Raw genomic sequence first — 56,781 nt, forward strand, 5'->3', positions numbered from 1 at the left:
AGCCGTTTCTTTACGCAACTCTTCAATTAACCCTTCTTTCTCCATTTGCCTTAACGCATGGTAGATTGAATTTGTTTGAATCGTTGTCCATAGATCTACTTGACTATCATGTAAAATTTGTTGAATTTCATATCCGTGCATCGGTTTTTTGTGTATTAATCCTAGAATGATTAACCTATACATGTTATCCCTCAATTATATACTTAAATTTAAGTATATAATATTAAATATAATCTTGATTTTCAAGTATTTTCATGAATTTTCTTACAATTAAATACGGTCTTTACATCTATCAAGTAGTTTCTATCCCTGGGCAACCATATAAAAAAGCGATTATTCAATTTAATAATCGCTAAATATTTTGTTATGTAGGTGCGCTTTTTACGGTCCCATTATCCAAAAGAAATCACTATAAAACGCTGACACCATCACGAAGATTAAAAAGATTAGTTGACTTATCGTAAACAGGTAATCTTTTCGATTCGCTGCATACTTCCATTCCATGTAAGCTGTAAACGATTCAGAAATAATTATTAATAACATTAATAAAAACCAAGGTTCGAGAAACCATACCCACTCTTCTCTAGCTCTTGTAATATTATAGAAGGTCCCAAAAAGGATAAGGACGATTGCTACCCCTCTCATAACCCGATCCACTTTCTTATGCGTGCCATTCACAATGGTATTGGAGTAAAGCTTCTTCTTTTCAACCTTTAGCAACCTTCTCATAATCGCATTGAAAGATGTGATTAAGAAAACTAAGATTATCAGCACAATCAGTAACTTCAGCCAAAAATATGGTTCCACGCCATACAATTAAAACCAATCCTTTCCCCCGCAAACCAGCTTATCTTCTCTTCTTTTCTGGAAAATCCTGATAAGACAAGCTTATCATAGAATTTCTCTTTCATAACGATCATTCAGTATTCCATACAAACAACGCCCGGTTTCCACCGGGCGTTTTCGCTAAACTATCTTATTTTCCATACCAGTTCTTATTTGTTTCAATTTGGTCGTCATGTTCTTGATCCCAGTAGTCGACGCTATAAGCATAATCGTAGTTCATGATGCACTTAATGCCGCTTCCTTGCGGGTCATGACCTAGGCCATAGTTATGAGAGAATTCATGCTGAGCTGCATGCCATGTGTTTTCTGCACCTTGGTCAAGGTTTACTGAAACTGCGCTCTGGTATGGGTCGTTGGAGTACACATATGCGATTCCACCAGAGTTGAAGTTCGCATCGCGCGTGAATCCTACTAAGAAATCTTCGCCATTTCCATTCCAGTCGCGGTCAAGGTCTTGAAGAATTTCAGAAGCGTTCGCACCTTCTGAGTTCCATTGTGCGAATGTCTTCACTTGAAAATCAATATCGTGGTCACGAGTAAATCCGTTATCTGCGTTTTCAATAATGTTTTGAGTATACGTTTGCCAGTCACTGTGTGCTGCACGGTATTCTTCGTCAGCTGCAACGATGACCGTTACGACGCGCGTTCCGTTATCTCCTGAACCCGTATCGCCATCGTCGTCAGATCCACCTCCGCCGCCACAGAACAAGCAGATAAGCTCTCCTTCTTTCTTGTTCTTAGCAACATTTTTATCTTCTTTCTTTTGTTTCACGTTCTTTTTGATTTTCTTTTCTCCGATTTTCTCGCCTTGCTCGTTCACGATCTCTGCAACGGAATCATTCTCTACTTCAGCAGCTTCAGTGAATTCTTTTTTCCCTTTGTTCTTCGCTTTTGGAAGTGATTCGATCATGACTTTATTTCCTGCAGAATCGATCGTAGTTTCCCCTTCATGCGCATCATGTGTTGAAAACCCTGGCGCGATCGCTAGCGTAAGTGCTAGAGATAGTGCAACAAACCCTTTACGTTTCATGTGATGTTTCCCCCAAGTTTTTTTATTTTAGATTCGAACAACTATTAATCTAGCACAACTAAACACACGATTTCAGGGGGCTATTGGTCGAATCTTGTATGTTTATGTCTAAGAACAAAGAACTGTTTTTTTTAATAAAATCATAACAATAGGCTAAAATTTAATAGAAAAAACTCTCCTATATCGGAGAGTTTTTGTTTAACTACCGCTATGTTTGCCGCGCTGCTGGAGCTTTATGAGTCTATAGGTATGGGTAGCGATCACTTTTAGAACGGCATAGGTCGGAATGGCTAGAATGAGTCCGAGAAACCCAGCTAGACTACTAGCAACGAGTAATAATAAAATGATCGTCAGAGGATGAATATCGAGTCTTCTCCCCATCACCTGAGGTGAGATCAAATTACTCTCAATTTGTTGTATCACGATGACACCTAAGACGACGTAAAGCGCAGTTAATGGAGATTGAATAAACCCGACGATCACACCTGGGGCTGTCCCGATGATCGGACCAATAAACGGTACAACGTTTAAGAATAGCGCTATGAATGCTAGGATCAGCGCATAGTCGAGGCCGATGATCACATACCAGATATAGACGAACGTTCCTATAAATAGGCTTACGATCAGCTGTCCTTGAATGAACCCACTGAGTGCATCATCCATATCCTCAAGAATTTTCGCACCTTCCTTACGGTGAGCACGAGGCACAACGCGTAACAAAGAAGGCATAAGCTTTTTTCCATCCTTCAACATGTAATAGAGGATAAAAGGTAGAAGGACAATTCCTATTACAACATCCGTCACGATGGTTAAGAACGATAGTAAGTAGTTACCGAACGATGAACTGATCTCTCCGATCGATCCTGATATCCGTTCTGTCAATCCATCGACCGACACCATCTCACTTTGTAAAAGATTCGCTATGTAAGGATTGCTTTCCCACTCTGTTAGTGCGTCTTGCAGATCAGATACAAGTGCAGGCGCACCTTGAGCAAGACTATTAAACTGCTCTGTCAGTATGGGTCCGATGCTCAGCACGAGACCTGTAATCCCACCAGCAAGAGCGAGATATACGATCAATATTCCAAGCGGTCTCGGAACCTTCCCCTTTTCTAGTAAAGCGATGATTGGGCGCAATAAATAGTAGAACACTCCAGCAGCAATGATAGGGAATGCGAGTGTCGTAATTAAAATCCCGATCGGCCGAAATAGGAATTCGATCTTACTTCCGACCCATATCACTGTAAAAATCAATAGAAGCCATATGAGGAAACGAAACAAACGCGACCGTTCGATCATAACCATCCCTCACTTTCCTTTGTTAAATTTGATGATCCCTTTTCGATATAATCTGATGACCGTTTCTACAATCCATGCTGGCACTTTCTTCGGAAAATAAGAATTGCAGTAAATCGTATCGTACGCTGTCTTCAGATCATCCCAATGGCTGCATTCTTTCGTCTGGCGAAAACGAACAACGTCGATCACACGCACTTCTCCATTTTTAAGCAACATAACGTTTTGAAGATGTGTATCATTTGGATTCAACCCTTTCGTTCTAGCGTAATTGAGGGCTTCATCAACGACCTCTACCATTTCCCTAGTGATTTCGACCCCTTCGATCAAGCAATCATAAAACGTGATGCCATCCAAATATTCCAGAATGAGATAGCCCTCCCCAACTTCGTAGAGCTTCGGATAGTAGACGTCATTATCAAGTTCTTTATAAATTTCTGCTTCTTGAACTGCTAGGTTATGAAATTCAGGATAAAAGACTTTCACTACCTTCTCTTCACCAGAAAGTTTAAATACCGCTGCACTCCTCCCTTTCCCTATCGGATGGAGTCCGTCTGGATACGCAGCGATGGATGCCCCTTCAAAACGAATGCTGTTAACGAGATCGACTGCTGTTGTCATAGGGTCTCTTCCTCTCCTGATCCTGCCGTTATCTCTATTATATACGAAAGAACCACTACCACTATGGTAACGGTTCACGAGCAGTACCATATACATTTCTTACGATTTTTCTATACTAAAAGTTTCATAGCTAGAATGAGTCTCCTGTCATAATCTCCATGAAATATCGATAAAAGTTGAAATAGTCCAGTTTTATCGCAACGTTTTGTACCGGCCTACCATCAAATTCTTCCTGCTCAAAACTTTGCCTGAAATCACCGATACTGAGCCCTCGTGCCACACCATCGATTTCAACCGCAACTGGCGTCTCAAAAAACGTAAACAATTCGGGATGGACGACCGCCATAATCGTTGCCGCATCATGAACAGGTGATCCGCCTAAACCAGGTACCTTTTTCTGATAAAATTCAAAGTAGTAGTAATCAAGAAGTGGTTTGATCAAATCAGACTTACCTTTCGAATCGATATAATCGACCATCCCAGGCGTAATGATCGCGCTTTGTGTCACGTTTAACGGAAAAAGATTCACATTTTGAGCGTATCGCATCACGATGTTCGCTGCGACCGGATCTGCATGGAAATTGGCCTCTGCACTCGGTGTCACATTACCAGGTACATTAAACGCACCACCCATTACGTAAAAAGCATTGATTCTCTCCATCTTCTCAGGATACAACAAAAACAGCGTCGCAAGTGACGTCATTCTCCCCACGTTCACGATTACGAGATCATCATACTTTTCAATTAACGGAATCACCTGAAAAAAGTTTTCCAGCGGTGGAGAATGATTCGTTGGTGGTGTGATGGGCCCGAGTCCTTCTGGTCCATGAACGTCGGGATAGAAAACAGGAACTTCACCGGTCATAGGTTTTTCGGCACCACCCATCACGGGAATGTCCGTACGCCCCACTTCCTTTAAAAGGTAACGAACGTTATTCGCAGTTTGTTGTTTCGGAACATTTCCATAACAGGCAACGATCCCAATCACATCGATTTCATTCGATAAGTAAGCATATAGAAGTGCAATCGTATCATCGATCCCTACGTCTCCAAAAAACAGTACCTTCTGTCCCATAGATCCACCTCATCCAATTTCATCCTTAAGGGAATTTATTCAATGAGCGTGGCATATAGACGTATTCGAAAAGAATCGTAGAACCGGAGTCTTGTAAAACCTGCTTAGTCATTACATTCATACAAGAAAAAGAGCAGTTCTCACCTACTGCTCTTTCACAAAAATCGTTAGCTCATTGTGCAAGGCTTTCGCGCTGAACGGAAGGGGAAAGCCTTCATCTCCATCGATGTTTACGACGAGGTCCACCGAGGATTTTACTTCAAGGTTTGAAGCTGGGAAATACTCGATCTGCTCGTTACTCTGCAGCTTGCCATTGAAGAGGTCTGGAATCAATTTGATCACATGCGGAATCGAAAGTTTCTTAAGAATGAACACATGAAAATACCCATCGTTCACTTCAGCATGTGATGCGAACGACTCGATGCCACCAACTGAATTTGTTAACGCTACAAGCATCAGATACCCTTCACCGCGCCACTCTTTGTCATCGTATGTAACCTTGAGATCAAAAGGCGTTTTGTCTCTGAGCGCTTTTCCTCCTTCGATGAAATAAGCGAGTGGACCAAAACGTGACTTTTCTTCAGGTGTTACATCATACACCGCTTCAGCAATGGCTCCGACAGCAAGAACGTTCATGAAATATTGATCGTTGATCTTTCCGATATCGACCGATTTCGTATGACGATCTCTTAAGATGTCGAGAGCTTTTTCCGGCTGCATCGGTATGCCGAGTGCTCTCGCAAAATCATTGACCGTTCCAAGTGGGATAAATCCAAAGTCAGGTCTGTCTTCTCTTTCAGCAAGGCCATTGATACTTTCATTGATCGTCCCGTCTCCACCTAGGGAAATGAGCGTTTGGTATGGTCCTTCACACGCTTCCACCGCAAACCTTGTGGCGTCTCCTTCTTTCTCAGTAAAGCGTACGGTCACCTCATCGTGATTCTCTTTCAATATCGCTACAACTTCTTCTTCAAATTCCACTGCCTTCTCTTTACCGGAAGAAGGATTCACGATCAACATCGCTTTTTTCATACAACATCCCCATTTCTCTTACTAATTGATAGGTAGAAAGCTATGGTTCTTTTCCCATTATGGAAATTGATGAAACAACGTGATCAAGGAGTATCGATCATCTTATATGAAACTTTCTCTTTCCTTCATCCGTATACGTAATGTACCTCATAATTGAAAGGATGATCTCATTGTTTAAAAAGGTTGCCTCAGACGTATTAGGACTAAGTGATGTAGGAAGTGTCATCAAACCCGCTGATTACGACAAGGTAGATGCAGATGATTACGTACTTCACGAAGATGGAGAAAAGATTTATTTCTTGATTAAATCGAAAGCTGATGAATATTGCTTCACAAATCTCGCTTTAATTCATGTCGATGGTAAGAGCGCAACGAGCAGCAAGCGTACGTTAAGACGCTATGAATACAGCCACAACACGTTCAAGAACGTAGCTCTTGAAACAGCTGGTACAGTCGATCTTGACGTTGAAATCAAGTTTCAGCTAGGGAATGAAGTGTTTTCGATCGATGTACATAAGAAGTTTATTGAGGAGCTGAAAGATCTCTATAAGTCTCTCATCCGAATCGCTGAACTATCTAGAGAAAACGAAACGTATCACGAATTCTCAAGAAAAAGTCTAGATTTAGCTTCCTCTACTTTGACGAGTATGCGCCACAGCAACACAAACCTTCATGAAGAGTTCAAGCAGATCAACGAGATTGCATTCAACTGGCTCGAACAATCAAAGAAACAATACACGATCAAAGACTTTGGAGATGTGTTCGAACGCTACATCAACAATTAATGAACAATGGGTCAGGCAAAACGCCTGACCCTTTATTTTATCTTTGACTTTCTAACGTCAATCCTTCTCTCGCTAGTGCAAAATGAATGCCATGACGTAACGTTGAAAAACACGTAAGTCCTTCAAGTTCTGCCCTTGATTGAACAACTTGTATACTAAGCTTAGGGGAAATCCCAACCAACAAGCATGTTACGCCTAATAATTCTGACGCTTTTACCATGCTATGCAGTAAGTCGATGGTCACGTTATCGACATCATTGATTCCAGTTAAATCGAGAATCAACGTATTCGCTTTGTAGTCTGGAAGCTGTTTAAGTGTTTTTGTCATCAACTCATCGATTCGAGTTTCATCGTATTTCCCTATGAGTGGAATGACGAGAATATGATCCAATACCGGAATGATCGGTGCCGATATCTCCTTGATCATCTGCTGCAGCTCATTGGTACGCTCTGATACTTTTTTCTCTAGGTCCACAAGTTCAAGCCGCTTCTTCTCCTGAATCATATCCGTAATGTGTTCTTTAGGCGTTATGGATGATGGCGCGAATTCATACTCTGAATAGCTGTCGCCTTTAATTTGGCTTTTCCTAACGTTATACCAAACTTTCTCTTTGAACAAGCCGCTGAAAACTCCTGCCCAATGTCCTGGAATAAACGTTCCTTCCTCATGTTTCCCTTGTTCTCTATTAACCTTGTATTCCCAGCTGTTCTTCACACGAACAATAGCTTTGTTTCTTGCTTGGTCAATGTCAAGTATCGTCGTAATGCCCCAACCAGCTGTGTTGTACGTTTTAGGTAAACTATTTACAATGAGGTCGAGCTCTCCAATCGATTCATGATAAAAATCGCTTACGATTTCTCCGGTTCGATAGCCTGCCGTTTCTAACACGAGTGCCGCCTCGTCTTCCCCTGCTATTTCTTCAATGGAATCCAGAAAAACTTTAAACGCGGTATTAATCCAGAAGATTAATGCCCCATCTCCTTCATACGTAAAACTTCCTTCGTCTGTATCCCACTCGAACTTCGAGCCGTTCACATCTAGATAGTGGTGATTCGTGCTTAAATCATTCCCCATCGGTAAACCTCCTAAAATGGGGTCAGGCACGCGCCTGACCCCATTGATATGCATATCCAGAGAAATAAACATCTTCATTATCTTTAAATGTATAAACAACTTCTTCTTGCTCAGGATGAAAGTAGACAATTAGATAGTCTCCACTCTGATCTTTCATACGCTTACCACAATTATACAATGGATACTCGTTAATTTGTAGAGAATCGCAATTTAATTCTGTCCTGATCCACTCCATCACCGCTTCATTCTCACCCATAACTTCCCCCTAAGATGTAGCTTATTAACACTACGTTTCCACATATCGGGGGTTCCAAAACCATTAATTGTTAAATTTCAATTTCCTTTGCGTCTGCATCTAGGCTGTGTACTTTTTGTAAGTAATGAGTGATATTCTTCTCTACTTCATGTGGGCATTCAAAACCTAGCTCATTACCAACGTGTCTACAAAGATCCATGAAAAGGTCATTCATATTGAAAAGCGCGTTCCAATTATCCTCAATATCTGCCCCTGCATACGTTTCCTCAAGCTTTTCCCACGTTTCAGAATCAAGATAGCGCTTAAACCAGCGCCCGCATTTATTAGGGTTAACTTCCCAGTTAAACTGGACCCCTAATGACCATTCAAGGATTCTTTGTAAGTAGTTAAACCGCATCACATTGTCGAGCATGTATTTTGCAAAAAAGAGTTCATCACGCCACAAGCTTTTGGCCACATACGTCGTATCCCACCAATAACTATTGACGAGTTCTTGAAATTCGTCTTGTGTTGGCTTTTTCACCTGAAATGCTTTGTTACTAGGCGTCACCATATCCTCAACGATCTGATCTTTATCTAATAAAACCTTATAACCCAGGTCATAGTGAGGTGGCAGTTCTTGTAACTGTGCGATTTCTTTCAACGTCGCTGTACTTGAGATTTGGAAATCGATCCGAGTACCATCCATATACATGACGAGCCTCGTCACCCACCCATCACTTTCCCTTGGGACTAGCGGGACAGTCGTCAAACGATCACCAAACCGATTCAGCCATGTGTCGTCTTCAAGGAATCGGTCCAAGCTGTCTGTAAATACTTCGATATCATAGTCTGTAAACACATCACGAAATGCATGAGGATTTGCACGAGAGCTCGTCATCAATAACGCTCGAACATGTTCATCTGCGGTTCCCCATTCCATCAAGTCCATCAACATTCTTTTTTGATCCTTCACTTCTGCTTCACCCGCTCCCCCTATTCTTTTGCGAACACTTATGTATAAATTCCGAAGCTCTTGCTTCGGAATTTAAAACAGCACTCCTGCAATCGCTCCTAGCACGCCAAGAATGATGATGAGGATTACCCAGAAGATCGCAAAGATAACGATGATCCAACCGATAAACTTTCTACCTGTTTGGATGAAGTAGATCCCTAGTACGAGCGGACCGATGAAGAACCCAAGTATCGCCCAGATAATAGCACTTTTGTCTCGTTTCTTCGCATCAACATATAAATAAATAGCGATTACGATATTAATCAATAAACTCAATGATAGCTCCATGAACTCACCTCACTTCTCTGTTGGTAAAATGATACCCTATTGAATTTTTAAATAAACAGATTAAATCATTGGCTGACTCCGCTTAAACGTCAACTTGCAGCGTATCGTAAGCAAATGACATGTTCTTTCCTTTTAGCTTAAGCTTTTCTTCAACTTTTAATAAGTCGTCGTATCCTAACCCGTCTGGTTCTTCTATATGTGTAATCAGAACACGGTTCACATTCAACTTCGAAATGATGTCTAACGTTTGTTCGAAGGTTGCTTCTTCAGAAAGAACAGGGTGCTCTTCTAGGATTTGTCTCTTACCTGTTAATGGATTGAACTCAAACACGCCTGATGGAATAACAGCGAGATCAAGTTCTCCTAAGTCTGGTGGATTCCAGCCATATAGCTCGTCTGGGGCAATCAAGACCCTTTTATCTCCTTCAAATAAAAAGGCATACACATAGTCCTCTGATAAACGGAATGGTGTGATCGTCACCCCATTTTGTGTGATCGATTCACCATCCGTAAGATGATGAATTGCTATGTAGTTTTGACTTTCAAAGAAGGAAAGGTGCTCACCGGAACCTAATCTCGTTTTAAAATCGATGCCTACTTGTTCAGGTAAATACACATCCATCGTCGTTCCATTCGGTGGGTAGTTGATCCAATCTGCATTCATCGTCTCTAGTACCCTTCTTCCCATCACATGGTCAGGATGCCAGTGAGAATACAAAACACCATCGATCTTCTGAACGGATGAGCGATTCAATTGCATGTAGCTATCTTCTGGTGTATCAATCAAGACGTTCGGACCATGAACAAAAACACTTGGGCCAGACCTACTATATGGAACCCCTTTCTCTCTCGCTTCATTACATACATGACAGTGACAAAGCGGACGCGGTGCAGCCATCGCTCCGCCTGTTCCTAAGAACTCAATCTTCATAACTCCACTCCTCTCTTGCAATAAGTCTACAGAAGTTCGTTATGGAAAAAAAGAGAAATAGTAGTAAAGTTTTACTTAAAATACACAACGGATTCCTCAGTTTAGTTCTCACTGTCGGTGGAAGATTTGCTATAGAATCAATTAAAGGAGGATGTTAGCTCTATGCCTGAAACGGAAACGACTTATCAACTGCCAAGGATTGGTTCACCAGCACCTGCCTTTACAGCAACAAGTACACATGGAAAGATTTCTCTTGAAGACTATAATGACAAGTGGTTCATTCTCTTTTCTCACCCTGCAGACTTTACACCTGTTTGCACGACTGAGTTCGTCGCTTTTCAGGAGGTTTATCCTGAGCTTCGAGACTATGGGGTCGAGCTTATCGGATTGAGCGTTGACAGCGTATCTTCTCACCTTGCATGGATCCGAAACATCGAGAAGAATTTTAACAAAGAGATCGAGTTTCCAGTCATCGCCGACCTTGACCGTGAAGTCGCAACAAAATACGGCATGATCATGCCTGGAGAGAGTCAAACTGAAACGAGTCGAGCAGTTTTCGTCGTCGATGATAAGCAGGTCGTCAGATCGATCATCTATTATCCATTAACAACCGGAAGAAACATGAAGGAAATTTTGAGACTCGTGAAAGCATTAAAAACAACGGATGATAAAGGAGTCCCAACTCCTGCAAATTGGGAACCTGGAGATAAGGTCCTCGTCTCTCCACCTAAAACGGTTAAAGCGATGAACGAACGGAAGATGGATCCAAACCTCGAGTGCATCGACTGGTACCTTTGTCAAAAAGAACTGAAAGAATAACAAGTGCACGGCTGCTCAAATGAGCGGCCGTTTTGTATGTCCAATCCATTCCTGAAATTTCATCTTATGGCATATTCCTGCGACGATTGCACACAGTAAAGCTATATACGTAAAAAAAGCGAGGTGATGGCGATGTTCAATAAGAAAAAGTCTTTTCATAAACGGATCGAGAACATAAAGCAGACGTTCGGACAACCTGATGACTTAATCATTCATATTGTCCAAAAAGAATCGATCGCTATTGCCATCATCTACTTTAAAAGCCTTGTAGAACAAGATGCCTTAAAAAGGGAAGTCGTCAAGAAGATTCAGCTTTCTTCCGTTGATGAAGACTTTCTAGAAAACTACATGAATGTCGTGACGTCACCCGCTTCACTTAAGGAGCAGGACGAAATATTTGATGACCTTTTAGAAGGCATGGCGGTTGTGGTCGTGAGTCATTCAGACGCATACGTCATGTGTGATGTTGCATCGACTGAAGGAAGAGATATCGTCCCTTCAGAAACTGAGATCAATATTAGAGGTCCTCATGAAGCATTTACAGAAAGACTCGACAAGAATTTAGGATTACTTCGTATGCGACTACGAAATCCTAATCTACGTCTAGTCAGCCTTCAACTAGGAAACGTAACCAAAACAAAAGTCGTCGTGTGTTATATCGAAGGTACGACTCCTTCTGAAATCGTGGAAGAAGTATTCAGTCGTCTGAAGCATATTGATGTCGATATCATTCTAGAATCTCAAATGATCGAAGAAGCAATCATTGATCAACAGGTTGCTTTATTTCCAACCATCTCCAATACAGAGCTTCCTGCAAAAGTAGCATCTAGACTGATCGAAGGGCGAGTGGCGATCCTCACTGAAGGTACGCCATTCGTTTTAACAGTTCCATCACTTTTCACAGAGTTCTTTCAAGCTCCTGAAGATTATTATCAACGTTGGGACATTGCGACGTTGCTTCGAATGTTACGGTTTACAACCTTCATATGGGGTACGCTCGTTCCAGGACTGTTTGTAGCTCTCACCACTTATCACCAGGAAATGATCCCAGGACATCTTTTATACAGCTTTGCAGCACAGCGTGAGGGTCTCCCTTATCCATCGCTTGTTGAAGTTCTCATCATGGAGTTTATCTTTGAAGTTCTCCGTGAAGCTGGGGTTCGAATGCCGGTTGCGATTGGTTCTGCCATCTCGATCGTTGGAGCACTCGTTCTCGGCCAAGCTGCAGTGCAAGCAGGATTGATTTCAGCTGCGGTTGTAATCGTCGTATCCCTTACAGCAGTCGCAAACTTCGTTAGTCCTGCTTACAACTTCGGTGTAACCGGAAGGATCCTTCGATTCGGCTTCCTTTTAGCAGGTGGATTTTTAGGTTTTTATGGCATGTTCTTCTTGTTTTTAATCGTCCTAGTTCACGCAGCATCCCTTCAATCATTTGGAGTCTCGTATCTCACTCCATTCGCACCGTTAAATTTGAGGGATTTACGAGATTCGTTTGTTCGTCTACCTGAAAACTGGGTGAAGAACCAAATTCCTAAAGGGATCGGAAGAAAGGAGTAGGAAGATGAAAAAGACTATTGCTCTCTTGCTTACCCTCCTTCTCCTTACTGGATGCTGGGATCAAGGTGATATTTCAGAGCTCGTGATCGTGGACATGATGGGGATTGAAAAAGATAAAACCTCAGATGAATTCATTGTTTACTTTCAAGTTGTCAATCCCACATCGTTCGCAACGCAAGATAGAAGAATTGATTCAAGCCCTGTTTATACGTATGTCAGTAAACACAAGTCATTAAAAGCTGCGGTAGATAAAGCGAGCCTTAAAGTTCCAAGACACATGTTTTTTGCAAAAACCAAAGTTCTTCTGTTATCAAATGAGTTAGAAGTATCAGATATCATAGAGATCTTTAACTTTTTGGATCGAAATAGTGAAACAAGAGCGCCAATTCAAACTGCCGTCTCTCTCCAGCCGCTTACAGAAACGATGTTCCGCCTAACAAAGATGAATTTTATACCAGGACAATGGCTCTATGATAACTTTGAAGCATCACAGAAGCATTATACGGCTACGCACATGAAGTATCGGATAAGAGATAGCGTAGAGAAATACTACAGAGACGGAAATCTCTTGTTTCCTGCAGTTGTCTTTTTAGATCAAGAAGCAGAAAACCTCGAGTTTCTTCAAGAAGTCGACACGAGTTCTGGTCATGCTCAATTTATAGGGGGAATCGCATATCAGAAAAAAGCTGATCCAGTCTCACTATCAAACGAGGAGATGGCACTGTACCATCTTTTAGTGAATGAATTGAATCAGATGCCGATTACGATTACTGAAGATGAGAAAGATGCTCACTTCTTAGATATCAATCGTTGCGAAACGAAGCACAAAACCACGAAAAAACACCCTTTTGCATTTACATTCGACGTTAAATGCAAAGCAGATTTTCTTAACAGTAAAGTTTCTGAGTCGTTAACGATGAAAACAATAAACAACATAGAAAAGGTTGCCAACAAAACTCTTGAGGAAAAGCTTCATGAACTGACTGAAAAGCTTCAAGAGGAAGAACTAGACATACTTGGACTTTTCTCAAGATATCCTTCGATGACTAACGAAGAGAAAAGAGCAGCATTAAAGAATGCTACCATTTCGTATAACGTGAAAATAGAAATAAATGACGTTGGGAACATCATTAACCCATACAACGACTAGGAGGAATAGAGATGAAGGATTCGAGCGTCAATCATTTAACAACGTGGCAATTCTTCTTACTTGCGACGAACTATTTGATCGGACCGACCTATTTCGTGCAAATGAGCGGGTTGATCGGCACAACGAACCAATGGTCATGGATTCCCCCTATACTCGCATTCATCATGAGCCTTGGCGTCATTTGGTTATGGCTGCACCTTCTAAAACGACATCCGGGGAAAGACCTTGCGGAAATTACGGTTAACCTACTTGGTCAAAAAATAGGCTTCGTCATCTCCCTCATCTTTATTTACTTCTTCATTTTGATCGCTTCACTCGCTACAAGAAACGTCGGTGATGTGATCACCACTGTTGCAATGGACTTTACACCAACAGTGGTGTTTAACCTTCTTACCATTGCGGTCGCTATCTACCTTCTTTCAAAAGGTATACGGACGTTAGGTCGTACGGTAGAAATCTTAACTCCGTTTATCTTTATCATTTTCTGGGGTTCACTTTTCCTCGTTATCGGAGAATGGGACACGGAACGCCTTATTCCACTTCCTGGCTCATTCGATATGAAAGCAATTGGAAGCATGACGATCGCTTTTTTCAGTTTCCCTTATCTTGAATTCCTTCCAATTCTCATGCTGATTCCACTAACAAGAAATAATAAACGAACAAGAAAGAGTGTGTACTTAGCAAGTATCGTCACGACCGTTTCCACGATCGGCGTCATCTTTCTCCTAATAGGAACGATCGGATGTATGCGAATTTCAAACCTAACGTATCCTACCATGGCTTCTGCTCAAGAAATCAGTTTATTCAAAACGATTGAAAACCTTGACGTATTCGTTTCTTCTATTTTAATAACAACTGTGTTGATCAAAGTATCCATTCTCCTTTATGCAGCGTTTATCTTTATTAAATGCGTCTTTCGTTTTCCATACAAGATTCCGATTCTCTTTATCCTACTATTTATAACAACGGCTTTTTCAATGGGCACCCACACTAACATCGTTGAAAATATCGAATACGCTAAAACACTCGTCCCGATCTATTCCGTTGTACTTGGCATCATTTTGCCTGTATTACTGCTGATCATTTCGTATGTAAGGAAGGAGGCACAGTCATGAATGTGTTCATGTTTTTGCCATTTCTTGCTTTTCTTCTCATCACTACAATCTTTCTTATCGCAAAGAAAGATCGAGCTAACCTCATCAAGTTTTTCTTAATGTCACTCGTGACTGGGTGGATTTGGTGGACGTGGTCAATGGACAACCTCATCGATCCACTCTATCCAGTAAAGATGCTTGCAAAAGGACTTCAAAACCTTTGAGAAAAAATAAAAATAACCCCAGGCAACATGCCAGGGGTTGAAATTAAACGCTTACAATATCACTTTCAGAACAGCATCAATTTTTGCATGATCTTCAGGTGACGAATCAACATGGTGCCAGATTAACTTTCCGTTTTCTGAATATACATAAGTCCCACCTTGGATATACACGTCTGCTTTCTTCATTGAAGTTAAGACAACATTCTTCTGACGCTCATCTTTTGGAATAAAGTTTTTCACCTTTCCAAATAAGAAGCCGAATGCGGCTTGTGATAGTAGCTTCCATTTCGGTGATGTTTTATGCCCTAGCTGATAATATGCTTCCTTATTCGGATCACCTAGAATTGGGTATGGAAAAGGTCCAAATGCCTCTATAAATTTGCTAATGAACACTGCATTCGACGGCGCGATTACATAAACAGTAACACCTTTATCATGAAATTCATCAATTCGCTCACGCAACTGCGTGAGATATTCTCGACAGATTGGTCAACCGAGGTGACGAACAAAGACAACGACAGTCGGATTTTTCTCTTCGATGATCTCATCAAATGAAATGAAATTGGTAGATTGTGTTTCAAAGAATATATTATTCATTTTAGATCCCTCCAATCTTACTAATTGTATCGATGTTCACATCATGTTATCAAGAAAAAGCCACCTAACTCCATCCATATATTGGTCCTTCTACTTTTATTATTTAAGTTGACACTTAATTAAGTGAATGCTACATTATAGGCATGATAGAAAAAGCGATCCACTCACTATCCGCACCAACACGTCGTGAAATATTGCATGTTCTACAAGATCATGAGCTGACATCAAGTGACATCGCACAACATTTTGACATGTCAGCACCAGCGATCTCGCAACACCTGAAAGTCTTGGAGCAGTCGGGACTTCTTGCTTTACGAAAGGAAGGGACGAAACGCTACTATCGAATAAGAAGGGAAGGTTTTGCAGAATTAAAGGCATTCATCGATCAGTTCTGGGACAACAGCTTACTACGACTTAAAGAAGCTGCTGAAGAAGAGGAAAGGAGTAATCATGAAGCAAAAGACCGAGAACCTTAGAAAAGAATTATTTATCGAATGTCGCCCCGAGACACTCTTCCCGTTCTTCATCAACCCAGAAAAAATGATTCGTTGGATGGGAAAACAAGTAATGTTAGAGCCTGTGCTTGGCGGGAAATACCGCATCGCTATCAACGAAGGTAATGTCGCGATCGGAGAGTATAAGGAAATCGTTGAGAATAAAAAAGTCGTAATGACCTGGGGGTGGGAAGGTTCAGACATCATGCCGCCTGGATCTAGTACAGTAGAGTTTATATTAGAAGGTCAGGACACAGGTACACTGCTTGTACTCACTCATTATGATATCCCAGTCGAAAAAGTCCCTTCGAACAAAAAGGGATGGACACACTATATGGAGCGGATGAAGCTTCTAGGTGAAGGACACGATTTAGGAGCCGATCCATGGTCACTACTAACTAAAGAGGAGGAAAATAAGAAATGAACAACATTCATGAAGAAATCAGATTTGATGCAAAGGCAGAAGCACTTTACAATGTGCTTCTTGATTCTAAGCAGTTTAGCGAAATGACAGGTGGCGCACCTGCAGACATTACTCCAGAAGCAGGTGGCTCATTTTCATGCTTTGGTGGAATGATTGAAGGAAGAACGATCGAACTTATCCCTAACGAACGGATCGTCCAAGCGTGGCGTGCAGGAAATTGGGATTCAGGAGTCTACTCCATCGTCAATTTCGAATTTAAGCAAGTAGGTAATGAAACAGAGCTCATCTTTGATCATACCGGATTCCCTGAAGGACAAGGCGAACACTTGAAGAACGGTTGGGAAGAAAACTATTGGAAACCACTAAAGAATTATTTAAGTTTATAAATAGTAAAGAGCTTGAATCATCAAGCTCTTTTTTACTTTCACGAAACTTTTTGACCCAGTAACTCGTATACAAGCCAATCCCATCACTTAGGAGGAATATATGTTCAAAGTAGGCAGTATTTTCATTCCTGTAACTGATCTCAACAAAGCGGTAAAGTGGTACGAAGTCAACCTCGGTGTGACGAAGATTGACAGCTGGGATGGCGGTGTTGGATTTTATTTTCCAAACGATGATACACAGCTCGCCTTAATTCAAGTAGGTGAGTCACAGTCAACTGAATTCACAATTTCGACTGATTCAAAGAACGGGTATTATAATTTTCTCGTCGATGATATTGAAGAAGCTTATGAGAAGTTACACGAAAATGGCGTCGTGACAACTGAAATCGAAGCATTTGGTGGCATGAAGGGATTTGATTTCTATGATTTAGACGGCAATACGTTCAGCGTAGTAAATGAAGTGAAGGACTCTCCATATCATCGTGATGAGGTACGGAAAGAACAGAACAAGCTCTAACATAAAAGCGCCCTCGCTTGGGCGCTTTTAGTTATTCAGTCCTGGACGATCGCGTATACTTTTAAGTCACGGTGTATGCCTTTTACAAGCATTGCTTTTCTCGTTATTCCTTCATAGGACATCCCTAATTTCTTCATAACCTTTTCGGATCCGATATTATCTAAAAAACACCTAGCCTGAATACGCACTAGATTCATGCTCTCGAAACCAAACCTTATTACCGCGCTACCTGCTTCGGTGATGATTCCCTCTCCCCAATGTTCATGAGAAAGAACATAACCAAGTTCTGCGCTTTTATCGTTAGGGTCCCACCAGACGAAGTGAACGGTACCGATCAATCTTCCAGTTTGTTTGAGTTCGATTCCCCACGGAGCATCATATCGAGGTAAAAATGTATGAATAAATTCGATACTGTCCTCCAATGCTTCGTGAGTATGCCACGTTACGAGACGAGTTACGTCTTCATTCGAAGCATAATGATACACATCCTCTGCATCATCGAGCGTTATTTTCCTTAGGATGAGTCGTTCTGTTTCAATCGTTGGGATGTCGCCAAACCGTTCAGCTATCTTCATACACCACCTCTCATAGTTCATAAATCCTTGCTTCATGAGGTCTAAGAGAAGTGCCCTTTAATACATCGTCCGCAGTAACATCACGGTAGTTTGCAAGAATTAATCGCTTGCTGTTCTCATCGATCATTACATCGGTATGAAAAATCGTATGATCGTCGCTATAGTTTAAGATGATGAGCCAGCGGGACTCACCGTACTCCCTCGTATATAAATAAAGCCTTTGTTGTCCTTTTGATAAATCTTTATAATCACCGTAAATCATAACCGGATGCTCTTTTCGTAGTGCTATGAGCTCCTGATAATAACCAAAGATCGAGTCCTCTTCAGAAAGGTCACGCTTGACGTTGATCTGTTTATAGTTTGGGTTTACCTTGATCCATGGTTCACCTTCTGTAAAGCCAGCTTGTTCTGTTTCATCCCACTGTATAGGTGTCCTCGAATTATCCCGACTCAAAGGCAATAAGGTTTCAAATACCTCAACAGGGTTTCGGCCCTTTTCAACTTCTTCTCTAAATTTATTTTTCATCGCGATATCGTTGTAATCTTCGATCGAATCGAATCGAACACCCGTCATGCCAATTTCTTCCCCTTGAAAAACATAGGGTATTCCTGGAAGTGTTTGAATCATCGTGGCAAGAAGCTTGGACGATTCTTTTCGATAACGATTGTCATTCCCGTATCTCGTTACCTGACGTGTGTGGTCATGATTATTCAAAAACTGTGAATTCCACCCTTTTCCATAAAAAGTCTCGTGCCACTTCTCCTGAATTTCCTTATACCGGACCATATCCCAAGTCGGCATATCGTCAGCTACCTCAAAATGAAAGAGCGTCTTTAACTCTCCTCGGTCTTCTGCTACGTACTTTAAGCCTTCCTCAGGTGTAACGAACGGAATCTCTCCAACTGTCAAAATGTCATAATGAGAGAGAACCTTTTCGTTCATCTCTTTCAAATACTCATGGATGCCTGGATTATTTGCAAGGTAATCAGTGTAGTCGGGATTTTCAGCATTCGGAAAACCTTCGACCTTCGCTAGAAGGTTAATGACGTCCATTCGAAACCCATCGATCCCCTTCTCAAGCCAGAAGCGCATCATCTCATAAATTGCCTCTCTCACTTCTTCGTTCTCCCAGTTCAGATCTGGCTGCTCAACTGCGAAGGAATGAAAATAATATTGTCCTGTGCCTTCGTCAAACTCCCAGGTTGATGGGGTAAAATAGGAGCGCCAGTTATTTGGTTCTTTTCCATCCACAGGGTCTCTCCATATGTACCAATCTCTCTTCGGATGCTCTTTCGAGGACTTTGATTGTGTAAACCAGTCATGTTGGTCCGAAGTATGGTTCACCACGAGATCCATGATGACCTTTAGGTCCCTTTTGTGCGCTTCATGTAACAGTTCCTCAAAGTCCTCCATCGTACCGGCCTTCTCCATCACTGAGTAATAATCAGAAATATCATACCCATTGTCACGATCGGGTGATTCGTAAAAGGGATTGAGCCAAACGACAGATACCCCAAGCTTCTTGATATAATCTAACTTTTCGATCACGCCTCTTAAGTCGCCATATCCATCTCCATCACTATCATAGAAACTGCGCCAGTAAACTTGATATACGACTGCTTCTTTCCACCATGTTCGTTCCATCCCGCTTCTCTCCTTTTAAACCCATCTCTGTGTAATGACGCTAATAACATACTCCGGCTGATCCCAGTGGAGCATATGTGTACTATATGGAACAAGTTCCACGATCGCCCTCGCTTCTTTTTCAAATACACTCGCCATCCTCGAACGCTCACTCTCCCGCTCCTCCGGGAGAGTAGCGCGCAGTAAAATGATTTCTGCTGGGAGCGCTTTATAAATATCCATAATCTCATGCTTGTGCATGGCTTTTACAATACTACTTCCCGTTTTCCCTCTCGCGTGCCAGAAATACTTACCACCTTTCATCAGTAGCAGATCTTCTGCTGCGAGATCTAAAGATGGAGTTCTCCTCGTAACCGCTCCATACGCAGCATGCTCTCTAAACGATTCCCACGATTCCATATAATCTTCAAAATCGATTTCATACGAAGCGGCTTCTTCTTCCATCGAAAGCTGTGACTCTCGTTTACTTTGATAACCTCCATCTAGTAAGAGTGAACCTTTTACCTTTTCTCTGTTTTCCTTCAAATAAAAGAGTGTAACAAAACTTCCCCATGAATGGGATAAAAAGTAAAATGCGTGAATGTTCAAGCGATCGAGCACACGGTTCAACCACTCTACCATTTTTGGCATCTCATAGTCTTCTTCTCGATCGAAAGATTCCGATTTCCCATGACCAGGGGCGTCAACCGCGATGATGTGGTATCGCTCTTTTAATCCTTCAGCAATTTCGATAAAGCTAAGGCTCGTACTCCCAAGTCCGTGCAAACAGAAAATAGTCGGTTTATCCTCATTTCCCCACTCCGTAACACGGACGTTCTTTTCATTTACATTTATGTAAAATCGATTCAATTACTTATCCTCCCGTAAAAATGATCCGCACAACGCTTCTATTAGTGTAACAGACTGACAATTCAGAAAGGGGACCGCCTGTCGATTTAGAGAAACCAAAAAAATTGAGCGTCAATCAATTGCGCGCTCAATTTTGTCAGGTGTTTATTCTATTAACTCTTCTTCATCGAAGATAAACACGTCTTCTATCCGTGACTCTAGCTGTTTTGCAATTTTCGCAGCAAGCTTAAGAGAAGGATTGTACTCCCCTTTTTCCAAAAAAACGATCGTTTCTCTTCGCACGTTAACCCGCTTTGCAAGATCTGCTTGTGTTAACTTGCGGATTGCGCGCAGCTCTTTCATTCTTGTTATCATTACTGAAACCCTTTCCTTCTAACAAACAGCCAGTTAATTCCGAAGCTTAAGATCATGAAAGCGAGCCCTACCATGAGGAGGTCATCTTTTTGGAGATAAGAATGGAAGGCAAATAGGACAAGCCAAATGATAAGAGATGAAAAATACGCATAGCCAGCGGCAAACATCTTCACCTTTTTTGAGAGCTCATCATCATGAGGTATTCCAGCCTTCACATCTTTTCTTAGATTTAAGAGTACTGGGATTAAGATCACCATCACTACAACGGTTGCAGCAGTTAGCAGCAGCTGTGCTGACGTCATGTTATCACTACTTAACAGCGAGTACAGTTGAAAAAGGAGTCCACCGACAAGGGAAACTGACAGAATAGAAAAGAGCATCAACGCCGTTTTTGATTTCAATTCTTTCACTCCTTTTGTTAGAAATAATTAACTTTATGTTATAAATATATAACATTATAACTGATTTGTGCAAATTTTTTTCTAAAAATAAAAAAAGCATGAAATCGATACGATTTCATGCTCTTCTGAATTAATTTATTGTTCCACCTGCTTGAATGTACCGTGCGTTGAATTCCTGTACAAATTGGTTCGTAATTGCATCATCATGAATGATCAGCATGTTTTCGTCATTCACGTCGTTACCGTTTGTGCTCCAGTTCGTTGAACCTACAATGACGGTTGGATCACTGTTCGTTTCTGCATCCACTAGCATCGTTTTACTATGAAGCTTACGGGATTCAGCATCCTTGTATACTGGAGCAGCATTCGCCCAGCGAATATTCGGGTTGTTTTGACTTCCCGTTACCGTGCGGCCCGTCATTTCGATACTCGCTGACCACCACTGATTCCAGAAATCACTTGAGAATACGCCTTTTACATCGAAGCCAGTAAGTGTTCCTTGCTGGTCCTGGTAAGAACCTTCCCACTTGTACTTCAGCTCATCGACTAGAGTCTGATCACTCCAAGCGAAGATCGTGAAATACGTGTTGAGATCAGCTTCAGTTTTGATTAGTTCAGCCATACGACCGACCGCATCATCTCCAGCGGAGAAGTAAACCTCAACTGTTTTCCCACCTATCGTTACTTGATGTGGTGTGTTATCCGTTTTACGAGAGCCAAAGTTAGCATTCGCTGTGCTTGGTGTTAATGTTGATGTTCCCCACATTTCGTTGAATTCAGTTTCATAGATTGATGCTAATTCCGAAGAATTCACTTCCACAACGTGCTGCTGGTTACCATCAAGAACGCCGTTCGCCATGTTTTCTTCAGACCCATAAAGACCTGTCACTGTAAAGTTCCAGCTTCCAGTAAACACCCACTGGTCATCAACGAGTGCAAATTTATTGTGCATTTGATCGTCAGGAGAATAATACGTCCCGTCAGTTTGCTGTTCCGCTTCAACGAATAAATAGCCTGTCATTTCAGTGTTCCCGATCATAACCGTACGCTGTGGGAAATCATCTGGTGAAGAAGGTAGGTTATGGTCCGCACGTAGATTTGTGTCTTCAACTGCAAGCATTGGAGAATCAGAGAATACGTGAATATCGTCTGCCGTTCCGACAACCATATCTTTTCCACGCACCATTTCTTCAACATAAAGTCTCATTGTCTTGAAGCGGTCTACGTAGTGAGGATCTGTCGCGTCTTTCGAGTCTGCGATCACACGTACGTCTACACCTTCAGATGCCTTTTGGATTAGAGCATCAACGATTTTAGGAAGATTGATCTCATATGTCGCGAAATCGATGCTTGTCGTTGCTGCATTAATACGCTTTAAGAGACGATCTTCAAGATTTACATTGTAGTTTGCTTCGTTACCTGCATCAGCATATTGAGCCATCGCACATTTATTGAAATAAACGTTGATTGCGTCAGGTGCTTCAGAAACTTGATTGAGGTGCTCTGTTGTATCTGTACAAGCTCCCCCAGAACCGCCTGAGCCGCCGCTCGTATTCGATGAAGCAGGCGTTCCTTTACCTTCAGTGTATGAACCAGTAGAAGTAACCCAGTTAGAAGCATCTGTGCCTGCTACTCCAGGGTCTACTCGTTCCATCGTCGCCTTCGTGTCGTTATCACCCGCATGCCATGCGTCAACGCTGTCGATCAATGCGCCGCTACCATCGCGAAGTTCGAAGTTTTCGCCAGAGTTGCTAAGTGCCCCGCTGTAAATATGATCAGCCGGAACGCCAGATATTGTATTATCATCTGTTCTTTCAAGTATGTAATAACCGTCTGCTGGGATACTGCCAGTCAAGTTGATAGAAGGACTGCCATCTGTTGCGTTTAGCGTCCAGCCATCTAGTGAAATTGCGCTGCCCGTATTGTTGTAAAGCTCGATCCACTCATCGTTGTAATCAACTGTCGTCCCCATCCATGCTAATTCATTGACAACAACATCGCCATTCGTTGCTGCATGAACCTCATTTGGTGTCATCGATGGCGTAACAACAGTTAGTGCCATACTGATCGACGCAATAATCATTCCCAATTTCTTCATCGTGTTTCCCTCCCTAAGATGTCCTTTATGTAACTCGTTCCACACTATCCTACAATTTTCGACGAATTTTTAATATACTTTTAATGAAAATATTTTGTAAATTATAAATTTACATACTATGCACTAGTTCTAATAGCCTGAATAAAAGGTAAGCGCTTACATAATTGCCAATGAAAGCTGAGTGTTGCCTATGAATGTTGATGAACAAAAAGACCGTCGAAACGGTTCCGACGGTCTTTACGCCTTTTGCAAGTGCGTGATTTTAAAGTCTTCTGTAGATTTCAAGCCATAGCCGATCATCCTATCCATGCCGATATGAGCGGTCCAAATGAGTCCGATGGCTACAAAAAGGGGCTGATCGATCATCAGACTTATCAAGATCATGATTAACGGTAGACTATAGGAATGGAAGACGTTATAGCAATAAGCTCCTACTTTCTTACCCATCGCATAACCGAACATCGCGACATCCGGCGCGAATAATAAAAGAAGAAACGTCCACCAGCTTACGTCCATTGTCGAGAAAAAGTATAGAGATAGAATTAAGATTACGAAACCTTCTATATGCAAGAGTGGTTTAGTCACTTTGGTATCACCTCTGATTGAAAAGCTGAAGGTACGGTATAGCAATGACTCGCATTGCAGAGCTTTTGAGACTGACTGTTATAGGAAAGCACTTCTCGACTTTGCTTTCTACTAAACTCTTTCATACCTTCAGAAGTTTGGAGGACGATCGCATAATCTCCTTCTTTACTCTGACTGCTTTTTGATGAGTTTCGTATTGCTTCCAAGAACTCCTCTGCCCCTAAAACCGCAATCGTTTCACCCTCATGTTCTACAAAGACTTGGTCCATTACGCCGAATTCTGTTCCAAACATTTGGTTGATCTCGACCTCGATGTTTGATTTAAGAGGAGAGGGGTCGCCACATCCTGTTAGAACAAAAAGAAATAAGAGAGTAAGCAGCTTTCGATTCACTCACTTGTCACTCCATCGGAAAAACCGTGATGCAAGAATCGTAGATACGACGGAAATACCGAGCAACACCCCTACTTCAAGACCATAATCGGTAATCGGACCAACGTTCCACGTTCCGCGAAGCAATTCTACTACGTAGTAAAGCGGAAGAACTTTTGCAGCATTTTGGAGGATAGTCGGCATGAATTCAAGCGGAAAAGCAGCTCCCGATAAGAAGAGCATCACGTTCAAACATAATGAGCTGATCGCTGCGGCTGCCTGCGAATTTTTTGCAAGCGACGTCAGAAACAATGCAAACGGGAAAAACGCTAGAATGCTAACAAGAAGGGCTAGCAACGTGCTTCCCATATATACTGGTAACGTGAGATCATACATCAACATTCCGAAGACCATAAGCAATAATGCGGAGATAACGAAGATGACGGAACCTTGAAACGTATGTGCAGCAAGAATCATCCATGATCGAATCGGTGTGGATTGGTACCTCCTTAGAACCCCAGTCTCTCGATAGTTCGTTAAAACTGTTCCTAGGGTAAAGAAGGAAATCGTCACGATGTTTACACCAATCCAAGAAGGAACGAACATTTCTGCGAAAGAAAGTCCGTTCAGATTGCTATCTCCAAACATCGAGCCGAACATCCAAATCATGAGAACAGGAAAAAGAAATGTCCAGAACACGCTCAGACGATCTCGGAAAAACATTTTTGTTTCTAAACTAGCTAGCTTCACCATCGCGGTCATGCGGACGCCTCCTTTTCAAGGAAATGGACGAAGAGATCATCGAGTGATCCCTTTTCGAACCTAAAGTCTTGAATCAGAATCTCGTTATCATAACAATATTTAAAAATGTAATACGCAGTCGTTTGCTGATCATCGCTTAACACCTTGTATGATTGGTTCTCGTTTTCAACGCTTACTACGCTTGGTAAGGAGATGAGGAAATCGTACAGTAGCTCTTCACTATCAAACGTAAGGTAGTGAGCAGGAATCTGATTTAAGAGCTGTTGAGGAGTACCTAGTGCTCTTAGTTGACCGCTATAGATCATCGCAACGCGATCACAAAGCTTTTCTGCTTCTTCCATATAGTGAGTTGTAAGAACGATCGTGCACCCTTGTTCTTTCAGTGCATTGATCAAGCCCCACAGTTCTCGCCTAGCGTGAGGATCAAGCCCCATACTAGGTTCATCGAGGAATAAGATTTCCGGTTTATGAAGGGTAGCGAGTGCAAGCGTAACGCGCTGCTTCCACCCACCAGACAAGTCATCGAACATCACACCTAGTTTTTCATGAAGCCCCAAAAGATCGATAAGATGATCTTTTTGAGTAGTTGGATAAAATGATGCGAATAGATCGATCGCCTCTTTTACCTTCATCTTCTTCTGAATGGCCGTTGCCTGAAACTGAACACCAATTTTCTTGTTCAACTCTCGCAGCTGTTTATGAGGCGTTAGGCCAAGAACCGAAAGTTCTCCACCGTCAGGCTTTCGTATGCCTTCAAGCATTTCGATGGTCGTTGTTTTACCCGCACCATTCGGTCCGATGATGCCAAAGATCTCTCCCTTATTAACTGTAAGTGAAATGTCTTTTACTGCCTGAATACTACCGTATGACTTTACTAGATGGTCAGCTTTGATCACTTCTCCCATTCCTAGTCCCCCTTGCTTAATTTTCACGGATACCTGCTAATTGATATGATAGTCTTCAACTTCTAATACGTTAATCCTTCAGAATAGTTTCAAAACAATTAAAATATCAGGAAGATTACCATAAGGGGCTATGGAAACCTATTTAGGCACAAATACCATATGCCAGAGTAGCCTCCTCAAGAGGTTTATCGGCGATCGTTAGCATATATCAGCGATATTCTGTTTTTATCAGCGAAATAGAAGTTTATATCAGCGAAAAGTGCTGTTTTATCAGCGATATTTCCTTTTTATCAGCGAAACCGTATTGGTTCAGACAGCATAAAAAAGCCACCGAGATTACCTCGGTAGCTATGTTCTAACTCAATTCATCGTAGTGCTTTTTGATTAGGTTGAATAGGGATGAGCCTTCTTCAATGCCTGTGTAAGTTGTGATGGCATTTGACAGGCCATTCGTTTGGATAGCTTCTTGGATTTGGACAGCTTCTTCGTCACCTTTTGGATCGAAAAGAAGTGCCGCCGCAATTCCTTTTGCTAAGTACGTTGGCTCTTTACCGATCTTCATCAGCTGACTTGCCGGCCCGGTTAATCGATCGTTCGGACCGAGTTTACGAATTGGTGCACGACCGACTCGTGTAACTTCGTCTACAAGATGAGGATTCTCGAATCTCGCAAGAATCTTCTCGATATACGCACTGTGAACTTCTGCGTCAAAGCTGTATTTATGCTCTAGCAATGCACCCGTTTCTTCTAGTGCACGTTTCACATCTGCATAGAGCGCTTCATTTTCAAGAGCGTCTTTAATCGTTTCTGCACCAGCAAGGTAACCTAGATACGCCGTCATTGCATGACCCGTGTTCACAGTAAACAGCTTGCGCTCGATGTAAGGAGCGAGATCGTCAACGTACGTAATTCCCTTAATTTCCGGGACTTCTCCCACCATCATCGTCTTGTCGACAGCCCACTCATAAAACGGTTCGACCGCTACTGTTAAAGGATCGTCATGCGTTTGGTTGGGTACGATACGATCGACCGCTGCATCTGGAAAACCAGCATACTGTTCGAGTGAACCGTCTCCGCCCATTTGCTCCTGAATCGCTTCTTTCAACATCGTACTTCCGCCGATCATGTTTTCACATGCGATGATGTTAACGGGAGCTTTCCCTCTTTCGATGCGCTTTTCGATGCCTTTTTTTATACTACTAGAAATCATTTTTAGCACGGTTGGACCAACCGCTGTCGTGATGAGGTCAGCTTTACTAATCGCCTCAACGACCTCTTCAGGATTTGCTTTACTGTTGATCCCCCGTACGTTATCCACCTTGATTTCTTTACGCTCTTGGCCAAGAATTTCTACAGTGTATTGATTCTTTTCATTCAGTTCATCGATTACCGTTTCATTGATATCAACAAAACAAACCTCATAGCCTGATTGTGATAGCAGCTTACCGATGAACCCTCTCCCGATATTCCCAGCTCCGAAATGTATAGCTAGCATGATTAGTTCACCTCGTTAAACATAGAGATAAATGTTTCTTTATCTTCTGCTTGAATGAGCTTCTCCACATTTTCTTCTTCTGAACATACGATTGCAATTTGAGATAGAATTTCAAGATGCTCGTTATCTTTTCCAGCTATTCCGATAATAAGCTTCGCGATATTACCATCACCAAAATCAACGCCTTCACGAAGCTGTACGATGGAAAGACCTGAATGATTTACTGATTTCTTCGCATCTTCCGTACCATGAGGGATCGCTACGTAGTTCCCCATATAAGTTGTCGTGATCTTCTCACGTTCAAACATTTGGTCGATATAGCTTTCTTCAACGTACCCTTTCTCCACAAGAATGTTTCCTACAAGACGGATCGCGTCTTCCTTCGTTGCTGCAGTTTCGTTCAATACGATATTTTCTTTCGTTAAAATGCCGTTAGCCATATTAGTTCTCTCCCTTTGATTTTAATTTTTCAGTGATGAATCCTTTAAAACGCTCTGCTAAGAAGAGCTTGATTCGTTCCTCATCTTCCTGTTCAAACAAAGCGAGTGTTTCACCACTTTCGATAATGATGGTACTGATGAAGCTCATCACTTCAATTTGTTCTAGCGTTGCTTCTTCTGGTGCAAGCTGTAACAGAATCGTTTTCATATCGATTTCTGTTCCATCCATCGCGCTTCGCTTAACCGGATTTTCCAACCTGATCATTGAAAATGTCGGCTTAAGAACCTCTTTTGTACGCGCATGAAACAACGCAAGAGAAGATTCCGGTATTCCAACGCCGCCTAATTCCTCGCGTTTTAGAACTGCTTCCGTAACTGAAGCTGAACTCGTAATGGTATTACCCTTTTGCAGTCGGCTGCATTCGTTTATTAACATATCTTCTAGTTGATCTGATTTAGCTTGTGTTAGAAGGAAATGGTCCATAATGGAAGCTGCAGCCTCGCTGTATGAGGCTGTTTGCGTAAACCAGGATACAGCTTCTCTTCCTGACTGAAAGGCGCTTTCTTTACGTTCAAGTACTCTTTTACTTGATCCAGTCGATCGTTGAAGCGCTGTTCGGATGCCAGTTGCCTCTTTTTCAGATAAAAACGGACTCACTTCAATATAGTCTGCATCCAACTCCGTTAAAGGGATCGTCGACACGATAAGGTCGAACGCATGGATATCTTCTTTTTCTAGTTGGAAGAGCGAAACGCTCTTCACATCATGTATCTCATGAAATTCTTGCTTAAGCCTTGTAGCGAGCATCTTAGACGTTCCGATTCCGCTAGAACAAACGGCAAGAATTCTTAGGTCGTTCTTCTTATTTCGACCTTCAAGCGCAGAACCAAAGTGAAGGACTAGAAATCCAACTTCTTCATCAGGAACGGAAAGGCCTTTGAAGACAGTTTCAACAGCCTCCGAGATGATAACGAAAAGTTCTTGATAATCTTCTTTGATTTTCGTTAAAAGTGGATTATGAATGCTCATTTTCTGATTGAGACGATGCATCGCTGGACCTAAGTGTGTCACAAGCCCTTGAAATAGAGAATCATTCGACACAAGATCCACGTTCGTCTTATCACTAACTTCTCTAATCAGCTGTTTCGCCTTTACAGTGATCGGATAATTCGACTCTTCTAAATAATAACTGCTTGAATTCCGAAGCTTTGCTCCTCTGAGGTGCATCGTGATATACCCGACCTCAGCTTCAGGGATCGGAACAGAGAAATAATCTTCCATTCGCTTGCTGATCGTTTCTGCAATCGTGAATTCTTTTGTTTCTTTCATAGTGGAAAGAAAATCTCTTTCCATCTCGATTTTTTCACCTTGCTGAATTCGTTCGATCGCAAGTGTTAAATGAACGATGAGACCAATGTAGGCACTGTCTGCCATCATGTGAGATAGGTCATTATTTACTTCCCTAACGATCGTTTCGACTTGATGCAGCTTTTCGTGATCAACAAGCCCAAGAAGCTGCTTTGAAGCAGACTCCATCACGTCACCTTTTGATTTGTTTTGAATCGAACGCTGCAATAATGTAAAGAAGTCGGAGTCGTTATACTCTGTCGCAAGCAGAGAACTGATCGCATGTCTCTTCAATGCTTCTGCACCCTTTACCTGAACACCATACCCGCGCTTTCTGATTAAAGAAAGCTGCATATGCTGTAGCCATTCTTCTACTCTGTTCAAGTCGTTGCTGATCGTTGCCACGGTGACCCTGAGATCATGCGCAAGACTGACGAGTTTAATAGGCTCATGGGATTCTAAAAGTTTACAGAGTATCAATGTTTCTCTTTCATCTTGTGTGTACTCGGTAATGTTTAAATTGTACAAGTACCGTTTGAGCTCTTCACGCTGAGAGGGATGTCCATCGAATTGGACACCCACCCCTGCCTTTTTTATTAATGTCAATCCGTAGTGATTCACAACATCTTCTATTCCCGCTAAATCTCTATGAACGGTCCGTTCACTAACACTGAGTTGCTTAGCTATTTCTTTCACCGTAAAGAAATCGTCTGTTTCAAGCAAAAGTTGTAGAATACTTCTTTCCCTTGCTGATATAAAGATGTGAGTTCACCTCTATCCTTTTGTTAACGGTCTTTTAGCATGTTAACAAGTTCATCGTACTTAGGACTATTCATGAAGTTCGCCACTGAAATGTGCTCAGCGTCTGGACGCTTCGCTTTTGCACGATCCGTTAAGTCTTTGTGGGTCACGATTAAGTCTGCATCATCTGGTAGATTGTTGATGGATGTGTTCGATACATCGATCTCTTCAAGTCCTGCTTTCTTGAACTTGTTTCGTAAAACAGATGCCCCCATCGCACTGGATCCCATTCCAGCATCACATGCAAACACGACTTTTTGAATGTTTTTTGCAGCCACTTCAGTGTCCTTCGCGCTAGTTGTTTCTTCCTCCTGCTTATCCCCTGAAAGATCACTTACAAGCTCATCATATTTCGGACTGTTCATGAAGTTTGTTACTGAAATGTGATGCGCCTTTGGAAGCTTCGCTTTTGCACGATCTGTTAAGTCTTTATGAGTGACAACAAGATCTGCATCGTTCGGAAGATTGCTGATCGATGTGTTGATCACTTCGATATGCTCAAGACCTGCTTTTTTAAATTTATTTCTCAACACGGACGCACCCATTGCACTTGAGCCCATACCTGCGTCACATGCGAATACAACTTTTTTGATGTCTTTGTAGTTAACAGTTGCGTCGGATGACGTTTCTTCTTTCGCGCCTAGCGATGACCTTACGCTACTCTTCTTCCCTTTCATCGCTTCCATCTTTTCTGCTGCTTCTTCAAGATTTTCATCAGAGTCACTTGATCGCTTAAGGATGAAGGATGCAACTAGGAATGAAACGAGTGTAGCGACAACAACACCTGCGATAACCCCAAGGTATCCTCCACGCGGTGTCATGATCATGAGTGCAAAGATACTACCTGGTGAAGGTGGTGCGATCAATCCTGCATTTAGAATACCGAATGTGAATACGCCGCTCATTCCCCCAAGGATCACTGCGATGATCAATGCTGGTTTCATCAAGATGTACGGGAAGTAAATTTCATGAATACCACCGAAGAAGTGGATGATCGCAGCACCTGGTGCTGATTGCTTTGCTGAACCTTTTCCTGCAAACCAGAAAGCAAGAAGAATTCCAAGTCCAGGTCCAGGGTTCGTTTCTAATAGGAACAGAATCGATTTTCCTGCGCTAGCTGCCTGATCGATTCCTAGCGGGCTTAAGATCCCGTGGTTGATCGCGTTGTTCAAGAACAATACTTTGGCTGGCTCAACTAGAATACTAGCTAGTGGTAACAGTCCAGCATCTACGATGACTTCTACTCCAGCTGCAAGTGCTTTGTTTAAACCTAGTACAACTGGTCCGATCGCTAGTGAAGCGAGGATCGTCAGAATACCACCGATGATACCTGCTGAGAAGTTGTTAACTAGCATTTCAAAACCGGATTTGACTTTGCCTTTGATTGCTTCGTCGAATTTCTTAATCGCATAACCACCGAGTGGTCCCATCGCCATCGCACCTAGGAACATCGGAATATCCGCTCCGACGATCACACCCATCGTCGCTGTCGCACCGACTACTCCGCCTCGTGCGCCGTAAACAATTTTACCACCAGTGTAACCGATTAAGAGTGGTAATAAGTAGTTGATCATTGGACCAACAAGTGATGCTAATTGTTCATTTGGAATCCAACCATCTGGAATAAATAATGCTGTAATAAGTCCCCATGCAATAAATGCACCGATGTTCGGCATGATCATGCCGCTTAGATAGCTACCAAACCGTTGAATCTTCACTTTGAAACCGGATTTTTCTTGGTCGCTCATGATAGTTCCTCCTCTTCTTTCGCAGGGAAGACTTGTTGACATGTTTTATTAGATCCTGTCAAAAACGTTGTCGTTAGCTTTCCTTGCGAAATGTTTTACTTGTTAATTCCAATAGTAAGGCCATAAGAAAGCGTTCGCAATGAATTCCAAACTCAAATTCGGCAGATGACTTGTTGACATTTTTAAATAATGGACAAATTCACCCAATAAATTGTAATGCAAAGTGAATATGAAGGTACTGGTTGGAGATAACTGAAATCGTGAATAAAAGGAGGGAGCTTTATGGATGAAAAGAAGAAAAAACCGCAGGACGAGACGTTAACAAACCAGCAGGGACATCCTGTCACGAACAACCAGAATGTCCGAACAGTAGGGAGTCGCGGGCCAACCACTCTTGAGAACTACGATTTCCTTGAGAAAATCAGTCATTTCGACAGAGAGCGAATCCCTGAACGCGTCGTTCACGCACGAGGGGCAGGTGCGCATGGGTATTTTGAATCGTATGGAAAAGTAGGAGACGAACCGATTTCGACGTATACACGTGCAAAAGTGTTTACGGAAGCTAAGAAAACGCCTGTTTTTGTAAGGTTCTCAACAGTCGTGCACGGCACACATTCACCAGAAACGCTGCGAGACCCTAGAGGATTTGCAGTTAAGTTTTATACAGAAGACGGAAACTGGGACCTTGTAGGAAATAACTTAAAAGTATTCTTCATCCGTGACCCTCTGAAGTTTCCTGATATGGTGCACTCCTTCAAGCCTGACCCTGTAACGAACATACAGGATATGGAGAGAATGTTTGATTTCCTTTGCCAATCTCCTGAATCGATGCACATGGTTACCTTCCTGTTCTCTCCTTGGGGCATTCCAGCAAACTTTCGACATATGCAAGGATCTGGTGTCCATGCATACAAATGGGTGAACGAAGAAGGAAAAGCTGTACTTGTAAAGTATCACTGGGAACCCGTCCAAGGAATTCGCAACCTTTCACAAGATGAAGCGGATCACATACAGTCGATGAACTTTAACCATGCGACGGCTGACTTGTATCAAGCGATTGAAGATGGAGACTATCCAGAATGGGAGCTCTATGTACAGATCATGGAGGATGACGAGCATCCAGAACTAGATTTCGACCCCCTCGATCCAACGAAGCTTTGGTACAAAGAGGATTTTCCTTGGCATAAGGTTGGGAAGATGACGCTCAACAAAAACCCTGAGAACTATTTTGCTGAAGTGGAACAAGCAGCATTTGGTACTGGGGTATTGGTCGATGGGCTCGACTTCTCTGATGACAAGCTTCTGCAAGGCAGGACGTATTCCTACTCTGATACGCAGCGATACCGCGTTGGTTCAAACTACTTACAACTTCCGATCAATAAGCCGAAGAAACATGTTTCGACGAACCAGAGCGGCGGCCAGATGGACAACCGTACTGATTATGGGAAAGATGAAAACCCACATATCAACTATGAACCTTCTTTGATCGGCGGGTTGAAAGAAGCAGCGAATCCAGGTGTGGAACATGAACCATTTGTTGAAGGAAATTTATCGAGAAAAAGCATTCCTCGTGAAAACAACTACGGTCAAGCGGGAGAAACGTATCGCAGACTAAACGACTGGGAGCAAGAGGAACTGATTTCAAACCTCGTCAGTGCACTCATGGACTGCCGAGAAGAGATTCAAGAGAAGATGATCGAACACTTTACTCAGTGTGATAAAGAATACGGGGAACGAGTCATGAACGGATTGAAGGAAATGAAGAAGTCTACCGGCTCTGTACTCGATGAAGCTGTATGTGAGGCTGAGGACAAGAGTCATCCATCAGATCCGTATTAAACAGTTGAAAAAAGCTTGGCATCGTTGCCAAGCTTTTTTATATAGCGTTTAAACTCAATTTATGATTCGTATTTACCTTTATAGCAGCTTCCCCATATAATACTCATCTACATATGTATCATCCATCAGCAACGAATGTCGCTTCAATCCTTCTACTTCAAAGCCGAATTTCTTGTATAGCGCAAGCCCTCCTTCGTTCGGGGTCGCGACGTTCAGCTCCAACCTATGTACGTTTTTACTCTCCGCCCAATCCTCTAATATGTTAAAAAGGGCCGTTCCGACTCCTGTGCCTTGAGCCTTTTCGAGTACACCGATGACGAGGTAAACTGCATGACGCTTTTTCTTTGCATCACTTCCAACAGCGACTAAATAACCTACCAATTCCTCATCTTGTTCAGCGACAAAGATCGTAGACGTTTCATTTCTCAACATCGACGCAATCTTCGTCTTTTCTTCCTCTACATCGACTTTTCGCTCATCAGCACCAAACAGCATGTATCGTGACTCCGCGTCGACCTGATTTCTAATCTTACAGAACCCTTCAACGTCTTCTGCTTTTATCTCTCTAACCTTCATCCTCTTCCAACTCCTTTAAAAGTTCCTATTAAAGCTCGCACTTTACATTCCAATTCATTCCGAGAAAGTCCTTCTCTATCTTCGCTTCCCCGTTTGCTTTTAAACAGCTATCTACAGTAGATTGCAGACTGAAGTTATTTGAATAAAAAGCAATGCCGAGAATTAAGGTGATGACCACCCCAACTGTCGTTTTTCTCACGATCGATCCTCCTTTATATAAAGCAAAAAGGGATGAATCACATCATCCCTTCTTACCTTTCACCACATTCTATTCTGAAGCATCTTTTTCCTTCAGCGGCTCACCGATGACCCTTACTTCACGTTCTAGATCGACCGAAAACTTTTCTTTTACAGTGTTCTGCACGTGATGGATCACGTTCAGATAATCTGTTGCAGTGGCATTGTCGATGTTAACGATAAAGCCTGCATGCTTTTTGGAAACTTCCGCTCCACCGATTCTTGTTCCCTGCAAGCCTGAATCTTGAATGAGCTTTCCAGCGAATAAGCCTGGCGGGCGCTTGAACACACTTCCACAAGAAGGATATTCGAGCGGCTGCTTGCTTTCGCGTTTAAACGTTAGATCATCCATAATCGCTTTGATGTCGTCATAGTTTCCTTTTTTCAACTGAAATGTTGCTTCAAGTACGAGGAACCCTGTTTCATCCACGTTACTATGACGATACGATAAGTCGAGCTCTTCTGCTTTTCGACGAACAAGCTTGCCGTCTTTTGTTACCCCTAGCACACTTTCGAGGCAGTCTGCTACTTCGCCGCCGTACGCGCCAGCGTTCATATATACAGCACCACCAACGGAACCAGGAATGCCACATGCAAATTCTAGTCCTGATAAATGTTCTTTCAAGGCGAATTGTGATACTTCGATGATACGAGCGCCTGCTTCTGCTACGACCGCATCTTCCGTTCGTTCAATTTTGTCAAGCGTCGAGATATTCAACACGATTCCTCGGATTCCACCATCCTGGATGATGACATTCGATCCTTTACCGAGAATGGTTAGCGGTAAATCATGCTTGTTGGCATACTCCACCACTGCTCTTGCATCTTCCGCACCACCTGGAAAAACAAACACATCTGCTTCTCCACCCATCTGTGTGTACGTATGCACATTCAGTGGTTCATTCAATCTGACATCTGCTGTAGGCAAACTATTTCTCAGGTCGTTAAACACACGTTGATTATCCATTACTTACCTCACTTATGAACATGTTCGATTGTGTAATCGTACTCGAACCTTTTATTTTTATTATAGTTATAATCAAAACTGTTCGTGTCTAAAATCTTTATTATTACGGCATACCGCAAAAAACAGCTTTACACAATCATTTATTTTACCATTAATGGGCAAATACTTCATCTCTAATACAAACTCTCATTACGATTATCTACTACTTTTCCTTTAATGAATCATTCAATTGAGAAAGAATGTCTTTTCTAAGTTCGATCAGTTCAGGAAATTGATAAAAGAAAGCTATTTTCTGCTCAGCGGTCGTATCACCTTCTGGCTTCGTAGAAAAGATAAAATGTGTCCACGCTTCTGCGATATCTTCTTCAGGATGTGTCGCTGCATAGTCGGTTGAAAAGTGATCCGCATAATCATCATAAAACGCGACCTGCGCTTCTTCGTTCCATTCAACTTCCTTATCGAGCCACTCCTCATAATAATCGGACCAAAACGTTTGGAAGAAGGCGTTCATATACGAATTTTCCTTACTACACCCATTGAATGCAAAGTAATCATCACATGCCATGAAGGCTTCTTCTACTTCATCTTCATCCTCTAAATTCGTCGCATTCACCTGATCATCTTTCAAAGTCAGAAGATGACCATATTCGTGCACGAGCGTATAATAGAAATCCTTCTCGTTCGTTGTAACTTCATAATCGATCGCGAGACGCCACTCTTTCGAATTGTCTAGTGGTTCCACATACCCGAGGACTTCATCCTTCCCATCCGTAAAGATCAAAAACTCCTTTACCATACTTCGGTCTTCCGAAGGGATCAAGTCAGCAAATAACTTCCAAAGCGCCTCATGTGCTTCGTGTTGCTTAGTATATTCTAGATACTCTTCTTCTTCTGTTAGAACATTACGATTCTCTATGTGATTTCCGACGATATCGTATGAAACAACTTGTGTTTCTACAGCTTCTCTTTCTTCTTCTAAAGACTCAGGGATATCTAGAAAATCCCCTTTTAGCGCATTGATTTCGCTTAAATACCGATCTCCTTCTTCAATTTCAGGTACATCTGACATCGAAGTGGTGCTCGGTTGTTCCACATCCACCGCGCAACCGGTCAATAACAACATGACAAAACAAGCAATGATCCACTTTTTCATCGTGTACCCTCACTTTCTAGTTTAAAAAGCAACTACATCTAATGATACATTATGTTGCTACGTAGATAATGACTTTTGTTACTAGAAAGAATAGGTAAAAAGCTAACAAACCTACTACGGCAGCCCTTCCTTTTTTCATTGCTAGTTTAATGAAGTAAACGACTGCTATCCCAACGATGATCACGACTATTGAAAACATTGTCGTGAGTATAGGAGATTTTGAGATTTCAGCTTCAAAGAAGGATAGGATTCCGAAAACGAAATAGGAGCTTATCAAGATGGTTACAAACAACTTGTGTGCTAGTTGCTTACGGTATAAAGTCGAGCTTTCCAACGGATCACCTCACATGTTGATAGTTGATTCGATGAGCAACGTGAAAATCCTCCATAAAAAAAGGATGCCTAAGCATCCTCACCTGTTTCTTTGTTTGAGATTTGTATCACACCGCCGCAGTGGGAGAAATCGTGAAATACGAGTTTACACGATCCTTCTAACTCCGCTTTTAGTTCATCAAAAGCAAAGTAAAATTCATCATCATCCCAGTGATGAAGGTTTTCGCTTCGACACGCTTCTAATTTCCTGCGATTTTCAAACGCCACATCACCGATCAAAATCTTTCCGTTTTCTGATAGCTGTGGAAGGAGTTCTTTAATGAATGCAACCTTCTCACGATCAGAAATATGGTGCAAAGCGTATGTGCTGATAATAACGTCATACTGCTTTTTCTTAAAATGTTCAGGAAGTCCGTGTGTAAGATCCCATTCGATCAGCTGCGCATATGGCATTTTCAACTGAGCGATCCGAATCATTTCGTTCGAAAAGTCGATACCGTTTATGTCGTGACCGGCTTCGTACAACCTGCTCGCAAGAACACCTGTCCCAAATCCGATATCGAGGATGTTTGCCTTTTCGGTCGACATGACCTCGTTATAGATGGCATTCAAGATTTCCTTATAGCCAGCGAATGGATAAGAATCGCTTTCTTCACTTACCTGTACAGAATGATCGTACTCATTCGCCCATAGATCAAATCCTTGTTTACTTAGCATCAAAATCCTCCTACATTTATGTGTCTATCTATTACGTTTGAAGTTCGACTTATCTAAATACTAACACATTTCAGTTTTCTCCCGCTCGTTCCTCGACCTTAATCTTCAAAAGTAGGACAACATGTTCATCATGAATCATTTCTTTGATGCCTTCTTCCGTTTGCATATCGACCGACCTGATCATATTATCTTGCTCACTTTCATAGTACGCTCCAATCACTTTTGTATCTCCAGAATCAAGCGTGATCTCCTCTTCCAGCGTATATCCGTATCCGTGTGGTTTGTCTGTATTTATGGGGTTATTTGGTATCGCTCCAGGACCTGTTGTGGCACCTGGTGCATACAGAGAAACTAACTCTTCTCCTTCTTCAGGTTGGATGATGCCGAACCCAACGCTCCCTTCTTGTTCTTCCTCTTGACTAAACCCATAAGAGAGCTCAGTTAGACGTGACGGTGTCATCGGCTCTCCATCTCGGTAGCCCTCGACCCAAACTGTGACCCACGTTTTATCCGCTTTTGTAAGCTTAAGATCATAGTTTAATATGATCCCCATATTCATCTCTTCAAACATCTTTTCATGGTCGTTTCCCACCTGGTGAGAAAGGTAAGCAAGGTGCTCATCTTCCATCGAAAACTCAACACTGCAGCCTCCTAGAAGGAACATAACTAACAATAACCAGATCCCTTTTTTCACAACACTTCTCCTCTCACCTGTAAAAATTTTACCAGTTACTCCCTAAAAATAGGTCTAAAGACTTTTATTTCCATGTTATAATTTACCTTGCACTCCTAATTTTTTATAACTTTGAGGTGTAGATATGAAACGTTTGGTTATTCTAGTAAGTTTGTTGCTCGTCGTTGGTGTGCTGAGTCTAGTAGCTGTAAATCCTTTCAACCAATCAGAAGCAGTCAACTCTTCTAACGTTCATTCAGAGATTTCAAGAGATCTTTCGAAAGAGCTTATAGGAAAATCGTCTAGTTATGAGATTACAGTCGTAGGGGACACGATGTTCGACTGGTCGATCAAAGAAGCGATGAGCTCGAAGGGGGCAAACTTTCCACTTCAACATATTTCCCCAATCATCAAGGATTCTGACCTCGCCATCATGAACTTAGAAACAGCGATTGGAACAGCAGGGATAAAAGAGAACAAGCTGTACACGTTTCAATCCCCACCCGCTTCAGCCAAAGCAATTAAAGACGCTGGCTTTGACGTCGTCTCACTCGCAAACAATCACGCAATGGACTTCGGTCGAGAAGGCTTACATGAGACGATCGATCTACTGAAAAAAGCAGACCTGAACTATGTCGGAGCTGGTACGAACGAAAGTGAGGCGTACCGTGCTCACTCGCAAACGATCAATGATCACAAAGTCGATATTCTTGGTTTTTCGCAAGTTCTGCCAACCATCTCATGGTACGCAAATGAAAATGGAGGACTCGCTAGCGGGTACCAGCAAGACCGAGTGATCGAGCATATCAAACAATCTGCAGCCACCTGTGATACGACGATCGTGTATATCCACTGGGGAGCTGAACGGACGATCCAGCCTAGCGATAGTCAACGAAACTTTGCACACAGCATGATCGACGCGGGGGCCGACATCATCATTGGTGCACACCCTCATGTGCTGCAAGGGATGGAGTACTATGATGGGAAGCCGATCTTATACTCACTCGGCAACTTTTTATTCCCAGACTACGTTGAGGGTGATACCGCTGACACGGTTATCGCTAAGATCGACGTCACTGTGGACAACTATGAAGTTACCTTTATCCCTGCAGTCATCCATGACAGCACTGTTACTCTCGCCGATAAACAAAACGCCACTCGCATCACAGATAAGATGATTTATCGTTCTAGCTTAATCTCGCAAACTACTGATTTTGCTGTATCTGAAGGAAGCGCACAATCACTAATGATTGCAAAAGCAGGCGAATGATAGAAAGCGCTTCCTTAGAACACCTTTGCGTAAATACACGTATCCGATAATCCAGATCCATCTAACGAAACATCATCGTTTCGTAAAGTCGCTTCAAGCACGTAATCGAGTCGTTCAGGTACTGCACGGCTCTTTTTGTTTTTCAGGTCACATTGAATCTCGATTCGTTTCATGCCGAGTTCTTTCTCCGCAAAGTTTGTCAGTTCACCAACAGCTTCTGTTATGTAACCGCGTCCGCCAAACTCCGTGTTAATCCAATACCCAACTTCCGTCTTCGGCACATCCCAATCAAGATTATGAAGACCCGTTGTGCCAACATATTCACCTGTCTTCTTCTCAAATATCAGAAACCTGAACCCTATTCGCTTTAAAAACTTGATATGTGCCTCTCTAACATTGATCTCTGTATCCTCAACCGTTGGATTTTCTCTTGCGAATCCTACCCATGGAGATAGTTCCTTCATTGAAAAGTGAATCGCTTCGTTTATGACTTTACCATCACCTGGTTGAGGCATACATAGAAGTAATCGTTCCGTTTCTAGCTCAGTGCGTACATCCATTAAAATCGGGTTCATCTGCTTCTTTAGCTCCTTCTGGTAAATGTAATAGCTCTATTATAGACATAGTAGATTTTGGAAATAAAGGGGAATATTTTAAAAAGTCACTATCTTTATACAATAAAAAAAGACGAGGCGTTTGCCTCGTCTTCAAAGTGAGAAGCCAATTCGCTCCTCATCGTTCCACCTCAATTATTATCAGCCTAACAATCGTTAACGATCATTCACTATCTTTATGTCCACTTTCAGGCAGCGTATCCCAGAACGATGTATCTTGAGACTCGATCGATCCATCCGCTATCGCTTTGATTACGGCTTTCATCCCGGTAACAGCCTGATTGATCAAATAACCGTTACTTTTTTGACCAAGAATATATGGCTCGTAATAGTGATCTGCCATTCCTCTCATCTCAAAAAGAAGCGTAGAGATGCCATACTCGACCGCAAGACCATTTCGACTGATCGTAGGGGCTGTTCCCCCTACGTACTTGGACAAGGTCCCGTATCCTTTTGCTTCGATCGCATTATACAACACGCCACCAAGCTGTTTAGATTTTTCGCGCACCTCAGCATCTACGTTTTCATTCGTTGGGTAAAGAATCGAACCGGATACAAGTTCATCAGTATCCCCTAGCGTCGTTTCGGTACCTTGATGGTGAAGGTCCACCATGTATTCCGGCTCATATTTCTGTAGAACATTCTCATGCAATGCCTTTGTTTCTGGCTGATTTCGTTCAACATGATCGCGATTCAAATCTACGCCGTTTGCATTGTATCGTGTATGTGTACCAGCTGCGTAATCTTCAAGGGAAAAGTTCACGTCCCCTTCAGCACCATCTACATTTAATCGCGGTGCGATGAGTACGTTCACGTTTTGGAGAAGCTCTCTCACTTCCTTATTGTTCGTACTCAAATACTTGATAACCTTTAACGCACCTTCTGTTGTGAGCGTTTCGTTTCCATGCTGCTGAGTTAAAAAGAGAATCGTAGGGTTTTCTTCGTTCTCTCCAAACTTAGCAAGGTAAAGGTCCCTGTCTTTAACAGATTGACCATAAACCTCAAGCTCAAGTGCATCAGACTGCTTATCGATCCTTTCGAGCAGTTTTACCATTTCCTCATAGCTATGTAATCGCTCATTCTTCACCGTTTCATTACCGTTATACCCCGGACCATTTCCAGTAGCTCCCACGGTAGCACCGTTTAACAGTCCTCCAGAAACGACCAACATCCCTGAAACGACAATCGGAATCATTTTTTTCTTCATCATAAGTCCTCCAGTTTTTATAAGATTCCTGTCACGTTTTCGCTATTATTTTTTCCTTTCCTGTAAAATAATAGGATTTGATTCGTTAGACCTGTTCGGTTTCGAAAAAATGGAAGAAGAAGATTGTTTAGCTGGATTTTTAGTACAATACTCATGATCAATGAGCGCAACCATCATTCACATAAGAGAATAGAATCACCTTTCGCCATACTTCTCCTAGAAAAATGAGGCTAACGATAGAAAAAAGAGCAAGCTCGTATTGAGCTTGCTCTTACTTTCTTTCTAATTCGCTTTTGCAACGGACTGTACGTTCTTCTTTTTCGACGTTAATTTGTCGACAAGACCTGATAGTGCTCCGTCTCCCGTAACGTTCGTTGCTGTACCAAAGCTATCTTGTGCAAGATAGAGTGCGATCATAAGAGATACCATCGTTGCATCGAATCCTAGCATGCTCTCAAGAAGTCCGATCGCGGCCATCACCGCTCCACCCGGTACACCAGGTGCTGCGATCATCGTGATTCCTAGCATCAAGACGAAAGGAATGATAGAAGCGAACGTTGGGTCCTGTCCATTTAATAGCATCACAGCCATCGCACAGGAGACGATTGTGATTGTACTTCCTGAGAGATGAATCGTTGCTAGAAGCGGGATACTGAAGTCCGCCACTTTTTCGCGTACGCCGTTCTTCTTTGTCTGCCTAAGCGTAACCGGTATGGTAGAGGCAGATGACTGAGTACCGAGAGCTGTGAAATACGCTGGAATCATCCCTTTTAATAATGTAAAAGGATTTCGCGATGTAGCAGCACCCGTCACGCTATATTGAATCAACAGCATCGTTAGATGAAGTAGAATGATCATGACAAAAACTTTTGCAAACACGCTTAAGATCGTTTGCACCTGACCAGCACTCGTCATATTCGCGAATATACCAAGGATGTGCAGTGGCAGTAACGGAATGATCACGTAGCTGATCACTTTTTCGATGATCGTTCTAAATTCAACCATAACGCCTTTAAGCTTATTTTCTTTCATCGCAGCCATTCCTAAACCGAGCGTAAACGCTAGTACAAGAGCTGTCATAACGCCCATCATCGGCGGGATTTCCACCTGGAAAAATGGCTCTAGAAGTGATTCTTCAGGGTTTTCCATCTCTGAAGCTGCGCCGCCAGTTGTAAGAAAAATAGGATAAAGGTTACGAGCTGCAAAGAATGCGAGTAATCCTGCTAGAAAAGTAGAAAGGTACGCAACCGTCGTCGTGACCCCGATCAGCTTTCCAGCACCTTTACCAATTTCACCTATTCCTGGTGCGATGAATCCAATAATGATCAGCGGAATAGCGAATCCAAGGAAGTTACCGAATATACCGTTGAATGTCGCGAATAATCTTACTGTCCATTCTGGTAGAAACGCTCCAATTAATACACCTAAAGCAATTGCGATAAGAATTCGTGGTAGTAGTCCAATCTTCTTCATAGTGTCCTCCAAACAAAAACATTTGTCCATCTGAGATGTAATCTACGGAGTACTTTACAAGATAATCGAGGTTCTAGCAAGCTTTTAACGCAAAAAAGGATTAAAAACTTTTTCCAATAAAAAATCACCGCCCTTTCACAATTGAAAAGGCGGTGTTTTTCATGCGTTCAACGCTTCGTTATGAACTTTTTCAAAAAAAGCTTCAAGCGGAGCCGTATCTTTCAGGTACTCATTACACAAGACGCTGTCTACACACATATAGTGACCGACCGTGTGGTAGTCTTTATGATCATAGACCCGGGAAGATACATGCGCAACTTCACCATACCGACCGCATAAGTAACAGGTTGTCCTCTGATTTAATACCGTATAAGATCCTTCCACGCCGAGGAGGTCGCCTTTATATGGATAAATAAGATACTTTCGTTTTGATTGTATATCATTCCAACCAAGATAGGTGATCGTTCTAGGATAAGAATAGGGAAGCTTTACTTTTTTACTTTTACGAAAGAGCTTCTCTATTTCGTTCTGCGCTAGCTCTGGGAAAGGAATAACGACTTTTTGTGCTCTTTCAAGAAAGTGTTCGATTTCAGAAACGTCCAAGTAACGGATTTCGTCGATGAAGGCATGTTGTTCTATTGAAAGGGTAGGAAAGAGAGCGAGTAGTTTATCTGCGATCGTATGCTGCACGGCAGCTTTCACGTCGGCATCAACGAGATGACTAACGTTGTATAATAAAACATCGATTTGTTCTCTAATGACATTCAGATGGTGATTATACAAAAACGGCTGAAGCATAAAAGCACCCCTCCTTGTGTTTTCTTTATACCACAATCAGAGTGTTCCATCTACACAAAAAGCCGGCTATGCCGGCTTTAAAACGCGAGATCAATCGCTACCTGTTACGAAGTCATCTTCTTTCATCGATGCAAGAATGACGCCAGACGTCACGCGATCGTTTTCTTGTACGTGTAGTTCAGAGATTTGCCCACTTACGTTGAGCGTGACATCCTCAACGTTGCCCTGTCCATCGCGAATGACAAACATCGGCTCCCATTCGTACACACGGGATGAATGGTTCACATAAACTTTTTCAACAATCCCTTCACATGGACAGACCACTGTGCGATTCATGTTATTGTGCCCCTTTCTGACATGTATTGTTCCTCGAATGAGGACGAAAGTCAGTTTACTATCATGATATGTTTCACATGGCCAAGTATGATGTGAAACATTTACTGAAAAACCTCGCGTCTATTTTACCGGCATTTGAAAGAATCGCAACCCCGAAACTAAAATCCATACATTTCAGAAAAATGCAACCGAATTCAACGTAAAAAACGAGCACCTTATGGATACTCGCTTACGGCTTCCCTTCATCAATTTTGTTTTTCGTTTCGAGGTCGATGAGTTTTCTGACCTGTTTCATTAAAGGGTGATCGAGCTCATACTCTTTCCCATAAGTAAGGTTGAACTCGTAGTCGAACCCTGGTGGATTCGTTCCTTGAGTATGCTGAATGATTGTTTCAATCTTATCGAGTGCCTTTACAAACTTTGCTTCGCTCGTTTCTCCTTTGTTATATTCCTTACATAACGCTAAGATCGCGCTTTGGTTTTCTTCTGGCAAAGCATCCGTTAACCGCTCGACACCTTTTTCCTCTTTTTTGATCTTTTTATCATGATTCACCTTCACCGTTGCTGAAATGTCTCCATCATACGCCTCTCCAAGATCGTGAACGAGGCACATCTGAATCACTTTATTCATGTCGAGCCCTTCTAGCTCATCCTTTAGTGCAAGTGCAAACATCGCAAGCCTCCAAGAATGCTCAGCAACGCTCTCTCGTCTTCCCTTCTTCGTATACGCAGATCTCGTCGTTTCCTTCAGTCTCTCTAACTCCTTAATGAACGTGACGATTTCCTTCGCATCCACCGTAGCTAACCCCCTCTGTTTGGTGCCCTGTTTGGTGCCTGTCACCACCCGTTTCATGTCGAATGTCGAACGTTTTTCAACTGCTGCTCTTTTTCGTTTAGGCGTCCCTTTATCTTCTCACACTTATCGTGATGTTTCTTCAATGTAGCTCTTCGCACTTCGATCATTCTCTTTACTTCAGTAGGGTTGGGACCTCCTCTTACACTTCTCCTGCGAACAAATTCTTCAGGACAAACGATCCCTTTCCACTCTTTATCTGAAAGAGCCACTGTCATCTTTATTTGCGCTTTCAACAAATCGTTTACTTCTCCTACGTTCCAATCAGCTAACTCACAATTTTCAACAACACATTTTCTAGCTAAATGACTCGCAGCCTTATGAGCCTCACGATAGGATACACCCTTTTCTCTCGTCAATACATCTGCGAGCTCTGTAATCGTAATACAGTGTTGAGACGCTTCGGAACGCGCTCGTTGTTTATTTACTTCCATCGTCCTAATAACGGCATTCATCAAGCGATACACTCGTGAGGCTTTATCGAATCCGCGGTAAAGATGGGGCTGTAAGTCATCTTCCGTATCGACGATATCTCCATACGGCGTATTGTGAATCATCTGAATCACACTTAGCGCCTCACCTACAGCACTACTAGCAATCGCGCGAGCATGCTCGATCGATACAGGATTTCGTTTTTGCGGCATGATGCTGCTTACTTGCACGTAAGGTGCTGCAACGTGTAAGATCCCAACTTCAACCGTAGCAAGCCTTAGGAAGTCTTGTATCCAGCGACCGGTATTCGTCATCGATGTTAGAATGGCAGTAGCAGGATCGAGTAAATAATCAACGCCGCCGATTGCATCGTATGAGTTCTCCATCACACCTTCGAAACCTAACAATTCACTAACCCGCTCACGGTTGATGGGAAAGCCAGTCGTCGTAATCGCCGCTGCTCCCATAGGTGAATGGTTTATGGTATGGAATGCATCCCAAAACCGATTCAAATCACGCTCAAGAACATCGTACACTGCTACTAGATAATGCCCGAGGGTTGTTGGCTGTGCGGGCTGTGTATGCGTATGAGCAGTCATTACTGTATCGATGTGGTCACCTGCTTGCTGGATAATACCTTCCTTAATCGAAATCAAGTCAGCGATGAGCGAAAGAACGTGATCACGCAGCACAATACGGTACATCGTTTCACCCATATCGTTTCGACTCCTCGCAATATGCATCGCGCTTGCTAAATCCGGACCAATTTCCTTACTTATCATCGATTCCATCATGAAGAACAGATCCTCAAACTCTGGGGAATAGGATAGTGAACGTACATCCATCTCTTCAAGACGATTCACGCAGTCAAGGATCACCTTGGCATTTTTCTTCTTGATGATTCCCTGTTCAGAGAGCATCACAACATGAGCCCTGTGGATTTGAAACATCGCATGAAATAAATAATCACGCTGATCTTCGAACACATATGTCAATAGCGCCTCAACATACGTCTTACCAGGAAAGACGCTACCTTCTTTTTTAGTGAATTCTTCTTTGTTCATTTGGTGCCTGTCACCACCCGTTTTTACTCATCATATGTCGAAAGAATAAAAACGGGCATTGAGCTGTTCGCTCAATTGCCCGTTTTGTTGTAGTTTTCTTTTTTCCATACATAATACGCTTCGTGATCCACTTCCCTTACCCAAAGGCTGTGTTTTGGCACAACGCGATCAGACACTTTGTACCATACGCCCCCTCTTAACCTTCTGTAGAGCTTAAATCGTGACAAGAACTTTTCATTAAGTGAAGGCAGTAATTTCTTAAGAAACTTCAGCATACCTCCACGCACCTCCTTCATAATAGGTCAACAGAACACAATATGTAAGAAGGAGTGAAAAGATGTTAAAAAAAGGCCTTCGACTACCTTACAATTTCACATTGCGCCTCACATCGAGATAACAAGAATTACCAACCGTTTTTTTGCAACAATTTCCTCATATTAGGAACAATGAAGGTAGGAAAAAAGGAGTGAATGAAAAATGAATCTCAACGATCCAACACAATACCAAGCGGGAGATATCGTTTATGTGATGTATCGAAATCCACATACATACGACGTGGCTAACATCCAACAAGCAGCAGTCGTAAATGATCCCGACCACCCTGGTGAACTTGCACTCTTTCTGTATGAAACCTATTATCCATTGAATTCAGATATTGCGATTTACCAATCAGAAACAGAGGCACAGCAAGCTTTCGATATGTACTTCGGATAATAAAACCATTTAAGGAAGGAGGAACTGTATTGGTTAAACCGTTTGTTCCACAGCTCGTTTATATAGAACCCCGCGCTACCGAATATCCCCTCGGTCGCCAGTTAAAAGAAAAATTCACGAAGATGGGCATCGAAATACGTGAGACAACTTCTCATAACCAAGTAAGAAATCTACCGGGTGATAACCATTTCCAGCAGTATCGAGTGGCAAAGTCAACGCTTGTCGTTGGAGTTAGGAAAACGCTGAAGTTCGATACTTCGAAGCCTTCTGCAGAATACGCGATTCCTTTTGCTACAGGCTGTATGGGTCATTGTCACTATTGCTATTTACAAACGACGATGGGAAGCAAACCTTACATACGAACGTATGTGAATACGGATGAAATTTTCGATGCGGCTGAGAAGTATATGCAGGAACGTGCTCCAGAGCAAACGAGATTTGAGGCATCTTGTACATCTGACATCGTAGGGATCGATCATCTTACGCACACTTTAAAGAGCGCGATCGAGTACTTTGGGAAATCAGAATACGGAAAACTTCGTTTTGTAACGAAATTCGCGCATGTTGATCACCTTCTTGACGCGGAGCATAACAAGAAAACAAGGTTTCGTTTCAGCATGAACGCAGACTATGTGATTAAGTTTCTTGAGCCTGGTACTTCAAGGCTCGATGAGAGGATTGAAGCAGCAGCGAAAGTCGCTGAAGCAGGATACCCACTCGGTTTCATCGTTGCACCGATCTACCTTTATGATGATTGGAAACAGGGCTACCTCGAGTTGTTTGAACAACTCGAAGAAAAACTACCGAAGAAGGCTACAAAGGACTTAACGTTCGAACTTATCCAACATCGCTTTACGAAACCAGCCAAGCGCGTTATTCAAAAGAACTATCCGATGTCAAAGCTTGAGATGGAAGAAGAAAAACGCCAATGGAAATGGGGTAAATACGGAATCGGTAAGTATGTCTACCAAAAAGAGCAGCAAGAAGACATGAAAGAAACACTTGGAGGCTATATCGATAAGTTCTTCCCGGATGCAAAACTCGAATACTTTACGTAAAGACGGTGCCTGTCACCACCCGGTTTAGGTCGAATGGCGTCGAAAGCAACGTGCCATTTGCATTTCATTCCGTAACACCTTAAAATATGAGTGTACTCATTTATGAGCGTACTCATATTTTTATTTAGGAGGAATCTTACATGAGTGGATTACGTGAACAGAAGAAGCAGGAGACAAGAAGGAGAATTATTGAATCTGCGAAAAAGCTCTTCCTACAGCATGGGTTTGATCATACGTCGACAGAGCAAATCGCAAAGCATGCTGAAATAGGCTCTGGGACAGTATTTAATTATTTTCCAACGAAGTCGGATATCCTGATCGAAGTGATGAAAGATGATTTTATCCGTAGTGGTGACCACTCTACACCTCCTTATCATATGAAGGAAACAGCTGAAGAGACGGTTCAATCCTATCTATTCCACCGTCTTGAAACCATCAGTTTACTCGATAAACGGCTGTTTCGTGAAGTGCTCACAGCCTCAATGAATGCCTATCAAAAGAGACCAGAGTTCCTATCGAGCCTGATGGAATTAGATTTCATGTTCATCGATGAATTGGTCGAACTACTTGAGGAGTTAAAAAACACAAACAAACTAGAGAACCAGTTTGACTCTTCAACAGCAGCTGAAGTGATCTATAGCTCAGTGATGTATGAAGCCCTCCTCTTTCTTTATATCGAGGAAAAAAAGATTTCAGAAACGACAGAACGAATTCGGGAAAAGATTAAATTTATTTTTAAGTGAGGCGAATAAAATGGACGTTTGCATTGTTGGGGGAGGAATTGCAGGTTTGACGTTAGCTTATTGGCTAAGTGAAAAAGGAGACAACGTAACGGTCCTAGAGAAATCATCATCCTTAAGAACAGAAGGCTATATGATCGATTTCTTTGGCCCAGGTTATGAAGTAGCTGAAAAAATGGGCTTGATGAATGAACTTCGTAACATCCACTATCCGATCGACTCGCTTGTATTCATGAAGAACGACGGAGAGAAAAAATATGACATCCCTTATCCAAAACTACGAAAACTGATGGACGATAAACACTTTAACTTCATGAGAGGTGACCTCGAAAGTGTTTTATATAAGCAGGTTAAAAACCGAGTAAACGTGAAGTTCGATTCCTCGCCAGTTTCAATCGACCAAGATGACGATCATGTATACGTCACCTTGGCTGACGAGTCCACACTAACATTTGATCTTCTAGTCGGTGCAGATGGAATGCGTTCTTCCGTTCGCTCCCTAGCATTCAATGAAACTTTCAACGATTCGATTCGTTACATCGGCTATTACACTGCAGCGTATATCATCGATGATCCCGCCGTTCTATCAAAAACTGGACGAAGCTTTTATACGTATTCTGAGCCAGGCGCTCAAGTATCTGTTTACCCGATTCGAGGTAACAAAGTAGCGACATTCTTTTTATATACCTACCCTGAACAACAAGGACATGTAACCCAGGAAAGAGCCTTTCATCAACTGCATGAGCGATTCGGTCATATGAATTGGATCGTTCCGGATTTACTAAAAGCAAGTGTAGAAGCGGATGATTTCTATTTTGATGAAGTGTCACAGGTAGAACTGCCAGAATGGAGAAACGGGAGAATTACGTTTGTCGGGGATTCGTGCCAATGCGTTTCATTACTTGCCGGACAAGGGGCTTCAATGGCGATGGCGGGTGCTTACACTCTCGCAAAATCTTTAGAAAACCAAACTGACATGTCAAAAGCCCTCGCTCACTATGAACAGTCTTTACACAGTGATATCGAAGCTTTACAGCGCTCCGCCAGAAAGTTCGCAAACTATTTCCTACCTGACTCATGGTGGCGCATTTATGTAAGAGATGTGCTTACTCGAGCTTCAGTTTTGCCTGGAATCAGGAAGTTTGTAAACTTTAAAACAGTACGGCTACCGCAATAGTTCAAAAGGGGGCATCTCGCCCCCTTCTTCTACTAAACTTGTATCGCTATTTGATCTTGATCCACACTTTTTACACCTTCATTGAACACAAGACGTGTTGAAAACTTGTAAGATGTACGCTTTTCAGTTTCAGGTATATTTTCAGGAATTCGGAAAGAAAATGGGATCGTAACGCGTTGCTCTTTCCGTACATCTTTTACCGTTAAAATTGTGACAGAATCAACGATCCGAGACGTTTTTTCAGCATGATTAATGTAAACGAGATCACATTCTACACGTTTGACTCGTTGCTCGATCGTCCCACCGGTGATCTCAAAAATACCCGTCACGAGTTCACCTCGCTTGAAGCTTAGCTTCTCAAGGACAAGATCGATTTTAGCTGCTCCAATTCCTAATAAACACATCGATTTTCTTAGGAGCACGTGCTACTTCCCTCCTTTAACAACCGATTTTCGGTGAAAACGATCATACTTTTCATCAAGCTGACGATCGATACGGTCCATTTCTTTCTTGTCATGCATCAAATCTTCTTTATTTTGTTTAACAAGTTCTTTAAATGAAAGTGATTTATTTTGTGAGTATAAGTTTTTCCTCATAATGATCTCCCTTGCTTCATTTTTATTTTGGTTGGAGAAACAACTTATCATCCAATAAAAAATGACCTTTACCACTGTGGTAAAGGCCAAACAATAGACCTTTACCGTCTGGTAAAGGTCTTGCTAACAGCTGGTTGCTGCCAATAAAGCCGAGAGCATCGAGCTCTGTCTTGACGACTTTATTGTAAAAGCTACTCCCCTTTAGGAGAAACGATAAATTGTTATCTTAATATTATAGAATTCATGAAATAGTGTCAATAGTCAAAATCATATTTCTCTTTTAATTCTGCTGGTGCATGTTTCACGATTTGGTGAAGAATGAATGTCAGAATCATAACATCATCCACCATTCCAAAGATACTGAGAAAATCTGGTATCAAATCGAACGGAAGAATAACGTAACCAAGGATTGCGAGTAGCGAGAGCCATTTCCTCCTACCACCATGGCGCGTAAAGTACTCATACAAAAACGGGATAAACTTCTTCACTTTGAAGAACAATCTTGCTCGTTTTACGATTGCAGTCATATTTTCACCCCTTTCAATCGTACTGCCAAATCAAAAATAACCTCTGCCATATCTGGCAAAGGTTATTCATGAGGAGCCCTTTACCACATAGACGGTAAAGGTCTTGCTAACAGCTATTCGCTGCCAATAAAGCCGAGAGCACCGTGCTCTGAAATGACGACTTTACTGTAAAAGCTACTCCCCTTCGAACGTTCGTTTGTAACTTTAACTTTAGATCAGCATGATCGATTCGTCAAGTAAAAAGTGTTGAGCGTTAAAACAGCAGTCTGCTGACAGAAATAACACCGGTTACGGTCACCATGCTGAAAACAGTGGACGCGAGTACGATTTGAGCAGACAGCTCCGGTTCGTTTCGATATTCCTGTGCGATGATGGCGCTGTTGACCGCTGTTGGCATCGCAGATGATATTAAGAGCGCTTGTGCGGTCACCCCTTCCATACCAAGAGCGTAGATCAGCACGATCGCGATAGCTGGACCTAGGATCAAACGAATAAACAAACTCACGTACACAACAGAAAGGTTTTTTGAAAATTTAAGCTGTGCGACCTGAGCACCAAGTGTTACTAGCGCGATCGCAACCATGGAATCTGCAATGTAATCAGCTGGAATCAAGATGAATTCCGGCACATCTACGTTCGTTACATTTAGGCTTATTCCAAAAACCATCGCATAAAGAACAGGCATTTTGAAATATCCGATAACCGCACTCAGCTTGTTGCCATCGACGGCTTTTAACGTGAAGATTCCCCATGAAAACGTTAAGATGTTTTGAAAAGTAAGGATGATGACCTGAATCGACATTGCGAACGGGTCATGTTTAAAGACAAGGTCGTTTACTGGTACACCGTAGTTTCCAGAGTTATAAAACAAAATGCTGTTCGTGAAGGATGCCCGTACACTCTTACTGTACCGAAACACTTTACTAACGATCAAAGAGATCACATAAAGGAGCACAACGAAAAATGAAAAGAACGATAGAACAGAGATGAACAGCGAAAGAGAAAACGTTGTTTCGTAGAGCTTTAAGAAGATAAAGCCAGGAACGATGAAATAAATGTTCACTTTCGCTAACGTGTAGAGATCTAACCGAAAGATCCGGTGAAGCAATACACCGATTCCGATCAAAATAAATACTGGTACAATAATATCGATAAAAACACCAATCATGCTAAATCCTCAAATCTATACGATGTGAATTTCTGTAAAGGTTAATAATAACAGAAACACGTATAGAATTCTTCGCACACGCTTGTTCACACTTGAACAAAAACGTGTAAGCTTAGCGTTGACTCACGCCATCAACGCCTTTGCCTCTCTCACCAGCTTATTCACAGCTTTTCGGTTTTCCCAAAGCATCTTTTGAAGTTCCTCTATCGATACGAACGTTTCTTCCTTATCACAATAGGTCTCTCCCTTTCCATGTACGGAATAGGTCGCTTCATCATATTTCATCATCGTCCATTGGCCATTCCGATCGTTGTCATCAAAAACAATATAATGCTTCTCCCCGGTTGGATCATAGTTTGCCACTTTGTTAAAGTTCAAGAGCAGCTCTTCGATATCTTTCTTACTTCTGATTACATTCATTCCTCTCTCTCCTTTGTTCCCAGTAGGTTTAGATAATAATTCCCTTTAAAGGTAAAAATCCCTTCTTTACCACAGAAAAAGCAGCTGTCTCCAGCTGCTACTCGTTAAAACTCTTCTACATCATCGAAATAAACGTCGATCAGTTCTTTCTTTTTATCATTTACGAGTACGTATACACGAACATTTTTCTTTACCCCATTCGATTTTAAGGTGAAGTCGAAATTATATTGATGCCTTTCATCAGAAATAAACACCTTGCCATCATACGTATATTCCGTAACACTTTCCTCAGGATACTGCTTCTTCGTTTCTTGAATGGCAATCTTTCCCCATTCCGCATAAGAAGGTTGCTGTGCACTTGCAAAAGGTCCTTGAATCAATAGTGCGAGACCTAACATGAGGCTCAGGCACCAGGTAACTTTCTTGAACATAAGGTGTACCCCCACTCTTTATTGGTATGGAGATAGTATTTAATACTTTGGCGTCATTCATACATTCGTGACACATGCATCAGGTTGCTCGTCCAAGCAAGTTTCACTCCCTGGACATACTCTATAAGTAAGGTAGATGGTTCCCCTTTCTTTCAATAATCTGGTGGAACGAATTTATAAAACACGCTAGAGCGTTCTAGTGTGTTCCTTTTTGTTCTTGATCAGGCAATTTACTAATGAATTGTAAAAGACAACGGATAATGACAAAAAATACATAAACACTTATAAAGGTGTAGTACCATTTCCACGTATTGTACTGAACTAAATCTGTAAATTTTTCAAGTAAAACTTCAGTAATGGTTAGGATCGACGTATACATAAACCCTTTTAGAAGGTAACCTTTAAACGAATAATGATACGTTGTTTGATAATAATGAAGACTTAATACAGGAAACAGTACGAGTTCAAACAGAGGGCTGCTATCAAAATAGGGAAAGATCGTTACGGGATAGGACAGCATGCCGCTTTCCACGACCATGACTCCGAGAATCAGTGCAAAATATCCTGTAATAAAGAAGGCGAGTAGCCAATCCTTTATCGGGGGCTTGCGCAAACTATAGAAAAAGAACAAGAGTCCACCTACAAACATGACATAAAGGATGACTTTTTCGGCTCCCATTTTTTCACCTACTTTACCAGCTAAGATTAAGATTGATGATTCACGTCTTACTTTTTCCGGAATGCGCTCCTTTTATCCATTCTTAACACTTGTCGTTAAACGTGGGCGAAGTGAGTATCACATTTGCACGTTTATGTAAAATAAATAAAAAAAGAATTCAAGTTTTACCATTGTGTACCAAGGGAAAAACGCTATAGACATCGGTAGAAGGGAGTCGCAGTCATGTTCAAAAAATTCTTACCCTGGCAGCTGCGCAAATATTTTGATATGCCGAGGAGTGTGCGAAAGCATGAGCTTCAATCCACCCTTTGGTATATGCCAGCTATCTATATTATCTGTGCAATCTTATTCTCAGGACTCACTCTATATCTCGATTTAAAAGTTAATCTTTCGCAATTCACTCCTGAGCTCATGCATGCAAGCACACAACCGACGAGATTGCTCGTAAGCTCGCTGATCGGTGGAATCTTAACACTAAGTGCTTTCACCTTAAACTCCGTTCTCGTTGTGTTGACAACATTTAGTGGACAGTTTTCACCGCGGATGCTTCTTAATTTCGTTGCAGATCGAACCACACAACACTTTGTCGGGATTTTCCACGGAAGCTTTGTGTACGTACTTATTACGTTCCTATTCCTCACTAGCCAGTCTGAAGAAAATTTTGTTGTCATACCTGCAGTTACATTTATGCTGGCATTCATTACCGTGATGACGTTTATCTTGTTCATCAACCATGCGACGAGCTGGATGCAGGTACATAACATCGCGACCAACATGAAGAAAGAATCCATCTCGATCGTGAGAACGTCATTATCAGATGAGCTCGAAGAATTCAGAAGTGAAACACCCGTTCATTTTGATAAAGAAGAAAGAATCAATGAAAAAGAAGCGTGTTCCCTTGAATCAGGCTACATTCAATTGATTGACTTTCGAAGTATGATTGAAGAAGCAAGAAAAGACCGCATTGTAATACAGTTGCAGAAAAAAGTTGGAGATTATGTATTAAGAGGCACTTCCCTTTTTACATTTTGGGGCGAAGGTGCAAAAGACATCAACGTGAAAAAGTATCATAAATTTCTTGAAATCGGTTATAAAGAAACTGAGATCCAAGATATTAAGATGGGTATGACGAAGCTCTCTGAGATCGGAGTAAAGTCACTTGGTAACGATGACCCTAAGACGGCAATCACCATCATTCACCAGATGGCTGACCTATTGCTTGAAGTCGAAAATGATATCACGTTCACTCCATACCTCGCTGATTCTGATGGATGTGTACGTGTTATCATGGAGTCTGAAAGCTTTAGCTATTACTTATACCGCGGCTACGGTTACATTCGTCACTACGCTGGTGAAAATTATCTTATCATCTCAGAAATTATCCTTGCACTCAGTCTTGTTGCACAATCGATTTCTAAGGACAAGTTGAAGGAAGTTTGGGAATTTGGTAAGAATACCATGGATCACATCGATGAAAAACTTATCTATGATCTGGATAGAGATTATTTACTTGAAAAACTGTATAGCCTCGCCTATTACACGGGTCACGAAGATGATTTCCACCAAATTGAGAAACGGTTTGGTGAGAGCGGTTCAGAGGGCCATAAAATGGAAAATTAAGAATATGAAAAAGCCTGCCAACATTATGGCAGGCTTTACTTATTGAGAAGCATGTGATCCATAACACGTCTGTAACCCTTTTGCTTTCCGGTCCTCGAACGCCAGTCTGACCAGGAAAGACTACAGCGGTTTCGCTGATATAATTATAAACTCGCTGATAACTCGGAGGATTTCGCCGATAAATTCAGATTTCCGCTGATATAAGCTTTATTCCACGTGCCGCTAGCGGCTACAAAACAAAATAAGCCTGCCAACATGATGGCAGGCTCTGCTTCTCATTTAACGAAAAGCCGCTATTTTGCTTTCGATCTCATCTTCCATCTGCAATTCTTCGAACGAATAAATCCGTTCTACAAAAATTTGATGCCAAAGCATGAAGACTAGGACGGTCCAAATCTTTCGAGAATAGTCCCCCTTCTTCTGAACATGAGCTTCCAATAAGTCCGCCACGATTTTCTTATCGATGAGATAATCCGTCTCACTGACGTGGATCAGCTGCTTTGCCCAATCATAGAGTTCGTTCCGAAGCCAGTGTCGAATCGGAACTGGAAAACCAAGCTTTTTACGGTCGAGTACATGGTCAGGAACGATGCCACGAGCTGCTTTTCTAAGAATTGATTTTGTCGTTCCGTTAGCGATTTTTTCATGCACGGGAATTTCACTCGCTACTTTAAAGACTTCTTTATCTAAGAAGGGCACGCGCAGCTCAAGCGCATTTGCCATCGTCATCTTGTCAGCTTTAAGAAGAATATCCCCACGCAGCCATGTTTGAATATCGATATATTGCATCTGATTTACCGGATGATCGGATCGCACGTTTTGATAAAACGGTTTTGTGATCTGCTGATACGTTTCTTTCGGATAATAGGTTTGAAGCAAATTCTCTTTCTCTTTTTCCTCAAACATCTTCGCGTTTCCGATATAGCGCTCGGAAAGTGCCGTTGAACCTCGTTCTAAGAAGCTCTTGCCTTTCATTCCTTCAGGTAACACGGTCGCGACTTTGTTGATCATCTTTTTCAAACTGGTCGGAACAGGTTGGAACATGCGAAGCGCTTCCGGTTCACGGTAGATGTTATACCCACCGAATAACTCATCAGCTCCTTCTCCTGAAAGGACGACGGTTACATGCTTACGAGCTTCTCTCGCGACGAAATATAATGGAACGCACGCCGGATCAGCGAGAGGATCATCCATGTGAAACATGATCTTCGGGAGCTTTTGAATGTATTCTTTGGCAGATA

General features: G+C 42.1%; 67 protein-coding genes (2 of these 67 running past the window's edge). 17 read left to right on the top strand and 50 right to left on the bottom strand.

What is annotated here, in order from left to right:
- The 7 genes from ACXAEY_RS13790 to ACXAEY_RS13820 form a co-directional block, all read right to left on the bottom strand.
- Positions 1–183 carry the beginning of a PadR family transcriptional regulator gene (locus ACXAEY_RS13790; RefSeq protein ID WP_474812588.1) on the bottom strand. The gene continues 360 nt to the left of window position 1, outside the view, so only the first 183 of its 543 coding nucleotides appear in the window; the start codon lies at positions 181–183; the stop codon falls past the left edge of the window.
- Positions 184–381: 198 nt separating this feature from the next.
- Positions 382–807 (bottom strand): DUF4181 domain-containing protein, encoded by a 426-nt coding sequence (locus ACXAEY_RS13795; RefSeq protein ID WP_474814835.1) that lies wholly within the window; start codon positions 805–807, stop codon positions 382–384.
- Positions 808–976: 169 nt separating this feature from the next.
- Positions 977–1,876 carry a zinc-dependent metalloprotease gene (locus ACXAEY_RS13800; protein WP_474812590.1) on the bottom strand — a complete coding sequence of 300 codons (900 nt, stop codon included), beginning with the start codon at positions 1,874–1,876 and terminating at the stop codon, positions 977–979.
- A gap of 198 nt (positions 1,877–2,074) precedes the next feature.
- Positions 2,075–3,175 carry an AI-2E family transporter gene (locus ACXAEY_RS13805; protein WP_474812591.1) on the bottom strand — a complete coding sequence of 367 codons (1,101 nt, stop codon included), beginning with the start codon at positions 3,173–3,175 and terminating at the stop codon, positions 2,075–2,077.
- 9 nt (positions 3,176–3,184) lie between these two features.
- Complete coding sequence (locus tag ACXAEY_RS13810; RefSeq protein ID WP_474812593.1) at positions 3,185–3,793, bottom strand: serine/threonine protein kinase; 609 nt, start codon at positions 3,791–3,793, stop codon at positions 3,185–3,187.
- A gap of 130 nt (positions 3,794–3,923) precedes the next feature.
- Positions 3,924–4,868 carry a nucleoside hydrolase gene (locus tag ACXAEY_RS13815; protein ID WP_270181456.1) on the bottom strand — a complete coding sequence of 315 codons (945 nt, stop codon included), beginning with the start codon at positions 4,866–4,868 and terminating at the stop codon, positions 3,924–3,926.
- A 144-nt stretch (positions 4,869–5,012) separates the two neighbouring features.
- Positions 5,013–5,900 (bottom strand): diacylglycerol/lipid kinase family protein, encoded by an 888-nt coding sequence (locus tag ACXAEY_RS13820; RefSeq protein WP_474812595.1) that lies wholly within the window; start codon positions 5,898–5,900, stop codon positions 5,013–5,015.
- 170 nt (positions 5,901–6,070) lie between these two features.
- Here ACXAEY_RS13820 and ACXAEY_RS13825 point away from each other — a divergent pair, with 170 nt between their 5' ends.
- Positions 6,071–6,685: a PH domain-containing protein gene (locus ACXAEY_RS13825; RefSeq protein ID WP_270181454.1), complete on the top strand. Its 615-nt coding sequence runs from the start codon at positions 6,071–6,073 to the stop codon at positions 6,683–6,685.
- A 37-nt stretch (positions 6,686–6,722) separates the two neighbouring features.
- Here the strand turns inward: ACXAEY_RS13825 and ACXAEY_RS13830 are convergent, their stop codons facing one another.
- From ACXAEY_RS13830 to ACXAEY_RS13850, 5 genes are all read right to left on the bottom strand, one after another.
- On the bottom strand, positions 6,723–7,760 hold the full coding sequence (locus ACXAEY_RS13830) for an STAS domain-containing protein (RefSeq protein WP_474812597.1): 1,038 nt from the start codon (positions 7,758–7,760) through the stop codon (positions 6,723–6,725).
- Positions 7,761–7,782: 22 nt separating this feature from the next.
- Positions 7,783–8,016 carry a hypothetical protein gene (locus ACXAEY_RS13835; protein ID WP_474812599.1) on the bottom strand — a complete coding sequence of 78 codons (234 nt, stop codon included), beginning with the start codon at positions 8,014–8,016 and terminating at the stop codon, positions 7,783–7,785.
- Positions 8,017–8,086: 70 nt separating this feature from the next.
- Entirely contained in the window at positions 8,087–8,971 is an 885-nt protein-coding gene (locus ACXAEY_RS13840; RefSeq protein ID WP_474812601.1) for an aminoglycoside 6-adenylyltransferase, read from the bottom strand.
- A 72-nt stretch (positions 8,972–9,043) separates the two neighbouring features.
- On the bottom strand, positions 9,044–9,298 hold the full coding sequence (locus ACXAEY_RS13845) for a hypothetical protein (protein WP_474812603.1): 255 nt from the start codon (positions 9,296–9,298) through the stop codon (positions 9,044–9,046).
- 82 nt (positions 9,299–9,380) lie between these two features.
- Positions 9,381–10,229 carry an MBL fold metallo-hydrolase gene (locus tag ACXAEY_RS13850; RefSeq protein ID WP_474812605.1) on the bottom strand — a complete coding sequence of 283 codons (849 nt, stop codon included), beginning with the start codon at positions 10,227–10,229 and terminating at the stop codon, positions 9,381–9,383.
- A 162-nt stretch (positions 10,230–10,391) separates the two neighbouring features.
- On the opposite strand from ACXAEY_RS13850, the gene ACXAEY_RS13855 reads away from it, so the two are divergent.
- From ACXAEY_RS13855 to ACXAEY_RS13875, 5 genes are all read left to right on the top strand, one after another.
- A complete protein-coding gene (locus ACXAEY_RS13855) occupies positions 10,392–11,048 on the top strand; it encodes a peroxiredoxin (protein WP_474812606.1) in 657 nt (218 codons plus the stop codon).
- A gap of 132 nt (positions 11,049–11,180) precedes the next feature.
- Positions 11,181–12,605, top strand: coding sequence for a spore germination protein (locus tag ACXAEY_RS13860; protein WP_474812608.1), 1,425 nt, complete (start codon positions 11,181–11,183; stop codon positions 12,603–12,605).
- A gap of 4 nt (positions 12,606–12,609) precedes the next feature.
- Positions 12,610–13,755 carry a Ger(x)C family spore germination protein gene (locus ACXAEY_RS13865; protein WP_474812610.1) on the top strand — a complete coding sequence of 382 codons (1,146 nt, stop codon included), beginning with the start codon at positions 12,610–12,612 and terminating at the stop codon, positions 13,753–13,755.
- Between the two features lie 11 nt (positions 13,756–13,766).
- A complete protein-coding gene (locus ACXAEY_RS13870; protein ID WP_474812612.1) occupies positions 13,767–14,870 on the top strand; it encodes a GerAB/ArcD/ProY family transporter in 1,104 nt (367 codons plus the stop codon).
- A complete protein-coding gene (locus tag ACXAEY_RS13875; RefSeq protein WP_474812614.1) occupies positions 14,867–15,073 on the top strand; it encodes a hypothetical protein in 207 nt (68 codons plus the stop codon). The genes ACXAEY_RS13870 and ACXAEY_RS13875 overlap by 4 nt, the downstream gene beginning before the upstream one ends.
- 51 nt (positions 15,074–15,124) lie before the next feature.
- On the opposite strand, the gene ACXAEY_RS13880 is transcribed toward ACXAEY_RS13875, so the two are convergent.
- Positions 15,125–15,559 (bottom strand): AhpC/TSA family protein, encoded by a 435-nt coding sequence (locus ACXAEY_RS13880; RefSeq protein ID WP_474814837.1) that lies wholly within the window; start codon positions 15,557–15,559, stop codon positions 15,125–15,127.
- A 254-nt stretch (positions 15,560–15,813) separates the two neighbouring features.
- On the opposite strand from ACXAEY_RS13880, the gene ACXAEY_RS13885 reads away from it, so the two are divergent.
- The 4 genes from ACXAEY_RS13885 (at position 15,814) to ACXAEY_RS13900 (ending at position 17,491) form a co-directional block, all read left to right on the top strand.
- Entirely contained in the window at positions 15,814–16,146 is a 333-nt protein-coding gene (locus ACXAEY_RS13885; RefSeq protein ID WP_474812615.1) for an ArsR/SmtB family transcription factor, read from the top strand.
- A complete protein-coding gene (locus ACXAEY_RS13890; protein WP_474812617.1) occupies positions 16,121–16,588 on the top strand; it encodes an SRPBCC family protein in 468 nt (155 codons plus the stop codon). The genes ACXAEY_RS13885 and ACXAEY_RS13890 overlap by 26 nt, the downstream gene beginning before the upstream one ends.
- Positions 16,585–16,974: an SRPBCC domain-containing protein gene (locus tag ACXAEY_RS13895; protein WP_474812619.1), complete on the top strand. Its 390-nt coding sequence runs from the start codon at positions 16,585–16,587 to the stop codon at positions 16,972–16,974. Before ACXAEY_RS13890 ends, ACXAEY_RS13895 begins: the two co-directional genes overlap by 4 nt.
- 100 nt (positions 16,975–17,074) lie before the next feature.
- Entirely contained in the window at positions 17,075–17,491 is a 417-nt protein-coding gene (locus ACXAEY_RS13900) for a VOC family protein (RefSeq protein WP_474812621.1), read from the top strand.
- A gap of 35 nt (positions 17,492–17,526) precedes the next feature.
- Here the strand turns inward: ACXAEY_RS13900 and ACXAEY_RS13905 are convergent, their stop codons facing one another.
- From ACXAEY_RS13905 to ACXAEY_RS13970, 14 genes are all read right to left on the bottom strand, one after another.
- Positions 17,527–18,066: a GNAT family N-acetyltransferase gene (locus ACXAEY_RS13905; RefSeq protein WP_474812623.1), complete on the bottom strand. Its 540-nt coding sequence runs from the start codon at positions 18,064–18,066 to the stop codon at positions 17,527–17,529.
- Positions 18,067–18,076: 10 nt separating this feature from the next.
- Entirely contained in the window at positions 18,077–19,711 is a 1,635-nt protein-coding gene (locus tag ACXAEY_RS13910) for an alpha-glucosidase (RefSeq protein ID WP_474812625.1), read from the bottom strand.
- A gap of 15 nt (positions 19,712–19,726) precedes the next feature.
- Complete coding sequence (locus ACXAEY_RS13915; protein WP_474812627.1) at positions 19,727–20,560, bottom strand: alpha/beta fold hydrolase; 834 nt, start codon at positions 20,558–20,560, stop codon at positions 19,727–19,729.
- A 144-nt stretch (positions 20,561–20,704) separates the two neighbouring features.
- Complete coding sequence (locus ACXAEY_RS13920; RefSeq protein WP_270181439.1) at positions 20,705–20,914, bottom strand: helix-turn-helix transcriptional regulator; 210 nt, start codon at positions 20,912–20,914, stop codon at positions 20,705–20,707.
- Complete coding sequence (locus ACXAEY_RS13925; RefSeq protein ID WP_270181438.1) at positions 20,914–21,315, bottom strand: hypothetical protein; 402 nt, start codon at positions 21,313–21,315, stop codon at positions 20,914–20,916. The genes ACXAEY_RS13920 and ACXAEY_RS13925 overlap by 1 nt, the downstream gene beginning before the upstream one ends.
- Before the next feature lie 130 nt (positions 21,316–21,445).
- On the bottom strand, positions 21,446–23,413 hold the full coding sequence (locus ACXAEY_RS13930; RefSeq protein ID WP_474812630.1) for a phospholipase D-like domain-containing protein: 1,968 nt from the start codon (positions 23,411–23,413) through the stop codon (positions 21,446–21,448).
- A 237-nt stretch (positions 23,414–23,650) separates the two neighbouring features.
- A complete protein-coding gene (locus ACXAEY_RS13935; protein ID WP_474812631.1) occupies positions 23,651–23,998 on the bottom strand; it encodes a DUF4260 domain-containing protein in 348 nt (115 codons plus the stop codon).
- Positions 23,995–24,390: a hypothetical protein gene (locus ACXAEY_RS13940; protein WP_474812633.1), complete on the bottom strand. Its 396-nt coding sequence runs from the start codon at positions 24,388–24,390 to the stop codon at positions 23,995–23,997. Before ACXAEY_RS13940 ends, ACXAEY_RS13935 begins: the two co-directional genes overlap by 4 nt.
- Positions 24,391–25,131, bottom strand: coding sequence for an ABC transporter permease (locus tag ACXAEY_RS13945; RefSeq protein WP_474812635.1), 741 nt, complete (start codon positions 25,129–25,131; stop codon positions 24,391–24,393).
- The gene (locus ACXAEY_RS13950; protein ID WP_474812637.1) at positions 25,128–26,036 is read right to left on the bottom strand and encodes an ABC transporter ATP-binding protein; all 909 of its coding nucleotides are present in this window, start codon (positions 26,034–26,036) and stop codon (positions 25,128–25,130) included. Before ACXAEY_RS13950 ends, ACXAEY_RS13945 begins: the two co-directional genes overlap by 4 nt.
- Positions 26,037–26,391: 355 nt before the next feature.
- Positions 26,392–27,531, bottom strand: a complete 1,140-nt coding sequence (locus ACXAEY_RS13955; protein WP_474812639.1) for a mannitol-1-phosphate 5-dehydrogenase — start codon at positions 27,529–27,531, stop codon at positions 26,392–26,394.
- A 2-nt stretch (positions 27,532–27,533) separates the two neighbouring features.
- The gene (locus tag ACXAEY_RS13960; protein ID WP_474812642.1) at positions 27,534–27,971 is read right to left on the bottom strand and encodes a PTS mannitol transporter subunit IIA; all 438 of its coding nucleotides are present in this window, start codon (positions 27,969–27,971) and stop codon (positions 27,534–27,536) included.
- A 1-nt stretch (position 27,972) separates the two neighbouring features.
- The gene (locus tag ACXAEY_RS13965; RefSeq protein WP_474814840.1) at positions 27,973–30,081 is read right to left on the bottom strand and encodes a BglG family transcription antiterminator; all 2,109 of its coding nucleotides are present in this window, start codon (positions 30,079–30,081) and stop codon (positions 27,973–27,975) included.
- 23 nt (positions 30,082–30,104) lie between these two features.
- Positions 30,105–31,868, bottom strand: a complete 1,764-nt coding sequence (locus tag ACXAEY_RS13970; RefSeq protein ID WP_474812644.1) for a PTS mannitol transporter subunit IIBC — start codon at positions 31,866–31,868, stop codon at positions 30,105–30,107.
- Positions 31,869–32,150: 282 nt separating this feature from the next.
- Here ACXAEY_RS13970 and ACXAEY_RS13975 point away from each other — a divergent pair, with 282 nt between their 5' ends.
- Positions 32,151–33,707, top strand: coding sequence for a catalase (locus ACXAEY_RS13975; RefSeq protein ID WP_474812645.1), 1,557 nt, complete (start codon positions 32,151–32,153; stop codon positions 33,705–33,707).
- Between the two features lie 78 nt (positions 33,708–33,785).
- On the opposite strand, the gene ACXAEY_RS13980 is transcribed toward ACXAEY_RS13975, so the two are convergent.
- The 7 genes from ACXAEY_RS13980 to ACXAEY_RS14010 all read right to left on the bottom strand — a co-directional run bounded on the left by ACXAEY_RS13980 (position 33,786) and on the right by ACXAEY_RS14010 (position 38,384).
- Positions 33,786–34,283: an N-acetyltransferase family protein gene (locus ACXAEY_RS13980; protein WP_474812646.1), complete on the bottom strand. Its 498-nt coding sequence runs from the start codon at positions 34,281–34,283 to the stop codon at positions 33,786–33,788.
- Between the two features lie 28 nt (positions 34,284–34,311).
- Positions 34,312–34,482, bottom strand: coding sequence for a hypothetical protein (locus tag ACXAEY_RS13985; RefSeq protein WP_474812648.1), 171 nt, complete (start codon positions 34,480–34,482; stop codon positions 34,312–34,314).
- 69 nt (positions 34,483–34,551) lie between these two features.
- Positions 34,552–35,487, bottom strand: a complete 936-nt coding sequence (gene murB / locus ACXAEY_RS13990; protein WP_270181426.1) for a UDP-N-acetylmuramate dehydrogenase — start codon at positions 35,485–35,487, stop codon at positions 34,552–34,554.
- 202 nt (positions 35,488–35,689) lie between these two features.
- Positions 35,690–36,640, bottom strand: coding sequence for a hypothetical protein (locus ACXAEY_RS13995; protein WP_474812650.1), 951 nt, complete (start codon positions 36,638–36,640; stop codon positions 35,690–35,692).
- Positions 36,641–36,689: 49 nt separating this feature from the next.
- On the bottom strand, positions 36,690–36,974 hold the full coding sequence (locus ACXAEY_RS14000; protein WP_474812651.1) for a hypothetical protein: 285 nt from the start codon (positions 36,972–36,974) through the stop codon (positions 36,690–36,692).
- Between the two features lie 68 nt (positions 36,975–37,042).
- Positions 37,043–37,690, bottom strand: coding sequence for a class I SAM-dependent methyltransferase (locus ACXAEY_RS14005; RefSeq protein ID WP_474812653.1), 648 nt, complete (start codon positions 37,688–37,690; stop codon positions 37,043–37,045).
- A 70-nt stretch (positions 37,691–37,760) separates the two neighbouring features.
- Positions 37,761–38,384 carry a hypothetical protein gene (locus ACXAEY_RS14010; RefSeq protein ID WP_474812655.1) on the bottom strand — a complete coding sequence of 208 codons (624 nt, stop codon included), beginning with the start codon at positions 38,382–38,384 and terminating at the stop codon, positions 37,761–37,763.
- A 124-nt stretch (positions 38,385–38,508) separates the two neighbouring features.
- Between ACXAEY_RS14010 and ACXAEY_RS14015 the strand changes: the two genes are divergently transcribed.
- Complete coding sequence (locus ACXAEY_RS14015) at positions 38,509–39,633, top strand: CapA family protein (protein ID WP_270181421.1); 1,125 nt, start codon at positions 38,509–38,511, stop codon at positions 39,631–39,633.
- A gap of 14 nt (positions 39,634–39,647) precedes the next feature.
- Here the strand turns inward: ACXAEY_RS14015 and ACXAEY_RS14020 are convergent, their stop codons facing one another.
- The 8 genes from ACXAEY_RS14020 to ACXAEY_RS14055 all read right to left on the bottom strand — a co-directional run bounded on the left by ACXAEY_RS14020 (position 39,648) and on the right by ACXAEY_RS14055 (position 46,685).
- Positions 39,648–40,208, bottom strand: a complete 561-nt coding sequence (locus ACXAEY_RS14020; RefSeq protein WP_474812657.1) for a GNAT family N-acetyltransferase — start codon at positions 40,206–40,208, stop codon at positions 39,648–39,650.
- Positions 40,209–40,410: 202 nt separating this feature from the next.
- Entirely contained in the window at positions 40,411–41,454 is a 1,044-nt protein-coding gene (locus ACXAEY_RS14025; RefSeq protein WP_270182032.1) for a M14 family metallopeptidase, read from the bottom strand.
- A 282-nt stretch (positions 41,455–41,736) separates the two neighbouring features.
- On the bottom strand, positions 41,737–42,927 hold the full coding sequence (locus ACXAEY_RS14030) for a dicarboxylate/amino acid:cation symporter (protein ID WP_474812659.1): 1,191 nt from the start codon (positions 42,925–42,927) through the stop codon (positions 41,737–41,739).
- 159 nt (positions 42,928–43,086) lie between these two features.
- Positions 43,087–43,725, bottom strand: a complete 639-nt coding sequence (locus ACXAEY_RS14035) for a FusB/FusC family EF-G-binding protein (protein WP_474812660.1) — start codon at positions 43,723–43,725, stop codon at positions 43,087–43,089.
- A 90-nt stretch (positions 43,726–43,815) separates the two neighbouring features.
- A complete protein-coding gene (locus tag ACXAEY_RS14040; RefSeq protein WP_270181417.1) occupies positions 43,816–44,061 on the bottom strand; it encodes a biotin/lipoyl attachment domain-containing protein in 246 nt (81 codons plus the stop codon).
- A gap of 229 nt (positions 44,062–44,290) precedes the next feature.
- On the bottom strand, positions 44,291–44,857 hold the full coding sequence (locus ACXAEY_RS14045) for an HD domain-containing protein (protein WP_474812663.1): 567 nt from the start codon (positions 44,855–44,857) through the stop codon (positions 44,291–44,293).
- Between the two features lie 53 nt (positions 44,858–44,910).
- Positions 44,911–46,410 carry an argininosuccinate lyase gene (gene argH / locus ACXAEY_RS14050; protein WP_474812666.1) on the bottom strand — a complete coding sequence of 500 codons (1,500 nt, stop codon included), beginning with the start codon at positions 46,408–46,410 and terminating at the stop codon, positions 44,911–44,913.
- A gap of 71 nt (positions 46,411–46,481) precedes the next feature.
- Complete coding sequence (locus tag ACXAEY_RS14055; RefSeq protein ID WP_270181414.1) at positions 46,482–46,685, bottom strand: hypothetical protein; 204 nt, start codon at positions 46,683–46,685, stop codon at positions 46,482–46,484.
- A 202-nt stretch (positions 46,686–46,887) separates the two neighbouring features.
- Here ACXAEY_RS14055 and ACXAEY_RS14060 point away from each other — a divergent pair, with 202 nt between their 5' ends.
- The 4 genes from ACXAEY_RS14060 (at position 46,888) to ACXAEY_RS14075 (ending at position 50,099) form a co-directional block, all read left to right on the top strand.
- Positions 46,888–47,124 carry a transcriptional regulator SplA domain-containing protein gene (locus tag ACXAEY_RS14060; RefSeq protein WP_270181413.1) on the top strand — a complete coding sequence of 79 codons (237 nt, stop codon included), beginning with the start codon at positions 46,888–46,890 and terminating at the stop codon, positions 47,122–47,124.
- A gap of 29 nt (positions 47,125–47,153) precedes the next feature.
- The gene (gene splB / locus ACXAEY_RS14065; protein WP_474812668.1) at positions 47,154–48,182 is read left to right on the top strand and encodes a spore photoproduct lyase; all 1,029 of its coding nucleotides are present in this window, start codon (positions 47,154–47,156) and stop codon (positions 48,180–48,182) included.
- Positions 48,183–48,322: 140 nt separating this feature from the next.
- The gene (locus tag ACXAEY_RS14070; protein ID WP_474812670.1) at positions 48,323–48,925 is read left to right on the top strand and encodes a TetR/AcrR family transcriptional regulator; all 603 of its coding nucleotides are present in this window, start codon (positions 48,323–48,325) and stop codon (positions 48,923–48,925) included.
- 10 nt (positions 48,926–48,935) lie between these two features.
- Positions 48,936–50,099, top strand: coding sequence for an FAD-dependent oxidoreductase (locus tag ACXAEY_RS14075; RefSeq protein WP_474812672.1), 1,164 nt, complete (start codon positions 48,936–48,938; stop codon positions 50,097–50,099).
- A gap of 32 nt (positions 50,100–50,131) precedes the next feature.
- On the opposite strand, the gene ACXAEY_RS14080 is transcribed toward ACXAEY_RS14075, so the two are convergent.
- The 7 genes from ACXAEY_RS14080 to ACXAEY_RS14110 form a co-directional block, all read right to left on the bottom strand.
- Entirely contained in the window at positions 50,132–50,521 is a 390-nt protein-coding gene (locus ACXAEY_RS14080; RefSeq protein ID WP_270181409.1) for a sporulation protein, read from the bottom strand.
- Between the two features lie 3 nt (positions 50,522–50,524).
- Positions 50,525–50,695: an FbpB family small basic protein gene (locus ACXAEY_RS14085; RefSeq protein ID WP_270181408.1), complete on the bottom strand. Its 171-nt coding sequence runs from the start codon at positions 50,693–50,695 to the stop codon at positions 50,525–50,527.
- A 254-nt stretch (positions 50,696–50,949) separates the two neighbouring features.
- The gene (locus ACXAEY_RS14090) at positions 50,950–51,222 is read right to left on the bottom strand and encodes a YkvA family protein (protein ID WP_270181407.1); all 273 of its coding nucleotides are present in this window, start codon (positions 51,220–51,222) and stop codon (positions 50,950–50,952) included.
- Positions 51,223–51,475: 253 nt separating this feature from the next.
- Complete coding sequence (locus ACXAEY_RS14095; protein ID WP_474812674.1) at positions 51,476–52,390, bottom strand: AEC family transporter; 915 nt, start codon at positions 52,388–52,390, stop codon at positions 51,476–51,478.
- Positions 52,391–52,513: 123 nt separating this feature from the next.
- Positions 52,514–52,810, bottom strand: a complete 297-nt coding sequence (locus tag ACXAEY_RS14100) for a hypothetical protein (RefSeq protein WP_474812676.1) — start codon at positions 52,808–52,810, stop codon at positions 52,514–52,516.
- Positions 52,811–52,914: 104 nt separating this feature from the next.
- The gene (locus ACXAEY_RS14105; protein WP_474812678.1) at positions 52,915–53,241 is read right to left on the bottom strand and encodes a DUF3889 domain-containing protein; all 327 of its coding nucleotides are present in this window, start codon (positions 53,239–53,241) and stop codon (positions 52,915–52,917) included.
- A gap of 196 nt (positions 53,242–53,437) precedes the next feature.
- On the bottom strand, positions 53,438–53,920 hold the full coding sequence (locus ACXAEY_RS14110; RefSeq protein ID WP_474812680.1) for a CBO0543 family protein: 483 nt from the start codon (positions 53,918–53,920) through the stop codon (positions 53,438–53,440).
- A 222-nt stretch (positions 53,921–54,142) separates the two neighbouring features.
- On the opposite strand from ACXAEY_RS14110, the gene ACXAEY_RS14115 reads away from it, so the two are divergent.
- Positions 54,143–55,540, top strand: coding sequence for a DUF2254 domain-containing protein (locus tag ACXAEY_RS14115; RefSeq protein ID WP_474812682.1), 1,398 nt, complete (start codon positions 54,143–54,145; stop codon positions 55,538–55,540).
- A gap of 279 nt (positions 55,541–55,819) precedes the next feature.
- Here ACXAEY_RS14115 and asnB read toward each other — a convergent pair whose 3' ends face one another.
- Positions 55,820–56,781: the 3' portion of an asparagine synthase (glutamine-hydrolyzing) gene (asnB, locus tag ACXAEY_RS14120; RefSeq protein WP_474812684.1), read on the bottom strand. The gene runs 952 nt beyond the window's last position; only the last 962 of its 1,914 coding nucleotides appear in the window; the start codon falls outside the window, past its right edge — the gene reads right to left on this strand; its stop codon occupies positions 55,820–55,822.

The organism is Anaerobacillus sp. ABA4_114 (genome assembly GCF_056159065.1).

Bases quoted from the DNA above. Each gene is read 5' to 3' on its own strand.
- ACXAEY_RS13955 (WP_474812639.1), bottom strand. From the start codon at position 27,531: ATGCTAGCTATACATTTCGGAGCTGGGAATATCGGGAGAGGGTTCATC.
- ACXAEY_RS13815 (WP_270181456.1), bottom strand. From the start codon at position 4,868: ATGGGACAGAAGGTACTGTTTTTTGGAGACGTAGGGATCGATGATACG.
- ACXAEY_RS13930 (WP_474812630.1), bottom strand. From the start codon at position 23,413: ATGAAGAAATTGGGAATGATTATTGCGTCGATCAGTATGGCACTAACT.
- ACXAEY_RS13905 (WP_474812623.1), bottom strand. From the start codon at position 18,066: ATGAAGATAGCTGAACGGTTTGGCGACATCCCAACGATTGAAACAGAA.
- ACXAEY_RS14025 (WP_270182032.1), bottom strand. From the start codon at position 41,454: ATGAAGAAAAAAATGATTCCGATTGTCGTTTCAGGGATGTTGGTCGTT.
- ACXAEY_RS13995 (WP_474812650.1), bottom strand. From the start codon at position 36,640: ATGAAAAAGTGGATCATTGCTTGTTTTGTCATGTTGTTATTGACCGGT.
- ACXAEY_RS14085 (WP_270181408.1), bottom strand. From the start codon at position 50,695: ATGAGGAAAAACTTATACTCACAAAATAAATCACTTTCATTTAAAGAA.
- argH (WP_474812666.1), bottom strand. From the start codon at position 46,410: ATGAACAAAGAAGAATTCACTAAAAAAGAAGGTAGCGTCTTTCCTGGT.
- ACXAEY_RS13950 (WP_474812637.1), bottom strand. From the start codon at position 26,036: ATGGGAGAAGTGATCAAAGCTGACCATCTAGTAAAGTCATACGGTAGT.
- ACXAEY_RS14070 (WP_474812670.1), top strand. From the start codon at position 48,323: ATGAGTGGATTACGTGAACAGAAGAAGCAGGAGACAAGAAGGAGAATT.
- ACXAEY_RS13845 (WP_474812603.1), bottom strand. From the start codon at position 9,298: ATGGAGCTATCATTGAGTTTATTGATTAATATCGTAATCGCTATTTAT.
- ACXAEY_RS13980 (WP_474812646.1), bottom strand. From the start codon at position 34,283: ATGAAGGTTAGAGAGATAAAAGCAGAAGACGTTGAAGGGTTCTGTAAG.
- ACXAEY_RS13810 (WP_474812593.1), bottom strand. From the start codon at position 3,793: ATGACAACAGCAGTCGATCTCGTTAACAGCATTCGTTTTGAAGGGGCA.
- ACXAEY_RS14100 (WP_474812676.1), bottom strand. From the start codon at position 52,810: ATGAATGTAATCAGAAGTAAGAAAGATATCGAAGAGCTGCTCTTGAAC.
- ACXAEY_RS13805 (WP_474812591.1), bottom strand. From the start codon at position 3,175: ATGATCGAACGGTCGCGTTTGTTTCGTTTCCTCATATGGCTTCTATTG.
- ACXAEY_RS13835 (WP_474812599.1), bottom strand. From the start codon at position 8,016: ATGGGTGAGAATGAAGCGGTGATGGAGTGGATCAGGACAGAATTAAAT.
- ACXAEY_RS13850 (WP_474812605.1), bottom strand. From the start codon at position 10,229: ATGAAGATTGAGTTCTTAGGAACAGGCGGAGCGATGGCTGCACCGCGT.
- ACXAEY_RS14035 (WP_474812660.1), bottom strand. From the start codon at position 43,725: ATGCTTCAGCCGTTTTTGTATAATCACCATCTGAATGTCATTAGAGAA.
- ACXAEY_RS13970 (WP_474812644.1), bottom strand. From the start codon at position 31,868: ATGAGCGACCAAGAAAAATCCGGTTTCAAAGTGAAGATTCAACGGTTT.
- ACXAEY_RS13870 (WP_474812612.1), top strand. From the start codon at position 13,767: ATGAAGGATTCGAGCGTCAATCATTTAACAACGTGGCAATTCTTCTTA.
- ACXAEY_RS13920 (WP_270181439.1), bottom strand. From the start codon at position 20,914: ATGATAACAAGAATGAAAGAGCTGCGCGCAATCCGCAAGTTAACACAA.
- ACXAEY_RS13975 (WP_474812645.1), top strand. From the start codon at position 32,151: ATGGATGAAAAGAAGAAAAAACCGCAGGACGAGACGTTAACAAACCAG.
- ACXAEY_RS14110 (WP_474812680.1), bottom strand. From the start codon at position 53,920: ATGGGAGCCGAAAAAGTCATCCTTTATGTCATGTTTGTAGGTGGACTC.
- ACXAEY_RS13830 (WP_474812597.1), bottom strand. From the start codon at position 7,760: ATGGGGAATGATTTAAGCACGAATCACCACTATCTAGATGTGAACGGC.
- ACXAEY_RS13800 (WP_474812590.1), bottom strand. From the start codon at position 1,876: ATGAAACGTAAAGGGTTTGTTGCACTATCTCTAGCACTTACGCTAGCG.
- ACXAEY_RS13960 (WP_474812642.1), bottom strand. From the start codon at position 27,971: ATGGCTAACGGCATTTTAACGAAAGAAAATATCGTATTGAACGAAACT.
- ACXAEY_RS14015 (WP_270181421.1), top strand. From the start codon at position 38,509: ATGAAACGTTTGGTTATTCTAGTAAGTTTGTTGCTCGTCGTTGGTGTG.
- ACXAEY_RS13900 (WP_474812621.1), top strand. From the start codon at position 17,075: ATGTTCAAAGTAGGCAGTATTTTCATTCCTGTAACTGATCTCAACAAA.
- ACXAEY_RS14030 (WP_474812659.1), bottom strand. From the start codon at position 42,927: ATGAAGAAGATTGGACTACTACCACGAATTCTTATCGCAATTGCTTTA.
- ACXAEY_RS13860 (WP_474812608.1), top strand. From the start codon at position 11,181: ATGTTCAATAAGAAAAAGTCTTTTCATAAACGGATCGAGAACATAAAG.
- ACXAEY_RS14055 (WP_270181414.1), bottom strand. From the start codon at position 46,685: ATGCTGAAGTTTCTTAAGAAATTACTGCCTTCACTTAATGAAAAGTTC.
- ACXAEY_RS14095 (WP_474812674.1), bottom strand. From the start codon at position 52,390: ATGATTGGTGTTTTTATCGATATTATTGTACCAGTATTTATTTTGATC.
- ACXAEY_RS13875 (WP_474812614.1), top strand. From the start codon at position 14,867: ATGAATGTGTTCATGTTTTTGCCATTTCTTGCTTTTCTTCTCATCACT.
- ACXAEY_RS14040 (WP_270181417.1), bottom strand. From the start codon at position 44,061: ATGAATCGCACAGTGGTCTGTCCATGTGAAGGGATTGTTGAAAAAGTT.
- murB (WP_270181426.1), bottom strand. From the start codon at position 35,487: ATGGATAATCAACGTGTGTTTAACGACCTGAGAAATAGTTTGCCTACA.
- ACXAEY_RS13885 (WP_474812615.1), top strand. From the start codon at position 15,814: ATGATAGAAAAAGCGATCCACTCACTATCCGCACCAACACGTCGTGAA.
- ACXAEY_RS13895 (WP_474812619.1), top strand. From the start codon at position 16,585: ATGAACAACATTCATGAAGAAATCAGATTTGATGCAAAGGCAGAAGCA.
- ACXAEY_RS13890 (WP_474812617.1), top strand. From the start codon at position 16,121: ATGAAGCAAAAGACCGAGAACCTTAGAAAAGAATTATTTATCGAATGT.
- ACXAEY_RS14060 (WP_270181413.1), top strand. From the start codon at position 46,888: ATGAATCTCAACGATCCAACACAATACCAAGCGGGAGATATCGTTTAT.
- ACXAEY_RS14075 (WP_474812672.1), top strand. From the start codon at position 48,936: ATGGACGTTTGCATTGTTGGGGGAGGAATTGCAGGTTTGACGTTAGCT.
- ACXAEY_RS13820 (WP_474812595.1), bottom strand. From the start codon at position 5,900: ATGAAAAAAGCGATGTTGATCGTGAATCCTTCTTCCGGTAAAGAGAAG.
- ACXAEY_RS13865 (WP_474812610.1), top strand. From the start codon at position 12,610: ATGAAAAAGACTATTGCTCTCTTGCTTACCCTCCTTCTCCTTACTGGA.
- ACXAEY_RS14005 (WP_474812653.1), bottom strand. From the start codon at position 37,690: ATGCTAAGTAAACAAGGATTTGATCTATGGGCGAATGAGTACGATCAT.
- ACXAEY_RS13945 (WP_474812635.1), bottom strand. From the start codon at position 25,131: ATGACCGCGATGGTGAAGCTAGCTAGTTTAGAAACAAAAATGTTTTTC.
- ACXAEY_RS13910 (WP_474812625.1), bottom strand. From the start codon at position 19,711: ATGGAACGAACATGGTGGAAAGAAGCAGTCGTATATCAAGTTTACTGG.
- ACXAEY_RS14105 (WP_474812678.1), bottom strand. From the start codon at position 53,241: ATGTTCAAGAAAGTTACCTGGTGCCTGAGCCTCATGTTAGGTCTCGCA.
- ACXAEY_RS14115 (WP_474812682.1), top strand. From the start codon at position 54,143: ATGTTCAAAAAATTCTTACCCTGGCAGCTGCGCAAATATTTTGATATG.
- ACXAEY_RS14090 (WP_270181407.1), bottom strand. From the start codon at position 51,222: ATGACTGCAATCGTAAAACGAGCAAGATTGTTCTTCAAAGTGAAGAAG.
- ACXAEY_RS14020 (WP_474812657.1), bottom strand. From the start codon at position 40,208: ATGAACCCGATTTTAATGGATGTACGCACTGAGCTAGAAACGGAACGA.
- ACXAEY_RS13855 (WP_474812606.1), top strand. From the start codon at position 10,392: ATGCCTGAAACGGAAACGACTTATCAACTGCCAAGGATTGGTTCACCA.